At 73.7% G+C, this 56,772-nt stretch carries 45 protein-coding genes (2 of these 45 cut by a window edge); 25 read left to right on the forward strand and 20 right to left on the reverse strand.

The features are described from left to right. Positions 1–1,379: the 3' portion of a putative Ig domain-containing protein gene (locus ACZ7BZ_RS22275; RefSeq protein WP_470359801.1), read on the forward strand. 613 nt of this gene lie to the left of the window's left edge; the window shows 1,379 of its 1,992 coding nt (coding positions 614–1,992); its start codon lies off the left edge, out of view; its stop codon occupies positions 1,377–1,379. Positions 1,380–1,443: 64 nt separating this feature from the next. Here the strand turns inward: ACZ7BZ_RS22275 and ACZ7BZ_RS22280 are convergent, their stop codons facing one another. From ACZ7BZ_RS22280 to kdpB, 3 genes are all read right to left on the reverse strand, one after another. Next, positions 1,444–1,920, reverse strand: a complete 477-nt coding sequence (locus ACZ7BZ_RS22280; RefSeq protein ID WP_470359802.1) for a hypothetical protein — start codon at positions 1,918–1,920, stop codon at positions 1,444–1,446. A gap of 575 nt (positions 1,921–2,495) precedes the next feature. Further along, positions 2,496–3,005 carry a universal stress protein gene (locus tag ACZ7BZ_RS22285; RefSeq protein WP_470359803.1) on the reverse strand — a complete coding sequence of 170 codons (510 nt, stop codon included), beginning with the start codon at positions 3,003–3,005 and terminating at the stop codon, positions 2,496–2,498. Positions 3,006–3,190: 185 nt separating this feature from the next. Next, positions 3,191–5,371: a potassium-transporting ATPase subunit KdpB gene (gene kdpB, locus ACZ7BZ_RS22290; protein WP_470359804.1), complete on the reverse strand. Its 2,181-nt coding sequence runs from the start codon at positions 5,369–5,371 to the stop codon at positions 3,191–3,193. Between the two features lie 366 nt (positions 5,372–5,737). On the opposite strand from kdpB, the gene ACZ7BZ_RS22295 reads away from it, so the two are divergent. From ACZ7BZ_RS22295 to ACZ7BZ_RS22305, 3 genes are all read left to right on the forward strand, one after another. Next, complete coding sequence (locus tag ACZ7BZ_RS22295) at positions 5,738–5,920, forward strand: hypothetical protein (RefSeq protein ID WP_470359805.1); 183 nt, start codon at positions 5,738–5,740, stop codon at positions 5,918–5,920. 40 nt (positions 5,921–5,960) lie between these two features. Next, positions 5,961–7,307 (forward strand): diaminopimelate decarboxylase, encoded by a 1,347-nt coding sequence (gene lysA, locus ACZ7BZ_RS22300; protein ID WP_470359806.1) that lies wholly within the window; start codon positions 5,961–5,963, stop codon positions 7,305–7,307. 344 nt (positions 7,308–7,651) lie between these two features. After that, positions 7,652–8,344 (forward strand): hypothetical protein, encoded by a 693-nt coding sequence (locus tag ACZ7BZ_RS22305; protein WP_470359807.1) that lies wholly within the window; start codon positions 7,652–7,654, stop codon positions 8,342–8,344. An 84-nt stretch (positions 8,345–8,428) separates the two neighbouring features. On the opposite strand, the gene ACZ7BZ_RS22310 is transcribed toward ACZ7BZ_RS22305, so the two are convergent. The 3 genes from ACZ7BZ_RS22310 to ACZ7BZ_RS22320 form a co-directional block, all read right to left on the reverse strand. Further along, positions 8,429–9,016, reverse strand: a complete 588-nt coding sequence (locus ACZ7BZ_RS22310) for a hypothetical protein (RefSeq protein ID WP_470359808.1) — start codon at positions 9,014–9,016, stop codon at positions 8,429–8,431. Position 9,017: 1 nt separating this feature from the next. Beyond that, complete coding sequence (locus ACZ7BZ_RS22315; protein ID WP_470359809.1) at positions 9,018–9,779, reverse strand: phosphotransferase family protein; 762 nt, start codon at positions 9,777–9,779, stop codon at positions 9,018–9,020. Between the two features lie 331 nt (positions 9,780–10,110). After that, a complete protein-coding gene (locus ACZ7BZ_RS22320; protein WP_470359810.1) occupies positions 10,111–11,625 on the reverse strand; it encodes a S53 family peptidase in 1,515 nt (504 codons plus the stop codon). Positions 11,626–12,224: 599 nt separating this feature from the next. Here ACZ7BZ_RS22320 and ACZ7BZ_RS22325 point away from each other — a divergent pair. From ACZ7BZ_RS22325 to ACZ7BZ_RS22355, 7 genes are all read left to right on the forward strand, one after another. After that, entirely contained in the window at positions 12,225–12,818 is a 594-nt protein-coding gene (locus ACZ7BZ_RS22325; RefSeq protein ID WP_470359811.1) for an isochorismatase family protein, read from the forward strand. A gap of 351 nt (positions 12,819–13,169) precedes the next feature. Continuing rightward, positions 13,170–14,510 (forward strand): ABC transporter substrate-binding protein, encoded by a 1,341-nt coding sequence (locus ACZ7BZ_RS22330; protein ID WP_470359812.1) that lies wholly within the window; start codon positions 13,170–13,172, stop codon positions 14,508–14,510. Beyond that, positions 14,507–15,448, forward strand: coding sequence for a carbohydrate ABC transporter permease (locus tag ACZ7BZ_RS22335; protein ID WP_470359813.1), 942 nt, complete (start codon positions 14,507–14,509; stop codon positions 15,446–15,448). Before ACZ7BZ_RS22330 ends, ACZ7BZ_RS22335 begins: the two co-directional genes overlap by 4 nt. Further along, the gene (locus ACZ7BZ_RS22340) at positions 15,445–16,272 is read left to right on the forward strand and encodes a carbohydrate ABC transporter permease (protein WP_470359814.1); all 828 of its coding nucleotides are present in this window, start codon (positions 15,445–15,447) and stop codon (positions 16,270–16,272) included. The genes ACZ7BZ_RS22335 and ACZ7BZ_RS22340 overlap by 4 nt, the downstream gene beginning before the upstream one ends. A 5-nt stretch (positions 16,273–16,277) precedes the next feature. After that, the gene (locus ACZ7BZ_RS22345; RefSeq protein ID WP_470359815.1) at positions 16,278–18,089 is read left to right on the forward strand and encodes a glycoside hydrolase family 36 protein; all 1,812 of its coding nucleotides are present in this window, start codon (positions 16,278–16,280) and stop codon (positions 18,087–18,089) included. A 70-nt stretch (positions 18,090–18,159) separates the two neighbouring features. After that, positions 18,160–19,197, forward strand: a complete 1,038-nt coding sequence (locus tag ACZ7BZ_RS22350; RefSeq protein ID WP_470359816.1) for a LacI family DNA-binding transcriptional regulator — start codon at positions 18,160–18,162, stop codon at positions 19,195–19,197. A gap of 103 nt (positions 19,198–19,300) precedes the next feature. Further along, on the forward strand, positions 19,301–20,341 hold the full coding sequence (locus ACZ7BZ_RS22355) for an SDR family oxidoreductase (RefSeq protein ID WP_470359972.1): 1,041 nt from the start codon (positions 19,301–19,303) through the stop codon (positions 20,339–20,341). Here ACZ7BZ_RS22355 and ACZ7BZ_RS22360 read toward each other — a convergent pair. Further along, positions 20,302–21,339 (reverse strand): helix-turn-helix transcriptional regulator, encoded by a 1,038-nt coding sequence (locus ACZ7BZ_RS22360; RefSeq protein ID WP_470359817.1) that lies wholly within the window; start codon positions 21,337–21,339, stop codon positions 20,302–20,304. The genes ACZ7BZ_RS22355 and ACZ7BZ_RS22360 overlap by 40 nt on opposite strands. A gap of 105 nt (positions 21,340–21,444) precedes the next feature. Continuing rightward, the gene (locus ACZ7BZ_RS22365; RefSeq protein ID WP_470359818.1) at positions 21,445–21,894 is read right to left on the reverse strand and encodes an Lrp/AsnC family transcriptional regulator; all 450 of its coding nucleotides are present in this window, start codon (positions 21,892–21,894) and stop codon (positions 21,445–21,447) included. A gap of 152 nt (positions 21,895–22,046) precedes the next feature. On the opposite strand from ACZ7BZ_RS22365, the gene aspA reads away from it, so the two are divergent. Next, a complete protein-coding gene (gene aspA, locus ACZ7BZ_RS22370; RefSeq protein WP_470359819.1) occupies positions 22,047–23,483 on the forward strand; it encodes an aspartate ammonia-lyase in 1,437 nt (478 codons plus the stop codon). Between the two features lie 97 nt (positions 23,484–23,580). On the opposite strand, the gene ACZ7BZ_RS22375 is transcribed toward aspA, so the two are convergent. Together ACZ7BZ_RS22375 and ACZ7BZ_RS22380 are read right to left on the reverse strand one after the other, a co-directional pair. Continuing rightward, positions 23,581–24,243: an NADPH-dependent F420 reductase gene (locus ACZ7BZ_RS22375; protein ID WP_380463781.1), complete on the reverse strand. Its 663-nt coding sequence runs from the start codon at positions 24,241–24,243 to the stop codon at positions 23,581–23,583. A gap of 266 nt (positions 24,244–24,509) precedes the next feature. Next, on the reverse strand, positions 24,510–24,719 hold the full coding sequence (locus ACZ7BZ_RS22380; RefSeq protein ID WP_470359820.1) for a hypothetical protein: 210 nt from the start codon (positions 24,717–24,719) through the stop codon (positions 24,510–24,512). 29 nt (positions 24,720–24,748) lie between these two features. Here ACZ7BZ_RS22380 and ACZ7BZ_RS22385 point away from each other — a divergent pair, with 29 nt between their 5' ends. Beyond that, positions 24,749–25,006: a hypothetical protein gene (locus ACZ7BZ_RS22385; protein ID WP_470359821.1), complete on the forward strand. Its 258-nt coding sequence runs from the start codon at positions 24,749–24,751 to the stop codon at positions 25,004–25,006. 16 nt (positions 25,007–25,022) lie between these two features. On the opposite strand, the gene ACZ7BZ_RS22390 is transcribed toward ACZ7BZ_RS22385, so the two are convergent. Further along, entirely contained in the window at positions 25,023–25,643 is a 621-nt protein-coding gene (locus ACZ7BZ_RS22390) for an L-threonylcarbamoyladenylate synthase (RefSeq protein ID WP_380463775.1), read from the reverse strand. 95 nt (positions 25,644–25,738) lie between these two features. Between ACZ7BZ_RS22390 and ACZ7BZ_RS22395 the strand changes: the two genes are divergently transcribed. Both ACZ7BZ_RS22395 and ACZ7BZ_RS22400 read left to right on the forward strand, forming a co-directional pair. After that, positions 25,739–27,040, forward strand: a complete 1,302-nt coding sequence (locus ACZ7BZ_RS22395; protein ID WP_470359822.1) for a cytochrome P450 — start codon at positions 25,739–25,741, stop codon at positions 27,038–27,040. Positions 27,041–27,347: 307 nt separating this feature from the next. Then, the gene (locus ACZ7BZ_RS22400) at positions 27,348–29,192 is read left to right on the forward strand and encodes a protein kinase domain-containing protein (RefSeq protein WP_470359823.1); all 1,845 of its coding nucleotides are present in this window, start codon (positions 27,348–27,350) and stop codon (positions 29,190–29,192) included. Between the two features lie 45 nt (positions 29,193–29,237). Here ACZ7BZ_RS22400 and ACZ7BZ_RS22405 read toward each other — a convergent pair whose 3' ends face one another. Together ACZ7BZ_RS22405 and ACZ7BZ_RS22410 are read right to left on the reverse strand one after the other, a co-directional pair. Then, the gene (locus tag ACZ7BZ_RS22405; RefSeq protein ID WP_470359824.1) at positions 29,238–32,177 is read right to left on the reverse strand and encodes an AfsR/SARP family transcriptional regulator; all 2,940 of its coding nucleotides are present in this window, start codon (positions 32,175–32,177) and stop codon (positions 29,238–29,240) included. A 182-nt stretch (positions 32,178–32,359) separates the two neighbouring features. Next, on the reverse strand, positions 32,360–32,773 hold the full coding sequence (locus ACZ7BZ_RS22410; protein WP_380459676.1) for a Fur family transcriptional regulator: 414 nt from the start codon (positions 32,771–32,773) through the stop codon (positions 32,360–32,362). Positions 32,774–33,001: 228 nt separating this feature from the next. On the opposite strand from ACZ7BZ_RS22410, the gene katG reads away from it, so the two are divergent. Then, a complete protein-coding gene (gene katG, locus ACZ7BZ_RS22415; protein ID WP_470359825.1) occupies positions 33,002–35,218 on the forward strand; it encodes a catalase/peroxidase HPI in 2,217 nt (738 codons plus the stop codon). A gap of 123 nt (positions 35,219–35,341) precedes the next feature. On the opposite strand, the gene ACZ7BZ_RS22420 is transcribed toward katG, so the two are convergent. Together ACZ7BZ_RS22420 and ACZ7BZ_RS22425 are read right to left on the reverse strand one after the other, a co-directional pair. Continuing rightward, a complete protein-coding gene (locus tag ACZ7BZ_RS22420) occupies positions 35,342–36,040 on the reverse strand; it encodes a response regulator (protein ID WP_470359826.1) in 699 nt (232 codons plus the stop codon). After that, complete coding sequence (locus tag ACZ7BZ_RS22425) at positions 36,040–37,281, reverse strand: sensor histidine kinase (RefSeq protein WP_470359827.1); 1,242 nt, start codon at positions 37,279–37,281, stop codon at positions 36,040–36,042. Before ACZ7BZ_RS22425 ends, ACZ7BZ_RS22420 begins: the two co-directional genes overlap by 1 nt. A 207-nt stretch (positions 37,282–37,488) precedes the next feature. On the opposite strand from ACZ7BZ_RS22425, the gene ACZ7BZ_RS22430 reads away from it, so the two are divergent. Beyond that, positions 37,489–38,181 carry an ABC transporter ATP-binding protein gene (locus ACZ7BZ_RS22430; protein WP_470359828.1) on the forward strand — a complete coding sequence of 231 codons (693 nt, stop codon included), beginning with the start codon at positions 37,489–37,491 and terminating at the stop codon, positions 38,179–38,181. A 64-nt stretch (positions 38,182–38,245) separates the two neighbouring features. Beyond that, a complete protein-coding gene (locus ACZ7BZ_RS22435) occupies positions 38,246–40,624 on the forward strand; it encodes an FtsX-like permease family protein (protein WP_470359829.1) in 2,379 nt (792 codons plus the stop codon). A gap of 76 nt (positions 40,625–40,700) precedes the next feature. Here the strand turns inward: ACZ7BZ_RS22435 and ACZ7BZ_RS22440 are convergent, their stop codons facing one another. Then, positions 40,701–41,252: a hypothetical protein gene (locus ACZ7BZ_RS22440; RefSeq protein WP_470359830.1), complete on the reverse strand. Its 552-nt coding sequence runs from the start codon at positions 41,250–41,252 to the stop codon at positions 40,701–40,703. 365 nt (positions 41,253–41,617) lie between these two features. On the opposite strand from ACZ7BZ_RS22440, the gene ACZ7BZ_RS22445 reads away from it, so the two are divergent. The 4 genes from ACZ7BZ_RS22445 (at position 41,618) to ACZ7BZ_RS22460 (ending at position 48,139) form a co-directional block, all read left to right on the forward strand. Continuing rightward, positions 41,618–41,797 (forward strand): hypothetical protein, encoded by a 180-nt coding sequence (locus tag ACZ7BZ_RS22445; RefSeq protein WP_380459662.1) that lies wholly within the window; start codon positions 41,618–41,620, stop codon positions 41,795–41,797. A 140-nt stretch (positions 41,798–41,937) separates the two neighbouring features. Next, positions 41,938–45,180 (forward strand): type 2 lanthipeptide synthetase LanM family protein, encoded by a 3,243-nt coding sequence (locus ACZ7BZ_RS22450; protein WP_470359831.1) that lies wholly within the window; start codon positions 41,938–41,940, stop codon positions 45,178–45,180. Between the two features lie 373 nt (positions 45,181–45,553). Beyond that, complete coding sequence (locus ACZ7BZ_RS22455; protein WP_470359832.1) at positions 45,554–47,533, forward strand: ATP-binding cassette domain-containing protein; 1,980 nt, start codon at positions 45,554–45,556, stop codon at positions 47,531–47,533. Between the two features lie 96 nt (positions 47,534–47,629). After that, positions 47,630–48,139, forward strand: a complete 510-nt coding sequence (locus tag ACZ7BZ_RS22460) for a hypothetical protein (protein ID WP_380459657.1) — start codon at positions 47,630–47,632, stop codon at positions 48,137–48,139. On the opposite strand, the gene ACZ7BZ_RS22465 is transcribed toward ACZ7BZ_RS22460, so the two are convergent. After that, on the reverse strand, positions 48,128–49,123 hold the full coding sequence (locus tag ACZ7BZ_RS22465) for a JmjC domain-containing protein (RefSeq protein ID WP_470359833.1): 996 nt from the start codon (positions 49,121–49,123) through the stop codon (positions 48,128–48,130). The genes ACZ7BZ_RS22460 and ACZ7BZ_RS22465 overlap by 12 nt on opposite strands. A 35-nt stretch (positions 49,124–49,158) precedes the next feature. After that, positions 49,159–50,202 carry a cytochrome P450 gene (locus ACZ7BZ_RS22470; RefSeq protein ID WP_470359834.1) on the reverse strand — a complete coding sequence of 348 codons (1,044 nt, stop codon included), beginning with the start codon at positions 50,200–50,202 and terminating at the stop codon, positions 49,159–49,161. Between the two features lie 506 nt (positions 50,203–50,708). Here ACZ7BZ_RS22470 and ACZ7BZ_RS22475 point away from each other — a divergent pair. Then, positions 50,709–51,164 carry a DUF5990 family protein gene (locus tag ACZ7BZ_RS22475; RefSeq protein WP_470359835.1) on the forward strand — a complete coding sequence of 152 codons (456 nt, stop codon included), beginning with the start codon at positions 50,709–50,711 and terminating at the stop codon, positions 51,162–51,164. Here the strand turns inward: ACZ7BZ_RS22475 and ACZ7BZ_RS22480 are convergent. Then, positions 51,142–53,529, reverse strand: a complete 2,388-nt coding sequence (locus ACZ7BZ_RS22480; protein WP_470359836.1) for a M9 family metallopeptidase — start codon at positions 53,527–53,529, stop codon at positions 51,142–51,144. The genes ACZ7BZ_RS22475 and ACZ7BZ_RS22480 overlap by 23 nt on opposite strands. A 185-nt stretch (positions 53,530–53,714) precedes the next feature. Then, positions 53,715–54,782 carry a tRNA (adenosine(37)-N6)-threonylcarbamoyltransferase complex transferase subunit TsaD gene (gene tsaD, locus ACZ7BZ_RS22485; RefSeq protein ID WP_470359837.1) on the reverse strand — a complete coding sequence of 356 codons (1,068 nt, stop codon included), beginning with the start codon at positions 54,780–54,782 and terminating at the stop codon, positions 53,715–53,717. A 163-nt stretch (positions 54,783–54,945) separates the two neighbouring features. Here tsaD and ACZ7BZ_RS22490 point away from each other — a divergent pair, with 163 nt between their 5' ends. Both ACZ7BZ_RS22490 and ACZ7BZ_RS22495 read left to right on the forward strand, forming a co-directional pair. Then, positions 54,946–55,548 carry a superoxide dismutase gene (locus ACZ7BZ_RS22490; protein WP_465740450.1) on the forward strand — a complete coding sequence of 201 codons (603 nt, stop codon included), beginning with the start codon at positions 54,946–54,948 and terminating at the stop codon, positions 55,546–55,548. A 260-nt stretch (positions 55,549–55,808) separates the two neighbouring features. Then, positions 55,809–56,772 carry the 5' portion of a glycosyltransferase family 2 protein gene (locus tag ACZ7BZ_RS22495; RefSeq protein WP_470359838.1) on the forward strand. Its footprint extends 80 nt past the window's final position, so only the first 964 of its 1,044 coding nucleotides appear in the window; it begins with the start codon at positions 55,809–55,811; its stop codon lies off the right edge, out of view.

Raw genomic sequence — 56,772 nt, forward strand, 5'->3', positions numbered from 1 at the left:
ACATCCCGTACCCGCAGCCGGGCAGCGTGCTCGCCGGCGTCTGGGTGGACAACGCCGCCCCCGCGCCGCAGTCCGCGACCGAGCCGCAGCTCGGCGCCGAGGCGCTGGCCGCCGCCAAGCACTTCGGCAACCTGACCGAGGCGCAGAACCGCAACGTCCAGTACGTCATCGACTCACCGCAGGGCACCGACCCGGACAAGTGGAAGGAGCTGGGCTACTGCGCCTGGCACGACTTCCAGCGCTCCCCGTACGGCCAGCTCGCCTACACCAACATGCCGTACCTGACGGACGTGGCCGGCTGCGGCACCAACTGGTTCGGCGAGAACACCCCGCGCGGGCGGCTGGACGGCTACGGGATCATCGGCGGCCACGAGTACGCGGAGACGGTGAGCGACCCGAACACCCCCGGCGGCTGGACCGACGCCACCGGCCAGGAGATCGGTGACAAGTGTGCCTGGATCCCCAAGGGCTCCAACGGCGGGCTGTTCACCGAGGACCTCTCGACCGGCTCCTTCCCGCTGCAGACCCTGTGGTCCAACGCCGACCACCTGTGCATGGCCTCGGACCCGGTCGTGGCCTCCCCGCCGGTCTCGGTGAGCACCATGTGCGACCGCACCGACAAGGCCGGGCAGCCGCTGTCGATCCCGGCGGTGGGCGTCTCCAGCAGCGGCGCGGCCCTGACCTACAGCGCCACCGGACTGCCGCAGGGGCTGGCCGTCGACGCCCACAGCGGGGTGATCTCCGGCACCGCCGCCGCCACGAACGGCTACCAGCGGATCACCGTCACGGCGACCGACCCGGCTGGCAAGGCGGCCTCCACCGGCTTCTGGGAGAACGTCAGCGCCTCCGGCGGAACGGGCTGCGGCGGGATCGAGCAGCTCATCGACCCGGGCTTCGAGAACGGCTCGGCGGACGTGAACCACACCGTGATGACGGACGCCTGGAGCCCGTCGGGCTACAACCTCATCACCCCGTCCAGCCTGCACGCGCCGCACTCCGGCTCCTGGTACGCCTGGCTCGGCCAGAACACCGGGACGGACGACTCGATCACCACCTACCTCAACACCTACCCGGGCTACGGGCAGGCGAGCTTCTCCTTCTGGCTGGACGTGGCGCCGGTCGACCCCGCGGCACCCGCCGCCGACACGCTGTCGCTGGTGGCGATCGACCAGTACACCGGGCAGCCGCTCGGCACGGTGAAGACCTGGAGCGGCCGCAACCCGACCAACGGCTACCAGTACCAGTCGGTGGACCTCTCCCCGCTCATCGGCCAGGTCGGCTGGGGGACCACCATCGGCCTCGAACTGGTCTCCCACGAGACCGGCGCCAACCCGACCACCTCCTTCCTGATCGACGACGCCTCGGGCCGCGAGAGCTGATCCCGCCTTCCGACGCCGGCCCCGCCACCACGGTTCACGGTGGCGGGGCCGGCGTCATGATCCGTCACCCCTCCGGCAGCGGCCGGGGGCCGTCGGCGTGGGCGCGGGCCGCATCCACCAGCAACTGGACGGCTCCCAGCGGAAGTTGCAGCCGCCGGGCGATCCAGGGGGCCGGCCGCCCGGTCCGGGCGAGCATCCAGGCGGAATACAACTGACCCAGCTGTGGGGCCCGTTCGGCGAGCAGCAGCGGGCGGACGGCCTCCATCGGGAAGCCCTCCAGCGCACGGGCGCTGTACTCGCGCCCGTGGGGGCCGGGCGGGGGCAGCGGGAGCGGGCGGCGGGCGTCGAGCCAGCGGCCGAGCAGGACGGCCCCGACCGCCAGCAGGCCGGAACAGGAGACGCCGATCAGGATGCCGCCGATGACCGGGCGGTCGCCCTCCTCGGCCAGCCCGAGGGCGACCTCCTCCAGTACGAGCAGCCCGAGCACGGCGGCCAGCACCGCCGCCTCGCGGGGCCGGGGGAGGAGTCGGGACGTCGTCATGGGAAACCTCTTCCTCGGCAGCGGGGCCGGGAGGCTGGGGCGGGCGCGGCGACTCACCCCCCGTACAACGGCGACGAACGGCCCGGGGCACGCCCGGGCGGCCGGACGGTGAAGGGGCGTGCACCGAGTTGACGGAACGTCAGTGACTCAGTGGTGCACCGGAGTTATGCCAGCGGGTGACCCGGGAACACGGTGCCGGGCAGGGGCGTCGAGCGGGTCGCGATCCGCAGGGGTGTGGTCCATGCGTCTCGCCTCCTTCCGGTCGGGCGCGCCAGGGTGGTGCGGACGTCGACGGGGCAGGGGTTTCACCTTCGGACCCGTCGACAGCATAGCCCGGTCATGCCAACTTCGACAGCTCTGTCGAATTCGGCCCGCGGAACCGGCAACTCCCCTTGGAACACCGGCAGGTGAGGTGCGCCCCTGGAGGATCGACCAGCGCCGGACGGGTGCGAATGGTGCCCGGGCCCCCTCGTGACACCCGCTCCCCGGCCGCTTCGATCGCCCTACCGGACCAACCGGACGCACGGTGCTCGGCACGCACCTGCGTCGAGTCCGGCGCCTTCGCGGCGGCGGCGCTACCGCGCCAGCAGCGGCAGCGGTGCCCCGGTACGGGCGGGCAGCTCCAGCCGGGTCAGCAGCGCCGACGGCGAGACCTCGATCAACCGGCAGCCGGCCCGGCGCCGGCAGTGCCGGGCGACGGAGGTGCCGCGCAGCCGGTCGAAGCGGCGCCGGGTGGCCGCGCCGAGGACGAGCAGGTCGTCCGGTCCGGTGACGGCGGCGACCAGGGCGGGCCCCGGTTCGGCGTTCACCACCATCGGGTGGATGACCAGGCCGGACGGGTAGCCGCCGTACGCCTGCTCGAAGGCGATGTCCAGGCGGCGACGGGCGGCGTGCTCCAGTTCGGAGAGCGGGCGAAGGTCGTCCCTGTCGCCCGTCGTCCAGGCGGCGACGGGCACCAGCACGGCCGCGTTCCGGGCCGCCTCGCCGACGGCGTGGTAGAGGGCGGCCAGACTGCTCAGCGACCCGCTCAGGCCGACGATCACTCGGGTGGTGCCGTTGGTGGTCCCGCTCGTGGTCCCGGTCATGGCCGTTCGCCTCCGTCTCTCCGGTAGCTCTTCGGTCGAGTCCTGCCGGCCGGTCGCTCCTTGCACCGGATGCCTCCAGTGAATCCCGGAACCGATCCGTCCGTACCGGCGCTGACACCTCCATGACGTCGGTCGCCCACTTCTTGACGGCCCCCTGACAGCGGCGCCCCTGACTGCGGCGCCGGTCAGCCCAGTCCGGGCACGAACTCGATCAGCAGGTCGATCGCCTTGATGCCGAGGAAGGGCAGGATCAGCCCGCCCAGTCCGTACACCCGCAGGTTGCGCCGGAGCAGGTCGGTCGCGGAGGCGGGCTGGTAGCGCACGCCGCGCAGGGCGAGCGGGATCAGGGCGACGATGATCAGCGCGTTGAAGATGATCGCGGAGGCGATCGCGGACTGCGGGCTGTGCAGGCCCATGATGTTGAGGTCGTGCAGCCCGGGGTAGGCGTGGGCGAACATCGCGGGGATGATCGCGAAGAACTTGGCGACGTCGTTGGTGATCGAGAAGGTGGTCAACGCGCCCCGGGTGATGAGGAGTTGCTTGCCGACCCGGACGATGTCGATCAGCTTCGCCGGGTTGGAGTCGAGGTCGACCATGTTGCCGGCCTCCTTGGCGGCCGCGGTGCCGGAGTTCATCGCGACGCCGACGTCGGCCTGGGCGAGGGCGGGCGCGTCGTTGGTGCCGTCGCCGGTCATCGCCACCATGTTGCCGGCGGCCTGTTCGCGCTTGAGATGGGCGAGCTTGTCCTCGGGGGTGGCCTCGGCCAGGAAGTCGTCCACCCCGGCCTCCCCGGCGATCGCCCGGGCGGTGAGCGGGTTGTCGCCGGTGACCATGACGGTGCGGATGCCCATCCGGCGCAGCTCGGCGAAGCGTTCGGCGATGCCCTCCTTGATCACGTCCTTGAGCTCGACCACGCCGAGCGCCCGGGCGCCGTGCCGGTCGTGCACGGCGACCAGCAGCGGGGTGCCGCCCGCCTCGGCGATCCGGTCGACCACTGGCTTCGCCTCCATCGGCATCCGGCCGCCGGAGTCCACCACCCAGCGGGCCACGGCCGCGGCCGCGCCCTTGCGGATCAGACAGCCGGTGCCGTCCGGCCAGGTGAGGTCGACGCCGCTCATCCGGCTGTGCGCGGTGAACGGGACCGGCCGCTGCTCGCCGAGCTCGCCGGGGGCCCTTGGCGGCACCCAGTACTGACGGTTCGTCAGTTCGACGAGTGAGCGCCCCTCCGGGGTCTCGTCCGCGACGGAGGCCAACTGGGCGGCCTCGGCGAGCTGTTCGGTGGTCGCGCCGGGCAGCGGGTGCAGGGCGACGGCCCGGCGGTTGCCGTGGGTGATGGTGCCGGTCTTGTCCAGCAGCAGCACGTCCACGTCGCCCGCGGCCTCGACCGCCCGGCCGGACAGGGCGATCACATTGCGCTGGACCAGCCGGTCCATCCCGGCGATGCCGATCGCGGACAGCAGGGCACCGATGGTGGTCGGGATCAGCGCGACCATCAGCGCCACCAGTACGACGGTGGTCTGCGGGGCACGGGCGTAGATCGCCATTGGCTGGAGCGAGACCACGGACAGCAGGAAGACGATGGTGAGCGAGGCCAGCAGGATGTTGAGGGCGATCTCGTTCGGAGTCTTCTGCCGGTTCGCGCCCTCGACCAGGGCGATCATCCGGTCCACGAAGCTCTGCCCGGGGCGGGAGGTGACCCGGACGACCAGGTGGTCGGAGAGCACCTTCGTCCCCCCGGTGACGGCCGTGCGGTCGCCGCCGGACTCGCGGATCACCGGCGCGGACTCGCCGGTGATCGCGGACTCGTCCACGCTCGCGACGCCCTCGACCACCTCGCCGTCCCGTGGGACGGCCTCCCCGGCCGGCACCAGCACGATGTCGTGCAGCGTCAACTCCTCGGCGGGGACGACCTCGTGGCGGTGGTCGCGGGCGCCGACCCGCCAGTGCAGCAGCCGCCGGGCCGTCATTCCGGCCTGGGCGCGGCGCAGCGAGTCGGCCTGCGCCTTGCCCCGGCTCTCGGCCACCGCCTCGGCGAGGTTGGCGAACAGCACCGTCAGCCACAACCAGAAGGAGATCACCCAGGCGAACACGCTCGGCTGGAGGACGGCGTTGATCGTGGTGAGCGCCGAGCCGGTCTCGACCACCAGCATCACCGGGTTGCGCATCATGGTGCGCGGGTGGAGCTTGCGGGCGGCGGCCGGCAGGGCCTCGGCGAGCTGCTGCCGGGTGATCAGGGCGCGGCGGCCCCCGGGGGTCGACGGACGGTGGCTGGGGTGTGGCGGCTCCGGGGTTGCGGGCTCCGGGCGACGGAACCAGTCGGTTCGGGGGGCGGTGGCATCCGGTGTGGTGAGGGCCGAACGGCGCATCGTCTCGGGGGACCTTCCGGGCCGCCCCTTCCTCGGCTTCTCGGCGGCGGGGCGGCGGGTTCGGTGGCGACGGGGGACGGCGGCCAGCCCACCACCGGATTCCGCCGGGTCATGCGGCTCTTGACGCGGGCTTGGCGGGGAAGCGCCGGTTCTTGACAGTTCCCTGACACCATGATCGATCCGCCCCCACCTGCACGAACACCCGTTCGCCGGCCCGGGATGAAGGGCATGTCAGGAAGTCGTCAAGGTACGCCCCCGATGCGTAGGCCGTGCGTCAAGGCCGGGTGCGAACCGTGGCCGGAGGGTCTCCACTGGATCCGGGGCCGCCGGACGACGGCCCGCCGAAGCCTCCCGAGGAGCCCCGCCGTGACCACCGCCACCGCCGTCATCGACGTCGACGCCGCCCAGCCGCCCGCGCGCACCGTCCGCCTGCTGCCCGCCACCGACCGCCAGGACCGGCCCCAGCCGCCCTCACCCCGGCCGGGCGCCGTCGACCACGCCCGCACCCGCCCGGCGCACTGCCGCTTCGCCCTGCACTACGAAGACTGACCCGAGCCACCTTTCCCGACCATCCGCAGGAGTAGTCGCCATGACCCAGCTGATCGCCCCACCGGTTCCGACCCCCGCCCCCGGCGACGCGCTCGGCGGCCCGTGGCCGGCCTCGGCGCGGCCCGGCCCGGGAGCCGAGGTGCTGGTCGGCGGGGTCGGGCTGGCGGAGGCCGCCGAGCGGTTCGGCACCCCGCTGTACGTGCTCGACGAGGGCGAGGTACGGGCCCGGGCCCGGGCGTACCGGCGGGCGCTGCCGCACGCCGACGTGCTCTACGCGGCCAAGGCCTTCCTGTGCAGCGCGATGGCCGACTGGGCGGCGGAGGAGGGCCTCGGCCTGGACGTCTGCTCCTCCGGTGAACTCTGGCTGGCCGTCTCGGCGGGCTTCCCGGCCCGGCGCATCCTGCTGCACGGCAACGCCAAGTCCCCGGAGGAACTGCGGCTGGCGCGGCGGCTGCGGGTCGGCCGGATCGTGATCGACGGCCCGGCCGAGATCGCCCGGCTGGCGGCGCTGGTGGCGGCGGACACCCCGCAGGAGGTGCTGGTCCGGGTCGTCCCCGGGATCGCCGCCGGACACCACGCGAAGGTGCGGACGGCGGTCGGCGGGCAGAAGTTCGGCTTCCCGATCGAGGGCGGCGACGCGGCCGACGCGATCGCCCGGGTGCTCGACCAGCCGGGGCTGGAACTGGTCGGGCTGCACTGCCACCTGGGCTCGCAGATCACCTCGGTCGAGCCGTACCTCCAGGCGATGGACGCGCTGGTGCACCTGCTCGCGGAGGTGCGCGACCGGCACGGCGTCGAGCTGCGCGAGCTCGACCTCGGCGGCGGCCACGGCATCAAGTACCTCCCCGGAGACGCCGAGTTCGACCTCGCCGAGTTCGCCGTCCGGGTGACCGACCGGCTCGCGGTCCGCTGCGCCGAGACCGGACTGGACGTGCCCCGCCTGACCGTCGAACCCGGCCGCGCCATCGTCGGCCCGGCCGCCGTGGCCGTCTACCGGGTGCTCTCGGTCAAGCACACGGCGGACGGCCGCACCTTCGTCGCCGTGGACGGCGGCATGAGCGACAACCCGCGCCCGGCGCTGTACGGATCCCCGTACAGCGTCCGCCTGGTGGGCCGCCGCTCGGAGGCGGGCTCGGCCCGGGTGGACGTGGTCGGGCGGCACTGCGAGGCCGGGGACGTACTCGTGCGCGATGCGGTGCTCCCCGCAGACCTCCGCCCGGGCGACCTGCTGGCCGTCCCGGCGGCCGGGGCGTACCAGCTGTCGATGGCCTCCGGCTACAACCTGGTCGGCCGCCCGGCGGTGGCAGCGGTGAAGGACGGCCGGGCCCGGCTGCTGATCCGGCGGGAGACCGTCGAGGACTTCCGCCTGCGCGAAGTCGGCCGCTGACACCGGACGGATGCTGCACGGGAAGTCGGCCGGTCGACTTCTCGTGCAGGCCAGGCCGACGAGTCGTTCGGCGGTGGACCTCGGGCGGCCGGGGTCCACCGCGAGGGCCAGGAACAGGGGGCGATGACCGCTGTGTGCAGCACCGGGTGCGTGATCACGGGAGCCGGGGACCGGGCGCACGGCTCGCCGGAGGCGCTACTCCCCGGGGAGTAGCGGAACTCCCTCCACTGGTACGACGACGGCGTACGAGGGCTCCGGGTTTGCTGGGCGCAGTCGCGTCGGGAGGTGCACGACCTCCGCCGATGCAGGCGTGGCTGTGTGGTCGGACTCGGAATGAGGGGGACATGGACAGAAGGAGTTCGCGCGCGGCGTGGCGCCGCGGCGGGCCGGTCTTCGTGGTCGGCTTCGTCATCAGCTTGGTCTTCGGGGCGGCGCTGTCCCGGAGCTCCGTCTACTTGCCCACCGCCACGCCGGGCCAGTTGAGGGACTACTACGACCACAGTGGTACGGCGGTCACGGTGTCGTCGCTGCTCCAACTGATCGCCGCCGGTGGCTTGCTGTGGTTCGGACTCGGTGCGACCGCCGCGGTGGGCGCCGGTCGCCGGGCGAGGTACGCGACCTGGCTCGCCGCCGGGGCCTTCACGTTATCGAGTGGGCTGGCGCTGTCCCTGACGGTGGTCGCGGGCAGTGCGGGGGACGGCACGCTGCTGGTGCTGGCCCGGCTCACTCTGGTGATCGGCGGTCCGATCCACCTGGCCGGGCTCGCCGGGCTGCTGTGGTCGGTGTCGCGACGCGCACTCGCCGAGGGGCTCGGGCCGCGCTGGCTGGCCCGGTTCGGTGTCGTCGTGGGCCCGTTGCTGCTGATATCCCTGGTCTCGCTCGTGGTGCCCGCGGTGGCCGTGGTGGAACCTCTGTGGCGGCTGCTGGCCGCGGTGTGGATCAACGGTGTCAGCGCTGCCGGGCTCGGCCGGGCCGACCGCCGCAGCGCCGTTGCCGAGTCGGGTCGGACGAGGACGCATTCGCCGGCTGGTAGCTGATGAACCATCACGCAGCGTTTCGGCGCTGGCTCACGAGGCGAAGGGCGAGAAGGCGGCCGGGCCGACTTCTCGCACGACCGGGCCTCAGTGGGGCCAGGCGGCCGCCAGGGCGCGGTGGCTCGCGAAGCGCGGGCCGGGAACCGTCTCACGGACCTCCCGGCCGTCCAGCCAGCAGATCTCGAAGACGTCGGTCTCGGTGTCGAGCAGGCAGCACACCCCGCCGGCGGCGGCGGTGAGGCCGGTGAACACCCCCCTGACGCTCGCGGACCGCTCGAACATCCGGCTCATCCCCGAGGTGGCCGCGGTGAACTGCAGCGATGCGTGGCGGGGGTGCAGCGTGGGCGCGAACCGGATGGTGAGGTAGATGTATCCGACCGCGATCCTCCCGAGCCCGTCGAACTCCGCCGTACGACTCTCGAAGTACTCGCGTACGACGTCATCGGCACCGAACAGGAGGACGGTGTCCAGATCGAGCGTGCCGCCCGCCGAGCAATCCACCGGCGTGCTGCGGAAGTTGGAGGTGAACGGGACGGCGACCCGGTCGCCGCCGGGCAGGGTGACCGTCAGCGGCGGGTTGCGGCGGTTCGGCGGCGCAAGCTCAGCGACCCGGGCGAGTGCGCGGGCGACGTTCCGGGTCGGTACGAAGATCTCGTAGCTGTAGTCGAGTCCCATGTCAGATCCGGGATTTCAGTACGTCGATCTCGCAGCCCGGCGCGGACGGATCAAAGCCGTGCTCGACCAGCCAGCGGACCGCCAGCAGGCTCCGCAGCGACCACCACGCGCGGATCACCTCGACGTCGACGTCGGTCCCGTAACCGGCCAGGACATCGGCCAGGTGCTCCTCGTGGCCGAGCGTCAGGATGGCGAGGTCGAACAGGGCGTCGCCCGGGCCCGCCTCGGACCAGTCGATCACACCGGTGACCTCCTCGCCGTCGACGAACACGTGGGAGGCCTGGAGGTCGCCGTGGGTGAACACAGGCGTCCACGACCGGAGCGCGGCCCCGGCGATCCGGCGGTTGACCGCTACCAGCTCGGCGGGCAGGACGCCGTTGTCGACGAGCCACTCGCACTTGCTGTCGAGCTCTGCCGTGAGCGAGTCGAGGCTCTGGCCGGGCCAGGGTGGTAGGGGTGCCTCGTGCAGCCTCCGTACGGCGGCGCCCGCCGCCGCCCAGGCCCCGGGCGACGCCGACGACGGTTCGCCGAGGTGGCCGAGCGCCACCCCCGGGAGGGCGGCCAGGGCGAGCACCGGGGGCTGGTGCCAGAGGATCTCGGGCGTCGGGAGGGGCGCCAGCGCCATGGCCGCGGCTTCGGTCTCGGCGCGCGCCCGATCGGCGTCGACCTTCAGGAACACCTCGCCGACCCGCAGGGTCGCCCGCTCGCTGTGGGCGACCACGACCTCGACCTCTTCCCCGACCTCTTCCACGGCTTCTTCCACGGCGGTCATTGTTCCCCGCGTCGACCGCGGCCGTCGCGGGGTTTTCCGCGTGCTCCGCTCAGCCCGGCAGGTCGTGACCCGGCAGGTCGTGGCCGAGCGGCGTGAGGCGGTGGCGGAACCTGCCGGCCCGGCGTTCGGTGGTGATGGCGCCGGCCTCGCGCAGGGTGGTGGCGTGGGCGGAGGCGGTCGGCGCGCAGGGTGCGCCGGGTGTCCGGTCAGTCCGGGGCGAGGCAGGGCCGGACCAGCGCCCGGGCCCTGCTGACGGAACGGACGCGATGACCTCGCCCCGTCGAGCCGCACGCTCGACGGGGCGAGGCATGGCCGGCCGGTGTCACCCAGTGCGGACGGCGCTGACCAGGTCGGGCAGCAGGGTGGCCGCGTTCGGCGTGCCGAGGCCGGTGACCGGGTCCCAGCCGGTGGTGGCGGGGTAGCCCGGGACGGTCGGGTCGGTGGTGTTGTTGCCGAGGGTCACGTCGTTGAAGTCGGCCGCGTACGTGGCCGGGTTCGCGGCCAGCTTGTACAGGGCCGGGTTGATCTGGCCGAGGCCGCCGCCGTTGATCTGGTCCGCGATCGAGACCAGGCCGGCCCACTGCGGGCAGGAGAGCGACGTCCCGCCGATGTCGTACCAGCCGGTGCTGCACGGCGTGCCACCGCACTTGAGGCCCGAGTTGCCGTCCGGCGGCAGCGACAGGTAGACCAGCGCGCCGGTGCTGGAGGCGGCCTGCAGGGAGATGTCCGGTACGCCGCGCTTGGCGCCGATCGCGGTGGAGCCGCCGGGCAGCGTCGACTGGTAGCCGGGCTTGTCGAAGACCTGGCTGAACCCGCCGCCCGAGTTGGTCCAACCGACCTCGGCGGAGCCGGAGTGGCTCTGGCAGGCGGCCGGGTTGTCGGTGCTGTCCACGCTCCGGCCGTCGGTCGCGTTGGGGTCGGTGCACAAGTAGGTGCCGCCGACGCCGGTCACCAGCGGGTCGGAGGCCGGCCACTCCACCGAGGGGTACGGCAGGGTGGAGCCGCCCTGCTTCACCGGGGTCTTCTCGGAGCCGACCGTGCCGCTGTCGCCGGAGGAGCCGAGCACCGTGACGCCGTTCAGGGCCGCCGACTTGAAGGCGTGCCGCAGCGGCTCGATCGACTGGGAGCCGGCGAACGCGCCCTCGGCGGAGGCGAAGGACTGGGAGATGACGTTCGCCAGGTGGTGGTCGACCACGTACTGTTCGGCGTTCATCAGGGCGGGCAGGCCCTGGACGCCGAGGGTCTCGGCGGTGGGCGTGGAGACCAGCAGGATGTTGGCCCCGGGGGCCATCGCGTGCGCCGTCTCGACATCCAGGGCGACTTCGAGCGCCCAGCTGGCCTTGCTCTCCTGGCCGGTGCCCTGGCTGGTGGACGGCGGCGGGGTGGTGGCCGGATCGCCCTGGACGTGCAGCTCGCTGAAGGTCGGCATGCTCGGCTGGCAGGTCACGCCTTCCTCACCGCACATCGCGGCGACGCCGAGGGCCTGGTCGAAGACGTGCAGGTCGTGCGCCATCGTGTCGCTGCCGTAGGAGTCGAAGATGGCGATGGTCTGGCCCCGGCCGTCGAACCCGCTCGCGTACAGCGGACCGAGGTTGTAGGCGGCGCTGATCGCCTGTGGGGAGAAGCAGCGGCGGCCCGCCGAGGCGCACTGCGCCTGGGTGGGGGGAGTGGTGCTCGCCGACACCTGGAGGTAGTCGGCCACGGCGGGGTGCACCGTCGGGTAGGCGGCGGCGCCGACCGCGCTGACGGCCGTCGGGACGGCGAACGCGCCGGAGGCCGCGAGGGCCAGGCTGCTCACGCCGGCCAGCAGCATCCGGCGGATGGTTGGAGCCTTCAAGTAGTCCTCCACGAGGGATGGTTGGGGGACATCGGCCCGGGACCCGGGTCGGATCCGACGACACCGGGTACGTGGGGGCGTCCGGGACGCGAGGTCACGGACGGCGGCGAGTGTAGGCGCGGCGGCGGTGCGGTCTCAATGGCCCGTCGCGCACCGGTTTTCCCACCCGACCGGTCCCGGTCCGCGCGGGCGGCTTCCGTCGGCAGGCCTGGCAGGGCTCCTTCGGCCGAACACAGTCGGGTGAGAGGTGGACCGGGGAGATTTCTCACCCGATTCTTGTCAACCGGTGCCGGTGGTGCCGCACTGGTCGGGGCCGGAGCCGGGGGATCGTGCCGTGAAACACGGAGGCCGGGGACGGCGGGGGACGGCGGGGGACGGCGGGGGACGGCCGGGGCATGGAACGGGAGCCCACCCCGCGGCGCCCCGCCGTGTGCCCCGGCGCCATCGTCAAGCCGCTCCGGGCGCCCCCCCCGGTTCGGGGTTCCGTCGGGCGCCCGGACCCGTTCGAGTGAACGGCCGCCCGGTTGCTTCGTCTACGGCCGTCAACACGCCAAGCTGGGCCGCGAATCGGTGGGACCCCCCGGAGGAAAGGCCGTTCGATGACGCGCGCGCTGATCGTGGTGGATGTGCAGAAGGACTTCTGTGAGGGCGGCAGCGTGCCGGTCGGCGGCGGGGCCGACCGGGCACGGGCGATCGCCGCGCTGATCCAGGGGCCGGAGCGGGAGGGCTGGTCCCGGGTGGTGGCCACCCGGGACCATCACGTCGACCCCGGTGGCCACTTCTCCGAGCAGCCCGACTTCCACGACTCCTTTCCGGTGCACTGCGTGGTCGGCACCGAGGGCGGCGAGTTCCACCCGGCCTTCACCCCGGCCGTCGAGGCCGGCGCGGTGGACGAGGTGTTCTACAAGGGCACCCACTCCGCCTCGAAGAGCGGTTTCGAGGGCTTCACCGCCGACGGCACCCCGCTCGCGGACTGGCTGCACGACCGGGGCGTGGACGCCGTCGACGTGGTCGGCATCGCCACCGACCACTGCGTCAAGGCCACAGCTCTGGACGCCCGGCGGGCCGGCTTCGACGCCCGGGTGCTGCTGGACTACACGGCGGGCGTGGCGGCCGACACCACCGATGCCGCACTCTCCGAACTACGCAGCGCGGGCGTGGACTTGACGGGAGCCCCGGTCGTCCGCAGCTGAGCCGGGCGCCGTCGGCGGAGGTCCCTCGCCGGGCTCGGGCGGAGGTTCCTCGCCTACGTCCGGGCGGAGGTGAGGGGCGGTAACGGAACGGTTGCGGTGCCCGTCCCACCGGGGCCGGGGTCTTGACGGCGTGGCGAGCGGAGGCGTTTGCTGTCTCCCGCCCGTGCGAATCTGTTCAGTTCTGGTTTGTTTTGTGGTTTTGAACGTTCAAATCCACGGACAGATGTGCCCGAGCGCGCGAACACATGGACATGCGAACACGCGACTGCATCCGCGCGCATCCCAGCTGACCCCATGCCCACGCCCGCCCGCCCCGTTCCCGCACAGCGCCACCTCACCGGGAGGAATGCAATGTCACACCTTTCCCGTCGCGACCTGCTCCGGTCCTCCGGAGCCGGCCTGCTGGCCCTCGCCGCCGGCGGCACCCTCGCGGGCTGCGGCTCCGGCTCCGGGAGCGCCGCCGGTGGGGACGCCGACACCGGCACGGTCACCGTCTGGTCCTGGGCCACGGCGGCCGCCGCCCTGCGTGCCGTCGTCCCGGCCTTCGAGCAGGACAACCCCGGCATCAAGGTCGACGTCCAGGACATCGGCAACCCCGCCATCTGGGACAAGATCACCGTCGGTCTGGCGGCCGGTGGCCAGGGCCTCGGCGACGTCCTGCACATCGGCTGCGACTACCTCCCCGGCTACCTGGAGAAGTTCCCCGGCGGTCTCGCGGACCTCTCCGGCTTCGGCGCCGACGCCCACAAGGACAAGTTCGCCAAGGGCCTGTGGCCGGTCGTCACCGGCAAGGACGGCCACGCCTACGCGCTGCCCTGGGAGGTCAACCCGCTCGGCTTCTTCTACCGCAAGGACTACTTCGACAAGGCCGGCCTCGACCCCACCACCTTCGCCACCTGGGACGACCTGACGGCGGTCGCCGACCGCTTCAAGGCCGCCAACCCCGGCATCTCGCTGATCGGCATCAACAAGGCCGCCAACCCCAGTCCCGACCTGGACTTCGTGCAGTCCCTGATGCAGCTCCAGGGCGCCTTCTACTTCGACCTCCAGGGCCGGATCACCCTCGGCTCCCAGCCGGAGGTCCGGGCCCTGGCCACCCTCAAGAGCCTGGACGACGCCGGGCTGGTCGCCGACGCCCCCGGCGACCAGGGCTGGGCCACCCTGATGAAGGCCGGCAAGCTCGCCGTCGCCCCGATGCCCGCCTGGGCGGTGCACTACCTGGAGGCCAAGTTCGCCGACCAGAGCGGCGACTGGCGCCTCGCCAAGCCCCCGGCCGTCACCCCCGGTGGCAAGCGCACCGCCCTGGTCAACTCCACCCACCTCGCGGTCTCCGCCGGCAGCCCGCGCCGCCGCGCCGCCTGGAAGTTCGTCGAGTACGCGCTCACCCGCCCCGCCTCGGTGAACGCCATGTTCAACGGCGGCGGCGTCTTTCCCGCCCTCGTGGACGCCTACGCCGACCCGATGTACGCGAAGCCCAGCGACTACTACGGCGGCCAGTCCCCGCTGAAGACCTTCACCGAACTGGCCACCGACGGCGGCGACCCGACCAACTACTCCGGCGACTACGCCCGCGCCCTCAAGCTCGCCGGCGACGCCCAGACCAAGGTCTTCCTCAAGGCCGGAGACCCGGCCACCGTCCTCCAGGACGCCGCCAAGCAGCTCGCCCAGCAGACCGGGCGCACCATCGCATGACCGCCACCGCCCCGCCCCCCGTCCTCACCGGGCCGGCCCGCCCCGCCCGCCGCACCGAGCGCGCCCGCCGCCGGGCCCGCCTGCGCCGCGCCGCCCTGCCGTACCTGCTGCTCGCCCCCGCCCTGCTCACCTTCGGGGTGTTCAAGGCCTACCCGGTCGTCGACTCGCTGCTGCTCTCCTTCACCACCGGCTCCGGTGCCGCCACCCGCCCCGCCGGCCTGGCCAACTACCGCCGTCTGCTGGACGATCCGCTGTTCTGGACGGCCCTGCGCAACACCGCCGAGATCCTCGTCGTGCAGGTCCCGCTGATGCTCGGGCTGGCCCTGCTGCTGGCCGTCGGCATCAACTCCGCCCTGGTGCGCTGGCGGGCCGTCTGGCGGCTCGGCGTCTTCATGCCCGCCGTCACCGGCCTGGTCGCCACCGGCGTGATGTTCGCCTTCCTGCTCAGGCGCGACGACGGCGCCGTCAACTGGCTGCTGGACGCCGTCGGCCTGCCCGCCGTCGACTGGCTCGGACAGCCGTTCTGGGCCCGGATGTCCGTCGTCCTGGTGCTGACCTGGCACTACACCGGCTACAACGCCGTCATCTACCTGGCCGGCCTGCAGTCCGTCCCCAGGGAGCTGTACGAGGCCGCGATGGTCGACGGCGCCGGGCCGGTCCGCCGCTTCACCGCGATCACCGTCCCGGCGCTGCGCCCGTTGCTGCTGTTCACCGTGGTGCTCTCCACCATCGGCACGCTCCAACTCTTCGACGAGCCGTACGTGTTGACCGGCGGCGGCCCGGACAACGCCACCCTGACCGTCTCCATGTACCTGTACCAGAACGGCTTCCGCTACTTCGACTTCGGCTACGCCTCGGCCATCGCCTACGCGCTCACCCTGCTGGTGGCCGTGCTCGGCGCGGTCCAGATGCGCCTGATGGGGGACAAGGACCGATGAACCCCGAGAAGCTCCGCGGCTGGCCGCTGACCTTCCTGCTGGCCGGCCTCACCGGGCTCTCCGTCGCCCCCTTCTACTGGCTGCTGATCTCCACCACCCGCAAGGACACCGAGATCTTCGACTGGCCGCCGCACCTGCTGCCCGGCGGCGGCCTCGGCGAGAACCTGCACCGGCTCGACCACCGGATCGGCTTGCTCCGGGTGCTCGGCAACTCCCTGCTGGTGGCCGGGATCCAGACCCTCGGCGCACTGGTGGTCGCCCTGCTGGCCGGCTATGCCTTCGCCAAGTTCCGCTTCCGCGGCCGCACCCTGCTGTTCGCGCTGCTGCTCTCCACCCTCGTGGTGCCCGAACAGGTCATGCTGGTACCGCTGTTCAAGATGATGACGAACTTCGGCATCCTGGACTCCTACCAGGCGATCATCCTGCCCGGCCTGTGCGTGCCGTTCGCGGTCTTCCTGATGCGCCAGTCGCTGGCCGGCCTGCCGGACGAACTCCTGGACGCCGCGCGGGTGGACGGCGCGGGCGAGTTCCGGGTGCTGTGGAACGTCGTCGTCCCGGTCATGCGGCCGGTGCTCGCGGCGCTCTCGATCTTCCTCTTCCTGGGCTCCTGGAACCAGTTCGTCTGGCCGCTGATCGCCCTGCGCAGCCCGGACATGCACACCCTGCCGGTCGCCCTCGCGACCCTCTACGGCAACCAGGCCACCACCGACTACGGGGCCATCCTCTCCGGCACCGCGCTGTCCACCCTGCCGATGATGGTCCTCTTCCTGGTCCTCCAGCGGCAGTTCATCTCCGGCCTGCTGGCCGGCGCCACGAAAGGCTGAGCGGCATGACCGAGCCCTCGACCGAGCCCTCGACCGAGCCCTCGACCGACCCCTCGACCGCGACCGACCCCTCGACCGCGACCGAGCCCGAGCCCGTGACCGCCGTCTGGGAACCGCACGCCCCCGCCGCCGGCCCGCTGAGCCCGCTCGCCGCCCCCGGCCTGGACCTGCGGGTGAGCGGTGCGGGCCGCGTCCGGGAGATCGCCGACGGGGTGGTGGAGGTGACCGCCGAGATGACCGCCGAAGGCCCGTCCGAGGTCCGGATCGAATGGCGGGTGCCCTGCGTGGACGCCACCTCCTTCTGGACCCCGGAACCGCGCGGCACCGGCTGGCTGCCCGCCGCCTGGAGCGCCCCGCGCCGCACCGGCCTCGCCGCCGGCGCCCCGATCGCCGCGCTGGTCGCCACCGGGGACGCCGCCCGCTGCGCCTTCGCGGCCGACCGGCCCGACGTGCTGGCCGGGGCCGGAGTGGTCGAGGAGAGCGGCGAGTTCCGCTTCTGGGCCGGGGCCGAGGGCCGGCTCACCGTCCGCATCGACACCTCCGGCCGGCACTTCGCCCGGTGCCTGGCCGACCTCACCGCCTGGTCGGGCCGTGGCCGCCCCGCCGTCGTCCCGGACGCCGCCCGCAGCCCCGCCTACTCCACCTGGTACTCGATGCACCAGGACGTCTCGCCCGAGCGGATCGAGACCCAGGCCGCGCTCGGCAAGGAACTCGGCCTGGACGTGATCATCGTCGACGACGGCTGGATGACCGCCGACCGCACCCGCGGCTACGCCCACTGCGGCGACTGGGAGCCGCTCTCGCTGCCCGACACCGCCGCGCACGTCCGGCGCGTCCACGACCTCGGCGTCCGCTACCTGCTCTGGTACGCGCTGCCGTTCATCGGCAAGGACAGCGCCGCTTACCGGACGATCGGCCGGCACGCCCTCGCCGACGTCGCCCACCTGGGCGCGGTCGTCGCCGACCCGCGCCACCCCGAGGTCCGCGCGTTCCTCACCGACCGGTTGGCCCGGGCCGTCGAGGAGTGGGGCATGGACGGGCTCAAGGTCGACTTCGTCGACTGGTTCGCCCGCGCCGACCCCCCGCCGGCCGGCCCGGAGGCGGACTGCGCCGACGTGGACGAGGGCGTGCGGAAGCTGCTCGCCGCCATCCGCGCCCGGATCACCGCCGCCGACCCGGAGGCGATGATCGAGCACCGCCAGCCGTACGTCAGCCCCGGCCTGTGGCCGTTCGTCACCATGATCCGGGCCACCGACTGCCCGCTCAGCCCGCAGGAGAACCGGCAGCGAACCGTCGACCTGCGGCTGGCCGCCGGGCCGGTACCGGTGCATTCGGACATGCTGATGTGGCACCCGGCCGAACTACCGGAGCAGATCGCCTGCCACCTGATCAACGTGCTGTTCTCGGTGCCGCAGATCTCCGTCGACCTCGCCGCGCAGACCGCCGGGCAGCGCGCGGCGATCGCCTTCTGGCTGGGCGTCTGGCGCGAGCACCGCGACACCCTGCAACTCGGCGAACTGCGCCCGAGCCGTCCGGACCTCGGCTACCCGCTGGTCACCGCCCTCGGCGAGGGGACGGTCGCGACCGCCCGGTACGCCGCGCTGCCGGTGGACGCCTCGGACCCGCACTGGCACACCCTGCTGGTGGCCAACGCCGACCCGGACCCGGACGTCCGGCTGACCGGCGGCAGCGGGACGACCGCCCTCACCGTCCAGGACGCCCGGGGGCGTATCGTCCGGCAGGGCGAGGTCGACCTCGACCGGACGGACACCGTCGCGGTGCCGCGCGGCGGGCTGCTCACCCTGCGCCGCACCTGACCGTCCCACCCGCCCCACCGGCCCTGCGGGAACCACCCGTCCCGCAGGCCCCGCACACCTGGAGGACCGCATGCCGGAGGGAGCGCACCGACCGCGTCGCGGTGCCAGCACCATCGAGGAGGTCGCCCGGGTGGCCGGGGTGTCCCGGCAGACCGTCTCCAACGCGCTCAACGCCCCGCAACTGCTCCGCCGGGAGACCCTGGAGCGGGTGAGTGCGGCGATCCGCGAACTCGGCTACCAGCCAGACCAGTCGGCCCGCTCGCTGCGCAGCGGCGCCCGCCGCACCCTCGGCTACCTCGCCCCGGCGGACGACCCCCACGACCCCAACCCGTTGATGGCCGGCTTCCTGGAGGCGCTGGTCGACGCGGCCGGGGCCGAGGGGCAGCGGGTGCTGCTGTTCCGCCCGGCCCGGGGCACGGCCGACCCGGGGGCCGCCATCGAGGAACTGGTGGCGGCCCGTCAGGTCGACGGGCTGGTCCTGGCGGACGTCCTGCCCGAGGACGCCCGGGTCGATCACGTCGCCCGGCTCGGCGTCCCGTTCGTCGCCTTCGGCCGGACCGGGCCGGCCCAGCCGCAGCACTGGGTGGACATCGCCAACGACACGGCGACGGCCGCCGTGGTCCGCCACCTCGCGGCCCTCGGCCACCGCCGGATCGGCTACCTCGGAGCGGCCGAGCACCTGCCCTGGATGGCCGCGCGCCGGGCGGGCTTCCGCGCCGAGGCGCACCGGCTGGGGCTGTCCGCCGCCACGGTGGACGGTTCGGAGCCGACGGCCGTACGGGCCCTGCTGCGCGGGCCGGACCGGCCGACCGCCGTGGTGGCGGGCAGCGACCTGCTGGCCCTGGACGCGTACGAGGCGGTGCGGGCGGAGGGGCTCGCGGTCGGCCCGGGCGGCGTCGCGGTCACCGGCTTCCACGACACCCCGCTCTGCCCCCACCTGCACCCGCCGCTGACCTCCGTCCGGCTGCCGCTGCGGGCGATCGCCACCGCGCTGGTGGCCCGGCTGCTCGACCAGGTGCGCGGGGCCGCCGGGCCGACGGAAGGGCTGGAGCTGGCCACTGAGCTGATGGTGCGGGGGAGTTCGGGCCGGACGGGCGACCGCCCGTAAAGGGTGACGTGTTCTGTCGGGTTTGCCGTGAACGATGGATGACATGCGCCACAAGGACATGCGCCACAAGGACATGAGCAACGAGGACATGAGCAACGAGGACATGAGCAACGAGGGCACGAGCACCGAGGCCAGGAGCAACGAGGCCGGGAACGCCCAGGGCACGCGTCGAGAAGACCGGGACGGCTCCGCACCCCCGCTCGCCGGCCGGATCGCGCTGGTGGGCGGCGCCACCCGCGGGGCCGGGCGCGCGCTGGCCGTCGAGCTGGGCCGGGCCGGTGCGACGGTGTACGTCACCGGCCGCACCACCCGGGCCCGGGTCAGCGAGGTCGGCCGGCCCGGCGAGACCATCGAGGAGACGGCCGAACTGGTCACCGCGGTCGGCGGACCGGGGATCGCGGTCCCCACCGACCACCTGGACGAGGCCCAGGTGCGGGCCCTGGTCGAACGGATCGACCGGGAGCAGGGCCGGCTCGACATCCTCGTCAACGACCTGTGGGGCGGCGAGCACCTCCTCGCCGGATCCGTGTTCGGGAAGCGGAGTTGGGAGACCCCGCTGGCCGACGGCCTGCGGATGCTGGAGCTCGGCGTGCGCTCGCACGTGATCACGGCGGCGCTGCTGCTGCCGCTGCTGATCCGCTCCGACGCGCCGCTGCACCTGGAGGTGACCGACGGCACCGCGCACGCCAACCGCCGCTACCGCGAGAACATGTACTACGACCTGGCGAAGAACGCCCCGATCCGGCTCGCGTTCGGCCTGGGCCAGGAGTTGGCGGAGTACGGGGGCGCGGCGGTCGCGGTCTCTCCGGGCTTCCTGCGCTCGGAGCAGATGCTCGCCCACTTCGGCGTCCGCGAGGAGAACTGGCGCGACGCGATCGCCGAGGAGCCGACCTACGCGATCGCCGAGTCCCCGCAGTACCTGGCCCGGGGGGTCGCGGCGCTGGCCGCCGACCCGGACCGCGCCGAGCGGTGGAACGGCCGGTCCACCTCGAGCGGAGAACTCGCCCGGGTGTACGGGGTGACGGACGTGGACGGCAGCAGGCCGGACGCCTGGGCGTACTTCGAGGACGTCGTACACGGCGGGAAGGACGCCTCCGCCGAGGACTACCGCTGGCCCTCGCCGTCCCCGGACCCGTCCCGGTAGAGGGCGGCCAGCGCCACCGCACGCTCGCGGAAACGTGCGCGCAGCGCGGCCGGGGCCAGCACCTCGGCGTCCGCGCCGAGCCGGGACAGCTGGTCGAAGGCGACGTCCTCGGACTCGGCGGGCAGGTCGAGGGTGACCCGCCCGGCCGGGTCCGGGGCGCTCGCGGAGGCCAGCGCCTCCTCGACGGCGGCCCCGTCCACCACGTCCGGCAGACGGCGCAGCCCCCGTTCGGTCAGCCGGAGCGTGACCGTGGCGCGCAGCAGTGCCCGGGCGAAGGCGGCCGAGCGGTCCCGCCAGTGCGCGGCCAGGTCGAAGGCGGTGTCGCGGACGAACGGTTCCTCGCCGCCGGGGGCGGGGGCGAGCGCCGTGACACGGTCGACGCGGTAGGTGCGCCAGGCCCCAGTGGGGTCCGGGGTTCGGGCCCGGGCCACGACGTACCAGGTGCCGGCCTTCAGCACGAGCCCGTACGGTTCGACCACCCGGGTCACCGTGGCGGGGGGTGAGCCGTCCCGGCCGGGCCGCGCGTACGCCAGCTCGACGGCCCGGTCGGTCCACACGGCGCGGGCGAGGTCGGGCAGCAGCTCGGGCGTGGACGGCTCCCGGAACCAGGCCGGGGCGTCGAGGTGGAAGCGCCGCGACGACGACTCGGCGGCCTCGCGCACCGACGGGAGCAGGGTCGCGGCGAGCTTCAGCCGGGCGGTGTCCGCCGCGTCCGCGAGGCCGAGGTCCCGCAGGGCCGTCGGCAGCCCCGAAAGGAACAGGGTCTCCGCCTCGCTCGGGTGGAGGGTGGTCAGCCGGGTCCGGTAGCCCGGGGCCAGGAAGTACCCGCCGACCCGGCCGCGCTCCGACCGGACGGGGAGGCCGGCCTCCTGGAGCGCCTGGGCGTCGCGGATCACGGTCCGCTCGGAGACCTCCAGTTCGCGGGCGAGTGCGACGGAGGTCAGGCCGGGGTTCGACTGGATCAGGAGGGCCATGCGGATCAGGCGGGCGGCGCGCATGCTCCAAGGATCGCCCTTCCGAGGTTCGCTCCGCCGAGGACCGTCCTGCGAGGACCGCCCTCCGAGGCTCGCCGTCCGAGGGCCGCCCCGCCTTCGGGCGGTGGATCAGCTGTCCACCGGGAGGCCGTCCCGCTGCTTGATCGGCTTCATGATGATCTGTGAGTTGACGGCCGTGGCGCCGGGCAGCCGGGTCAGCCGTTCGGTCCACAGCTTCTCGTAGGCCGCCAGGTCGGCGACCGCGACGCGCAGCAGGCAGCCGGGGCTGCCCATCAGGCGGTACGCCTCCACCACGTCGGGGATGGTCAGGAGTTCCTCCTCGAAGGCGGCGACCATCGTGGTGTCGCGCTCGATCGACACGAGCACCTCGAAACTGCGGCCGATCGCCTGCGGGTTGACCACCGCCCGGTAGCCCTCGATCACGCCGTCCTGTTCCAGCTGCCGCACCCGCCGCAGGCAGGGGGAGGCGGTGAGACCCACGCGCTGGGCGAGCTCCTGGTTGGTCAGCCGACCGTCCTTCTGGAGCTCCCGCAAGATACTGCCGTCGATCGAATCCATACGGCCATTATCTGCCACCTTACGGGCCGTCCCCGCAGACACTCGCACACCCATTGCGGCCGTTTCGCCGTAATGTTGCGCCCGGCGCCGGGGGCCCCGCGCCGAACGAACGGCGACCCTCGCAAACCCTCGAAACGGACACGGACACCGTCATGCAGCCTGCCCTCCACCTCTCCCACCCGTCGGACGCCCCCGGGACGCGCACCGAGCACGACCTGCTCGGCGAGCGGGATGTGCCCGTGGACGCGTACTACGGCATCCACACCCTCCGGGCGGTGGAGAACTTCCCGATCACCGGGACCAGGGTGTCGGCGTACCCGGAGCTGGTGACCGCGCTGGCCTGCGTCAAGCAGGCGGCGGCGATGGCCAACCGCGATCTGGACCTGCTGGCGGACGGCAAGGCGCGGGCCGTCGTGGCGGCCTGCGAGGAGATCCGCGCCGGACGGTTCCACGACCAGTTCGTGGTGGACGTGATCCAGGGCGGCGCGGGCACCTCCACCAACATGAACGCCAACGAGGTGGTCGCCAACCGCGCCCTGGAGCTGCTCGGCCACACCAAGGGCGAGTACCGGCTGCTCCACCCCCTGGAGGACGTCAACGCCGGGCAGAGCACCAACGACGTCTACCCGACCGCCGTCAAGATCGCCCTGTACTTCGCCGCCCAGGGGCTGCTGGCGGCCATGGCCGAGCTGCGCGACGCCTTCGCCGCGAAGGCGGCGCAGTTCGGGGACGTCCTGAAGATGGGCCGCACCCAGCTCCAGGACGCCGTGCCGATGACGCTCGGCCAGGAGTTCGCCGCGTTCGCCGTGATGCTGGAGGAGGACCGGGGGCGACTGGCCGAGGCCTGCGCGCTGATCCGCGAGATCAACCTCGGCGGCACCGCGATCGGCACCGGCCTCAACGCCCACCCCGCCTACGCGGCCACGGCCTGCGCCCACCTCGGGGCGATCACCGGGATCCCCCTGGAGGTCGCCGGCGACCTGGTCGAGGCGACCCAGGACGCCGGCGCGTTCGTCCAGCTGTCCGGGGTGCTCAAGCGGGTCGCCGTCAAGCTGTCCAAGACCTGCAACGACCTGCGGCTGCTCTCCTCCGGCCCGCGCACCGGCCTCGGAGAGATCAACCTGCCCGCGGTGCAGGCGGGTTCGAGCATCATGCCGGGCAAGGTCAACCCGGTGATCCCCGAGGTGGTCAACCAGATCGCCTTCGAGGTGATCGGCAACGACCTGACCGTCACCTTCGCGGCGGAGGCCGGGCAGCTCCAGCTCAACGCCTTCGAGCCGATCATCGCCCACAGCCTGCTGAAGAGCCTCACCCACCTGCGGGCCGGTTGCCTGACCCTCGCCGAGCGCTGCGTCACCGGCATCACCGCCAACCGCGACCACCTGGCCGAGCAGGTCGCCCGCTCGATCGGCCTGGTCACCGCGCTCAACCCGCACATCGGCTACGAGAACGCCACCAGCATCGCCCAGGAGGCGCTGACCAGCGGGACCCCGGTCCGCGACCTGGTGCTGCGCCGCGGCCTGCTCACCCAGGCGCAGCTCGGCGAGATCCTCAGCCCCGCCAGCCTCGCCCACCCCCACAGCAACTGACGCCAGGCCCTGGGGCGAAGCACCTTCAGGAGCCGTCCCTGACCCTGCTCCCGCCCGGCACCGGGCGGGAGCAGGGTCAGGGACGGCTCTCGCCGCGTCAGGCCCGGTGGGCCTCCGGCCGCTCCGGGGAGGCCTCCGCGAGCGCCCGCCGTACGGCCTCGACGCCGGCCCGCAGCCCGTAGACCGGCGTGGCCGGCTGCTGCCGCCAGGACTCGTCGATGCCGCCCGCGTCCACGGTGTCGAAGCCCAACTCGTCGACCAGCGCCCGCACGACCGCCTTCGCCGCCTCGTCGTCCGAGGCGACCGGTACGGCCAGCCGCTCCGGGTCGCCCGCCGGGAGCGGGCGCTCCAGGAGGTCCTGCGCGTAGGTGCCGTTGAACACCTTCACCACCGGGTGGCCCAGGTGCTGTTCCGTCCAGCGGCTCTCCGTCAGCCCGCCGTCCTCGATCGCGTCGATCCGGCCGTCGCGCTCCTTCGGGTAGTAGTTGCCGGTGTCGATCACCGCCACCCCTTCGGCGGCGCCGTCGAACAGCCCGGCGGGCAGGTCCGGCACGTGCTTCAGCGGCACCGTCACCACCACGACCTGCGCGCCCTTCGCCGCCTCGGAAGCCGTCACGGCCGTGGCGCCCGTCTCCTCGACCAGGGCCTTCAGCGACTCCGGCCCGCGTGAGTTGGCCACCGAAACGTCATGGCCCAGCGCGGTCAGACGCCGCGTCAGGTTGCCGCCGATGTTGCCCGCGCCGATGATGCCGATCTTCATGGGAGAACCCTTCGCAGTCCCTACTGGCCCGTCCCTCGCCCCAACCACGTGGTGACCGCGTCTGTTCCCGCACCGCAGCACCCGCAGGCTGGTTCTCCGGAGCCCACGGCAGACGCGATCCCGGTGCCGGCCCTGCCAGGATCAGGCGCCAGCACCGCCGCCCCGGGCGACAGTCACCCGACGACCCCGACCAGGCCCCGATCACCTGCACCCCCGGCGCCGGCACCCCCTCCGACGACGCCTGCCCCTGCTGCACCGGCGGCCGGCTAGCAGAACGGGAACTCCTCACCACCCCGGTCGCCGTGGAGCGCCCGTACGAGTTCGCGGTCGGCGGAGGGTGCGAACCCCGGAACGCCTTCTGGGACGAGCAGAGTGCCCCGCACCAGGCCCCCGTGGACCGGCGGTGCGGCGCCCGCCTTCAACTCGCCGTCGAGGAAGCCGCTTTCCGGATCGACGACCCCACCCAGCTCGATCAACTCTTCACCATCCATGACATCCTGGCGACATGACCCACGACATGGTGCCGCCACTGCTCGCGGTCGCAGTGCTCCTGCTCGTCATCAAACTGGCCCGACTGCGGCGAAACGGCAAGCCCCTGCCGCTGCTTCCGCGTTCGCGGCCGGCCTGGGCGACGGCGGGCGTCGCCGCCGCCCTGGTGGTGGCCTCGGGGGTGTCGGGCGGTCAGCGCTGGGACGCCTCGATCCTTCCCGCCGTGGCGCTGGGCGGCCTGGCGGGGTCGTTCGCGGACCTCCGGCACCGCTGATCCGGTACGGGTCCGGTCACTCGAACCGCGAGGGGTCGCCGGCCCCGCGCCGGACGATCTCGGCCTCGCCGTCGGAGAAGTCGATCACCGTGGTCGGCTCGGTGCCGCAGTCGCCGGAGTCCACCACGGCGTCCAGCACGTGGTCGAGCCGCTCCTTGATCTCCCAGCCCTGGGTCATCGGTTCGTCCTCGCCGGGGAGGATCAGGGTGCTGGAGAGCAGCGGTTCGCCGAGTTCGGCGAGCAGCGCCCGGGTGACGGCGTGGTCGGGGATCCGGACGCCCACCGTCTTCTTCTTCGGGTGCATCAGCCGGCGCGGAACCTCCTTGGTGGCGGGGAGGATGAAGGTGTAGCTGCCCGGTGTCGCGGCCTTGACGGCCCGGAAGACCCGGTTGTCGAGCTGCACGAACTGCCCCAGCTGGGCGAAGTCCTCGCACATCAGGGTGAAGTGGTGGCGCTCGTCGAGCCGCCGGATCGAGCGGATCCGTTCGAGCCCGTCGTGGTTGTCCAGCCGGCAGCCGAGCGCGAAACAGGAATCGGTCGGGTACGCGATGAGGGCCCCGGAGCGGAGGCTGTCGGCCACCGTGCCGATGGTGCGCGGCTGGGGGGACTCTGGGTGAACGTCGAAGTACTTCGCCATTGGCCGACCCTACGGGATCCCGGCGGCCCGGGGGCGCAACCGCGACGGACCGCACCCTGGCGGACCGGCCGGGACGCGGCGTACGGTCGGGGGCCATGGGTGTGGACCAGGCGCGGGTGAACCGGATCTTCCTGCCCGGGACGTACGCCGACGGCGTGCCGTACGAGCTGTTCCGGGAGCTGCGGGCGCAGGCGCCGGTCCGCTGGGTGGAGGAGCCGGCGGTGGCGGACTGGCCGTCGGGCACCGGCTACTGGGCGGTGCTGCGGCACGCGGACGTCAAGCACGTGCTGCGCAGCCCGGAGCTGTTCTCCTCGCACCTCGGCGCGACCCAGATCAGGGACCCGGACACGCCGGCCGACCTGGCCTTCGCCCGCACCATGATGCTCAACCAGGACCCGCCCGACCACTCCCGGCTGCGCCGGGCCGTCGCGGCCGCCTTCACGCCGCGCGCGCTGCACGAGCTGACCGCTGCCATCGAGCGGCGGGCGGCCGAACTCGTCGCCGGAATCCGCCCGTCGGGCGAGGCCGACTTCGTACCGGTCGCCGCCGACCTGCCGGTGTGGACGCTGGCCCGCATCCTCGGGGTGCCCGAACAGGACCGGCAGCTGCTGGTCGACTGGTCGAACCGGGTGATCGGCTATCAGGACCCGGACCACGCCCGGTCCAGCACGGCCGACCCGTCCCGGCTCACCGACCTGGGGCGTTCCGCACTCGCCCACCGCCCCGGCCCCGCCGCCACGCCCGACGGCCGCCCGCTCAACCCGCGGTCCCGGTCGGCCCTCGCCGACATGTTCGAGTACGCCCACGCGCTCGCCGAACAGCCGCCGCCGGGCAGCATGGTCGCCCGGATGCGGGACGCCGGGCTGAGCACCGATGAGTTCGAGACGATGTTCTTCCTGTTCGGGGTCGCCGGCAACGAGACGCTCCGCAACGGCCTGCCCGGCGGGCTGTACACGCTGCTCGGCCACCCGGACCAGTACCGCGAGCTGTGCCGGCGGCCCGAACTGACGGCTTCGGCCGTGGAGGAACTGCTGCGGTTCTGGCCGCCGGTCCTGGAGTTCCGGCGCACCGCCACCCGGGACGTGGTGCTGGCCGGGCAGGCGATCCGGCGCGGGGACAAGGTGGTGGTCTACCACGCCTCCGCCAACCGCGACGAGACCGTCTTCCCCGAACCGGACCGCTTCGACATCGCCCGCACCCCGAACGACCACGTGAGCTTCGGCTACGGCCCGCACTTCTGCGTCGGTGCCCAGCTCGCCCGGATCCAGCTGTCGGTGATGCTCCGCCGGATCACCGCCGAGCTGCCCGGCCTGGAGCTCGCCCCGGGCCCGCCGCCGAAGCGGCTGGTCTCCAACTTCCAGAACGGGTTGAAGGAGCTGCGGATCCGCTGGCGGTAGCGCCGGGCCCTCGTCCTCGCGCGGCGGGGGCGTGGAGCGCGTCAACGAGCGCCTCGATGAGCGCGTCGACACGGGCGTCGACACGGCCGTTGACCTGGGCGTTGACGTGGACGGTCGGGGGTGGATCGGCGGGTGGGGGAGAGCGTGGGGGCGGAATGGTCCAGGCCAAGCGTCGTTCATAGGATGGCAAGTCAGTAGTTATTTGTCGGAGTCACGATCTTCGGGGGCGCCACGGAGCCGGGCACGCCCGTGGAGCCGGGCGGTCCCCGGATCCGCTCCGGTCATCGGGCTCGATTCGAGGAGAACCATGCGTGACACCGTCCTCGCCGACCGCTACCGGTTGGTCGACTGGTTGGGCGGCGGCTCGATGGGCGACGTGTGGCTCGCCGAGGACGAGGTCCTGGGCCGCCGGGTGGCGGTCAAGCTGGTGAAGGCGGCCCTGCTGGAGGAGCCGGGCTTCGCCGAGCGCTTCCACGCCGAGGCCCGCGTCATGGCGCAGCTGCGGCACCCGGGCATCGTCGGGGTGTACGACTACGGGCACAACACCGTCGACGGGCAGCGCTCGGTCGGGTACCTGGTCATGGAGCTGATCGACGGTGAGCCGCTGAGCGCCGTGCTGGAGCGCCGCGGTGCGCTGCCGGTCGCGGAGGCGCTCCAGCTGGCGCTCCAGGTGCTGGAGGCCCTGGAGGTCGCGCACGAGTCCGGGGTGGTCCACCGGGACATCAAGCCGGCCAACCTGATGGTCCGTGGCGACCGGACGGTGATCGCCGACTTCGGCATCGCCCGGCCGGGCTGCGACGCCCGGCTGACGGTACCCGGGGTCGTACTCGGCACCGCCGCGTACCAGGCGCCGGAGCAGGCGTCCACCGGGACGGTCACCGCCTCCGCCGACCTCTACGCGCTCGGCGTCGTCCTCCACGAGTGCCTGGCCGGGCAGCTTCCCTTCGACGGGGAGACCGCCCTGGAGGTGATCCTCAAGCACCTGACGGAGCCCGTGCCGCCGCTGCCCGAGGAGGTGCCCGCGCCGGTGCGGGCGCTGGTCGGACGGGCGATGGCGAAGGAGTCCGGCGAGCGCTGGTCCGACGCGGCGGCCATGGCCACGGCGGTGCGGGAGGCCCTCGCGGCGGTCGGGGAGGAGGTGCCGGCGGCCCCGGACCGGCCCCGGTCGAGACCGGTCGCCGCCGCTCGTACGGCGCGGACCCGGCCCGGCCCGCGCGCGCTGGTCGGGGTGACGGCGCTGGTGCTGCTCTGCATGGGCGGGGCCGCCGGGGCGACGGTGATCCGGCCCGACCGGGAGGCCGCTCCGGCCGGAGCCTCCGCCGCCGGGGCCGCCGACCCGGGCGTGCCGGGCATGCCGATCTCGGCGCTGACGGAGGAGCGTCCGCTCGCCGCGCCGCAGACCGGTGCCGCACCGCAGACCGGTGCCGCGACGGCTCCGGCGCCGTCCGACGGCCCGTCGGCGGGTGCCGGGAGCCCCGCTCCGGACGCCGGACCCGGGCCGGTCACCGGGCCGTCCCCGGCCGTGCCCGGTCCGTCGCCAGCGGTGCCCGCCGCCGGCCCGAACCCCGCCCCGCCCGCGCCGGTCGCCACCGCCCCGGCCCCGCCCGCCGTCCGCGACCCGGCTACCCAGCCCCCGCCCGCCACCCGGGAACCCACCCCGCCCAACCCGCCCGCCACCGTTGAACCGGCCACACCCACCGCGACTCCGCAGCCCACCCAGTCGCCCCGGCCCACCCAGCCGCCGGCGCCGCAACTGCCCACCACGGCCTCGCAGATCACCGCCAACGGCGCCGCGCTGGACAACTACCAGTCCAAGAACGAGGACGGCAACGGGATCAACACCTACTACGCCAACGGCACGCTGGCCCAGACCTGGCGGCTGGAGAAGATCGCCGAAGGGAAGTACTACCTGCGCAACGGCGCCAGCGGGTACACCAAGGTGCTGGACCTGGACAAGGGCACCCGGAAGGTGCAGATCTGGACGAATCCACCGGCCACCGAGAACCAGATCTGGGACCTGGTGCCGGTCGAGGGCGGGTACCTGATCGTCAACGACTGGAGCAAGGAGTGCCTGACGTCCTACGGCGTCGGCTACTGGGCCGGGGTGTCGGCGTGCTCGAACGCCAAGGGCCAGGTGTGGGCGATCTCCTGAGCCGCCCCGGTGGCTGAGGCCACCTGGCGGCCGTGGTGGCCGGGGCTACCCCGGAAGCCAGGACGGCCACTGCCGCCGGGGCCGGTCGGCCGGGCGGCCGAGGCCGATCAGGGCGGACAGCCGGTCGGCCTCGGGGGAGGCGATGGCGGACAGGATGTCGTACGCCTCCGACCGGCACGCCCGGGCCGCGCCCTCGTCGTCGGCGGCGGCGCGGTCGGCGAGCGCGTCGCCGAGCGCCGCCAGGGCCAGGCCGCGGCCCCGGCGGTCGCCGTCGAGGGTCAGCACCTCGACCGCCCGGTCGGCGGTCTCCACCGCCTCGGCGCCGCGTCCGAGGGCGCGCAGCGACTCGGTGAGGCGCAGCAGGGTGCGGCCCGTCCGGCGCAGGTCGGCCGGTTGCAGCAGGTCGAGGGCGCCGCGGTGGTGGCGCAGGGCCTGCTCGAACTCGCCGCGGTCGTGGGCGATGGTGCCCAGCGATTCGAGGGCGAGCGACTGGAGCTCGCGGTCGGCGAGCTGGTGGCAGATCAGCAGGGACTGGTCGACCACCCGGACCGCCGCCTCGAACCGGCCGAGCTCGGTGAACGCGCCCGCCAGGTTGAGCAGTTCGCCCGCCACCGCCCGCCGGTCGCCGAGCCGCTCCCGGACCGAGATCGCCGCCGTGAAGCCGTCGACCGCGTCGGCCGGTCGGCCGACCTGGACGAACAGGGCGGCGAGGGAGGCGTGGGCCAGGGCGAGCAGTGGGCCCGGCAGGTCGTGGGCGGTGCACAGATCGCGGGAGCGGAGCAGCTCGCCGAGGGCGGCGGGTTCGGAGCCGACCTCCGTCAGCAGGCGTCCCAGGACGAGCCGTGCGCGGACCTCGGCGCTCCGGTCGCCCTGCCGCAGGGCGGCCTGGAGCAGCACCTTGGCCGAGTGTCCGAGCGGCCGGGCGGCCTGCCCGGTGTCGCACAACAGACTGCAGCCGAGCAGGAGTTCGGCCGCCAGGTCGAGCCGGGCCGGGTCCGGGAGGCCCGCGTACTGGCCGACCAGGGCGCCGATGCCCTGGTACTCGCGGCGCGCGCGGACCACCGCGCGGGCGTCGGGGGCGGCCGGTGCACCGGCACCGGGCAGGGCGGCGCGGGCTGCGGACGGGCCGAGGGCCGCCACGGTCTCGGCGTGGTGGTGGACCATCAGACGGGTGAGGACGGCGGCGGGGTGGTCCGCCGCCGGGCTCGGGCCGGTGAGCCGCTGGGCGAAGGCGCGCAGCAGGTCGTGGTACCGGTAGCGGTCCGGCGGCGCGGTCTCCAGCATCGAGCAGTCGACCAGCGACTCGGCCAGCTCCTCGGCCTCGTCCTCGGGCAGGCCGAGCACCGCCGCGACCGCGCCCGGCGACAGGTCGGGCACCTCCGGCACGGCCAACAGGCGGAAGGCGCGGGCCTGTTCGGGATCCAGCTGGTCGTACCCGAAGCGGAACGCCGACTCGACGGCAAGGTCCCCGGTGCGCAGCACGTCCAGCCGGCGGCGGTTCTCGGAGAGCTTGTCGAGCAGCCGCGCCATGGTCCACCCCGGCCGGCAGGCGAGGCGGGCGGCGAGGATGCGCACGGCCAGCGGGAGGTGGCCGCAGAGCCGGACCAACTCCAGGGCGGTGTCGGCCTCGGCCCGCAGCCGTTGCTCGCCGATCACCCGGCCGAGCAGGTCGAGGGCCTCCTGCGGGTCGAAGGCCGGCAGCTCGACGACGTGCGCGTTGGGCAGCGCACCGAGTCTGACCCGGCCGGTGACGAGCACCGCGCAGCCGGGCCGGCCGGGCAGCAGCGGCCTGATCTGCTCGGCGTCCCGGGCGTTGTCGAGGACCACCAGCACGCGCCGGCCGGAGAGCATTGAGCGGAACTGGGCGGAGCGTTCGGCGAGCCCGGCGGGCAGCGCGTCGGCGGGCATCCCGAGCGAGCGGAGGAGGGCGCCGAGGGCCTCCTCGGCCGGGGTCGGGCGGCCGTCCGCGCCATGCAGGTCGACGTAGAGCTGGCCGTCCGGGAAGTCGTCGGCCAGGCCGTGCGCGACGTGCACGGCCAGGGCCGTCTTGCCGACGCCGCCCAGGCCGGACACCGTCGCCACGGGCATGGCGTCCGGGGCGAGCAGGGCGGTCCGCAGCGCCGCCGTCTGCGCCTCGCGGCCGGTGAAGTCGGCGAGGTCGGCCGGCACCTGGGTGGGCCGTACCGGGGCCGGGTGCGACGGGCGGGCCGGGGCGGTGCCGGTCCGGGACGGCGCGGGCGTCATCAGGGCGGCGTCGGCCGCCAGGATCCGGCGCTGCACCTCGCGCAGGCCGGGCCCGGCGGCGACGCCGAGCTGCGCCCGCAGCCGCCGGTCGGTGGCGCGGTACACGGTCAGCGACTCGGCCTGCCGGCCGGTCCGGTAGAGGGCGAGCATCAGCAGCTCGGCGAAGCGCTCCCGGAGCGGGTGCTCGGCCACGGCGGCGGTGAGTTCGGCGACGGTCCGGTCCGACGGGCCGAGCTCGACCTCGGCCTCCAGACAGGACTCCAGGACGGCCACCCGGCGTTCGGCCCACTCGGCGCGCTGCCGCTCGACGTACGGCCCGGGGAGTCCGGACATCGGCTCGCCCCGCCACAGGTCCAGGGCGGAGCGGAGCGTGGTGGCGGCGACGGCGTGCTCCCCGGCGAGGCGCAGTTCCCTCGCCTCGTCGATCAGCTCCTCGCAGCGGTGGGTGTCCAGTCCGCCGGCGTCCAGGGCGAGCAGGTAGCCCCCGCCGAGCGAGGTCAGCGGGGCGGGCCCGAGGACGCGGCGCAGCCGGTGGACGTACGTCCGGATCACGGCCGAGGCCCTGGCGGGCGGCTCCTCGCCCCACAGGTCGTCGATCAGCTGGCCGACCGGTACGGGGTGGTTGGCCCGCAGCAGCAGCGACAGCAGCAGGCTCCGCTGCTGCGGCGCCCCGAGCGTCAGCTCGCCGCCGTCGCGCCACCCGTGCACCGGCCCCAGCACCGCGAACCGCAAACCAGCCACCGGCCGTCTCCCCCTCTGCCCGCCGCAATGAACCCCCGGCGCATCTTACCGACCGCATCGCCGCTGGTCAGAGCCTCCTTCGTCGGGAGCCGAGGGCGGAGCCACGGCCTGGCGCGAACGCGCGGGGCACGGGCGCACGGGCTCACGGGCAGTGGAGGGGAGCGGCGGAGCGGAGGGCGCCGTCAGCCCGCGCAGGTGGGGCAGAGCCCCCGGTAGGTGATCTCGGCGCCGGAGACGGTGAAGCCGAAGCGCTGGTCGGTCGGGAGGTCGGCGAGCGGGCTGCCGACCGGGTGGACGTCACGGATGGCACCGCAGCCGGTGCACACCAGGTGCTGGTGGGGGTGGTGGGCGTTGGGGTCGTAGCGCTTGGCCCGCCCGTCGGTGGACACCTCGATGACCTCGCCGAGGGTGACCAGCTCACCGAGGGTGTTGTACACCGTCGCGCGGGAGATCTCCGGGAGGCGTTCGGCTGCCCGGGCGTGCACCTCGTCGGCGGTCAGGTGCACGTGCTCGCCGTCCAGGACCTCGGCCACGACACGCCGCTGGGAGGTGAGTCGCCAGCCGCGCTCGCGCAGCCGCTCCAGAAGGTCACTCATACGGTTCACCTATTCAGGTCACGGGGAAGACCGGAGTTTACCAATGCGGATCCCGGGGATTCCGGCTCCCGACCGGATATGGGTTTGGTGTCTTTCTTGACGTGGATCACGTCCATCGTAGGATCGGCTCCGGCGCTAGCCTGGGTATCGGCAGTATCCAGATAGCAGCAGTAGGTGCCGTAGGTAGCAGATAGACACCGTGATCCGCCTTTCTAGGGAAGGATTCCCATGTCTGAGAACCACGATGCAACCGTTGTAGAGGCGGGCGCGGGCGTCTGCCCGGTCAACCACGGGCGCGCGCTCCACCCCACCCAGGGCGGCGGGAACCGCCAGTGGTGGCCGGAGCGGTTGAACCTCAAGATCCTCGCCAAGAATCCCGCCGTCGCCAACCCGCTCGGCGCGGACTTCGACTACGCCGCGGCGTTCGCCGCCCTCGACCTCCCGGCCGTCAAGCGGGACATCCAGGAGGTGCTCACCACCTCGCAGGACTGGTGGCCGGCCGACTTCGGCTACTACGGCCCCTTCATGATCCGGATGGCCTGGCACAGCGCCGGCACCTACCGGATCAGCGACGGCCGCGGCGGCGCCGGCGGCGGGCAGCAGCGCTTCGCCCCGCTGAACAGCTGGCCCGACAACGCCAGCCTGGACAAGGCCCGCCGCCTGCTCTGGCCGGTGAAGAAGAAGTACGGGCGCAGCCTGTCCTGGGCCGACCTGATCGTCCTGACCGGCAACGTCGCCCTGGAGGGCATGGGCTTCGAGACCTTCGGCTTCGGCGGTGGCCGGGTCGATGAGTGGGAGCCCGACGAGGACGTCTACTGGGGCCCGGAGACCACCTGGCTGGGCGACGAGCGCTACACCGGCGACCGCGAGCTGGAGAGCCCGCTGGCCGCCGTGCAGATGGGCCTGATCTACGTCAACCCCGAGGGCCCCAACGGCAATCCGGACCCGGTCGCCGCCGCCCGCGACATCCGCGAGACCTTCTACCGGATGGCGATGAACGACGAGGAGACCGTCGCGCTGATCGCCGGCGGCCACACGTTCGGCAAGACCCACGGCGCCGGCCCGGCGGACAACGTCGGTCCGGACCCGGAGGACGCGCCGATGGAGCAGCAGGGCCTCGGCTGGAAGAGCCGCTACGGCACCGGCGTCGGCGGCGACGCCATCACCAGCGGCCTCGAGGGCATCTGGACGGCCACCCCGATCACCTGGGACAACAGCTTCTTCGAGACGCTGTTCGGCTACGAGTGGGAGCTCACCAAGAGCCCGGCCGGCGCCCACCAGTGGAAGCCCAAGGACGGCGCCGGCGAGGGCACCGTGCCGGACGCCCACGACCCGGCCAAGCGGCACGTCCCGATCATGCTCACCACCGACCTCTCGCTGCGCTTCGACCCGGTGTACGGGCCGATCTCCCGGCGCTTCCTGGAGAACCCGGCGGAGTTCGCCGACGCCTTCGCCCGGGCCTGGTACAAGCTCACCCACCGCGACATGGGCCCGGTGGTGCGCTACCTCGGCCCGGAGGTCCCGAGCGAGCAGCTGCTCTGGCAGGACCCGCTGCCGGCCGTCTCCTACCAGCAGGTCGGCGCCGCGGACGTGGCGGACCTCAAGCGGCGGATCGCGGCCACCGGGCTGTCGGTCTCCGAACTGGTCTCCACCGCCTGGGCGGCGGCCTCCTCCTACCGCAACAGCGACAAGCGCGGCGGTGCCAACGGCGGCCGGATCCGGCTGCAGCCGCAGGCCGGCTGGGAGGTCAACGAGCCGGACCGGCTGGCCGCCGTGCTGCGGGCGCTGGAGGGTGTGCAGCGGGACTTCAACGCGCAGGCCGGCGACACGCAGGTCTCGATGGCCGACCTGGTGGTGCTGGCCGGCGGCGTCGGTGTCGAGCAGGCGGCCAAGGCGGCCGGGCTGGCCGTCGAGGTGCCGTTCGCGGCGGGCCGGGTGGACGCCCCGCAGGAGCTGACCGACACCGAGTCCTTCGCCGCGATGGAGCCCAAGGCGGACGGCTTCCGCAACTGGGTCGGCAAGGGCAACCGGCTGCCGGCCGAGTTCCTGCTGCTGGACAAGGCGAACCTGCTGGGCCTCAGCGCGCCCGAACTGACCGTTCTGGTCGGCGGGTTGCGTGTGCTGGGGGCCAACCACCAGCAGTCCGCGCACGGTGTGCTGACCGAGACCCCGGGCGTGCTGACGAACGACTTCTTCGTCAACCTGCTGGACCTGGGCATCAGTTGGTCGTCCACCTCGGAGGACTCCCACACCTTCGAGGCCCGGGACGCCTCCGGCGCGGTCAAGTGGACCGGCACCCGCGCAGACCTGGTCTTCGGCTCGAACTCCGAGCTGCGGGCCGTCGCGGAGGTGTACGCGAGCGACGACGCCAAGGAGAAGTTCGTGGAGGACTTCGTCGCGGCCTGGGTCAAGGTCATGAACGCGGACCGCTTCGACCTGGTGTGACACCGCTGAGGTAGCCGGGAGCCCCGGGGGCGCGAGCCCCCGGGGCTCCCGCGCTTCGTCACGGTGCCGCGCGCTTCGTCACGGTGCGCCGGCGCGTGGCGTCACGGTGCCCCGCGCGTGTCGTCACGGCGTTCCGGGCGTTCCCACACTGACCAGCCCGGTCTCGTACGCCGCGACCACCACCTGGGCGCGGTCCCGCAGGCCCAACTTGCCCAGGATCCGGGCCACATGGGTCTTCACCGTCGCCTCGGAGAGCTGCAGCCGGGCGGCGAGTTCGGCGTTGCTGAGGCCGCGGGCGAGCAGCCCCATCACCTCCAACTCGCGCGGGGTGAGGGTGGCCAGTTCGCGGTGCGGGGCGGCCGCGTCCGGGGCGGCCGGGCGGGCGAAGCGCTCCACCAGGCGGCGGGTGATCGCGGGGGCGAGCAGCGCGTCGCCGGTGCGGACCAGCCGGACGGCGGCGGCCAGGTGTTCCGGGGTGACGTCCTTGAGCAGGAACCCGCTGGCCCCGGCGGCCATCGCGGCGTACACGTAGTGGTCCAGGTCGAAGGTGGTCAGCATGATGATCCGGGGCGCGTCGGCGGTGCGGTCGGCGAGGATCCGCCGGGCGGCCTCAAGGCCGTCCAGTCCGGGCATCCGGATGTCCATCAGCACCACGTCCGGTCTGCTCCGGCGGACGGCGGCGACGGCCTGCTCGCCGTCCTCGGCCTCGGCGACCACCTCGATCCCCTCGGACTCCAGGATCAGCCGGAAGCCGATCCGGACCAGCGCCTGGTCGTCGGCGACCACCACGCGCAGCGGCTGCTCGTTCTCTCCGGTGGCCATCAACTCTCCAGGGGTATCGAGGCCGTGACGCGGTAGCCACCGCGCGGCCGGGGGCCGGTGTGCAGGGTGCCGCCGTAGACGGCGAGGCGTTCGCGCAGCCCGAGCAGGCCGCGGCCGTTGCCGGTGGCGGCGGCGCCGGTGGGGCGGCCGCCGGTGTCGGTGACCTCCACCCGCAGGTGGTCGGCGGCGTAGTCGACGGTCACCGCGGCGTCGGCGCCGCCCGCGTGCTTGACGGTGTTGGTGAGCGCCTCCTGGACGACCCGGTAGGCGGCGAGTTCGACCCCGGGCGGGACGGTCCGCCGCTGCCCGGACACGGTCAACTCCACCGGCAGTCCGGCCCGGCGGACGCCCTCGACCAGGGCGTCCAGCCGGCCCAGGCCGGGCTGCGGGCTGAGGTCGGCATCGGCCGCCGGATCCTCCCCGGCGCCCGAGTCGATGGTCAACAGGCCCATCACGTGCCGCAGTTCGGTCATCGCCGCGCGCCCGCCGGACTCCACCGCGGCCATCGCCTCGCGGGCCTTGTCCGGGGCGGTGTCGAGGATCTTGCGGGCGGCCCCGGCCTGGATCGTCATCATGCTCACGTTGTGGGTCACCACGTCGTGCAACTCCCGTGCGATGCGCGCCCGTTCGAGTTCCACCGCGCGGTCCAGCGCGGCCAGCTGCTCGCGCTCCAGGGCGGACAGCCGCTCCCGTCCCTGCTCCACCCGGCGGCGCCACATCCGCAGTTCGTAGGCGACCGCGAACACCGGTACCAGGACGAGCACGGCCACCACCGAGTTCGGGAAGTGCGGCAGCTTGGCGGAGTCGAACAGCACCACGAGCGCGGCCGTGGCAGCCGCCAGGCTCACCGGCAGTGCGGCGGTGCGGCGCCCGTACCCGGCCGCGCTGTAGGCGGCGACGATCACCGCCACGCCCGCCGAGTACGCGACGTCCTCGGACTGCCCCCGCACCAGCAGCGCGGCCGGCAGCACCGTCCACAGCACCGCCAGCGGGTGGCGCCGGCGCAGCACCAGCGGCAGTGGGAGGAGCGGCACCAGCAGTAGCAGCCCGGTCCACGCGGGGTCGTGCGGGCCGCCGGCGATGGCGGCGTAGCGGCCGGAGGTGAACGAGAGGAACAGGGCCAGGGCCAGGTCGAAGGCCTGGCCGCGCCGGGTCGGCCGGGGCGGGGGAGGTGCGCCGCCCGCGCCGCCGCCCGGGCGGCGGCCGGCGAGCAGCCGTTGTACCGCGGGGTGGTTGATCACCGGGACATTGTGGCGGTCGGCCGTTGCCCGGGACAGCCCCGCGAGCGGCGGCGGCCGGTACACCGGTCGACTACCTCGCAAGGATGACGCCGGCGGCCGTACGCCCGACGAGGTACGGAACCTGCGGCCGGCGGCGGACGCGGTGCGGTGCTGCCCGTCCGTACCTTCGTCCTCGACACCAGGCAGGACAGCACGAGGAGCGGGGACATGAACAACGATCCGGTGATCGAACTGAGCGGTGTGAGCCGCCACTACGAGGGCGCGCGGGCTGCGCTCGACGGGGTGGCGCTGAGCGTCCGGGCGGGGGAGTCGGTGGCGCTGCTCGGCCCGTCCGGCAGCGGGAAGTCCACCCTGCTGAACCTGGTCGCCGGGCTGGACCGGCCGAGCGCCGGGACGGTCAGCGTGGCCGGGGTCCGGGTGGACCGGCTGAACGAGAAGGGCTCGGCCAAGTACCGGCGCGGCACGATCGGCATGGTGTTCCAGTTCTTCAACCTGCTCGACGACCTGACGGTGGCCGACAACGTGGTGCTGGCCGGCGAACTGGCCGGGGTCCCCCGGGCCGAGGCCCGGCGGCGGGCCGCCGAGTTGCTGGAGTCGCTCGGCATCGACCGGCACGCCCGCGCCCACCCCGGCCGGCTCTCCGGCGGCGAACGCCAACGGGTGGCGGTGGCAAGGGCGTTGATGAACAATCCGCCCCTGCTGCTGGCCGACGAGCCGACCGGCGCACTGGACTCGGCCTCCGGCGAGGACGTCAAGGAGCTGTTCCGGGAGCTGCACCAGGACGGCCAGACCATCCTGATCGTCACCCACGACCTGACCCTCGCCGAGGACTGCGCCACCCGGACCGTCCGGATGCGGGACGGCCGGGTCGAGTCGGACACCGCGGCGGTGGCGGCATGAGCGGGCGAATCATCGAGGGGTGCGTGTTGCGCGAAGCGCCTGCCGAGCGCGGCGAGGCGGGAGCATGAGTGCGCTGAGCCGGGTCGTTCGCGCCGGAGTACGGCGCCGTCGGACCCAGTCGATCGCCATCGGGCTGTCCGCCCTGGTGGCCACCACCTGCTCCGTCCTCGGCGGCTCGCTGCTGGTCGCCTCCGAGGCCCCCTTCGACCAGGCCTTCGACGGTCAGCACGGCGCCCACCTCACCGCGCGCTTCGACGGCACCCGGGTGACCGTCGGCCAACTCGCCGCCACCGCGCACGCCGCCGGGGTGACGGAGACCGCCGGCCCCTTCCGGACCGTCACCGTCGACCCCGAGCCGGGCCCCGGCTCCAGCGTCCCGGTCGGGGCGACGATGGACCCGATGACCGTCGCCGGCCGCGCCCCGGCCGCCGAGGGCATCGACAAGGTCCAGTTGACGGAGGGGAGTTGGCCGACCAAGCCGGGCGAGGTGGCGATCGGCGACTCGTACCTGAACCAGAACGTGCCGCTCGGCGGCACCCTGCGCCTGCCCGGCCTGCCGGGCGCCCCCACCTTGGAGGTGGTCGGCTTCGCCCGCTCGGTCAGCCGCACCGCCGACGCCTGGGTGACGCCCGAGGCGATCCCCGCCCTCACCGCCCCCGGCAGCACCCCCGGCTACGAACTGCTCTACCGCTTCGCCGACGCCGCCACCACCGGCGCGATGGACGCCGACCGGACCGCCGTCGCCGCCGCTGCACCTGCCGGGGCACTGACCGGCGCCCAGTCCTGGCTCGCCGCCAAGCAGGGCTCGGACCGCAACACCGCGCTGGTCCTGCCGTTCATGGTCGCCTTCGGCCTGCTCGGCATGGCGATGTCGGTGCTGGTCGCGGGCAATGTGGTGGCCGGCGCCGTCGGCACCGCCACCCGGCGGATCGGCGTGCTCAAGGCGATCGGCTGCACCCCGGCCCAGGTGGTGCGCGCCTACGTCGCCCAGGCGCTGGTCCCGGCCACCGTCGGCGTCCTGCTCGGGGTGGTGGCGGGCAACCTGCTGGCCGTGCCGGTGCTCGCCACCGCCGGAAACCTCTACGGCACCAAGGCCTCCGGCATCGCCCCCTGGGTGGACGTCGCGGTGGCCGGCGGCACCCTCGCCGCCGTCGCCCTGGTCGCCTGGGCGGGCGCCGCCCGGGCCGGTCGGCTGCGCACCGTGGACGCGCTGGCCGTCGGCCGTACGGCAAGCGGCACCAGGCGGGACGCCCTGGCCCGGCGGGTCGCCGCGCTGGCCGCCCGGCTGCCGCTGCCCCGGCCGGTCAGCCTCGGCCTCGCCCAGCCCTTCGCCCGCCCGGCCCGGGCCGCCGGGATGCTCGCCGCCGTGCTGTTCGGGACGGCCGCGGCCACCTTCGCGGTCGGCATGGGCGGCACGATGAGCTGGGTGCAGGAGGCCAAGAACCACGCGAGCGCGGACGTCTTGGTGACGCCCGTCCGACCGGCCGTCCAACCCGGGGCCGCCCCGGTGAAGCCGGCCCCGGCCGATCCGGCCGCCGTCACCGCCGCGCTCACCGCCCGGCCGGGCACCGCCGCCTACTACGGCGTCGGCGTCGAGGACGTCACCGTCCCCGGTGTGGCCGGGAGCACCACGCTGACCGCCTTCCGGGGCGACTCCTCCTGGGCGGGGTACCGGATGGTCGCCGGCCGCTGGTACCAGGGGCCCGGCGAGGCCGTCGCCCCGAACACCTTCCTCGCCGCGGCCTCGATCGGGCTCGGCGACCAGGTGACCTTCACCGACCACGGCCGGCCGGTCACCGTCCGGATCGTCGGCGAGGTCTTCGACCCGCACGTGCAGACCAACGAGCTGTTCACCGACGCCGGAAGCCTCCCGAGCGGCACCGCGCCCGTCCCCGACCAGTGGTTCGTCAAGCTCCGCCCCGGCACCGACCACACCGTCTACGCCAGCGCCCTCGGCGGCGCGCTCGCCCCGCTCGGCCAGACCGCCGAGGACGGCGTCCCGCGGCACTCCGCCGACTCGATCCTCGCCCTCGACTCGCTCACGGCCACCCTGACCGTGCTGCTGGTCGTGGTCGCCGGGCTCGGCGTCCTCAACACCGTCGTGCTGGAGATCCGCGAGCGCACTCGCGACACCGGCGTCGCCAAGGCGCTCGGCATGACGCCGGCCCAGACCGTCGGCATGGTGCTCGCCTCGGTGTTCCTGGTCGGGCTGGTCGGCGGCGCGATCGGCCTGCCGGTCGGCCTGCTGCTGCACGGCCTCACCGTGCCCGCCATGGGCCACAGTGCCGGCCTGGACATCCCGGCGACGGCGCTGGACGTCTTCGGCACCCCGCTCCTGGCCCTGCTCGGCCTCGGCGGCGTGCTGCTCGCCCTGCTCGGCGCCCTGCTCCCGGCCGTCCGGTCGGCCCGGGCCCGGACGGTGGACGCCCTGCGCGCGGAGTGACACGTGTGCCGGCCGCCGCGCTCAGGACCGGACGGACGGGCTCGAGGCCGGTGCCGTACCGGATGGCCCGAGCGGCTCAGGACTCCCCGGCCTTCCGCTCCCCGGCCTTGGGCCGGCTGTCCCGCTGCTCCTCGTCCCGCTGCTCCTCGGCCTTCCGCTCCGCCTCGCGGACCTGCTCGGTGAAGGTGTGCTCGTCGATCCGCTCGACCGACGCCCCGTACTCGGCGGCCAGTTCGTCGGCCGGTCCCGGCGAGGACTCCCGCACCTCCAGGGCGACCATCGCCCCGCCGTCCGGCACGCGCGGCGACAGCACGATCAGCGCCGCGCCGGCCTCCGTCGCGATGTGCTCCTCCGCCGCGTTGCCCAGCGCCGCACCCGCCGCGAAGCCCAGCAGCACCCCGATCGGCCCGCCGAGCAGCCCAACCAGGCCGCCCACCACCCCCGAGCCGACGGTCGCCACCCCCGCGCCCCGGGTGAAGGTGTCCCGGATCTCCAGCACCCCGTCCGCACTCCGCTCCAGCGCCGCCGCCATCCGCAGCCCCGGCAGGTGCTGGGCACCGTCGAAGGCGAAGCGCCACGAGGTGGTGTCCGGAAAGGTCAGCAGAACCAGGTTGTGCTGCTCGCTCATCGCACTCCGATCGGGGTGGGGTCGCTCGGGTCTCCATCGTGGCCCTCGGCGCGGGGCGCTGCCACAGGAGCCGGGGGTTCAAACCAGGGCCCCGGTTCACCTGGGCGCAACCGGCCGTTTTTCGGCCACCTGCGGGGCCGTGTCGGGCCGCCCGGGGCCGTACCGGGCCGCCCGAACGACCGGACGGCGGGGCCGGCCCTGGCCCGGCCTGGTGGAACGGGGGCGCGGCGGCCGCCGGGGCGTTGGTTCGATCCTGACCGAAACGCGTACCGCCGGGACGCGTGCCCCTGGTGTGACGGGTGGGGCGCTGTAAGGATCCCGGACCGGCACACCCGTGCCAGACCCGAACGCTTGCAGGAGGCATCATGCAGCCCACAGCTGAGCAGGTTCGCGCACTGAAGGACGAGGACTTCCGGCTCACCCTCGGTCAGGGCGGGTCGGTCCACCCGGCCGGCGAGCCGGCCGACGAGCTCTACGTGACCGCCGCGGTGCTGAACAGCACCTGTGACGGCTGGTCCAGCTGCGGGCGCGTCTGCAGCTTCTGAGACCGGGGTCCGGCGCCGACCCCGGCCACGGTCGTACGGCCGGCCGGGTCCGCGCCGGACCTGCCCCGGGCGTCAGCGCAGACGAGTAGCAGCAGACGAGTGCCAGCGAACGAGTGCCAGCAGAGAGGCAGCACCACCCCGTGGTCGACGCGTCCGAACTCCTGCGGGCGGCTGCCCGAGCCGTTCCGCTGAACGCCCGCGGCCGGGCGCCGGAAGGGTTCGACCCGTCGCCGGCCGGCGGTGCCGGGCAATCCGACCGTGCCGGGCAATCCGACTGTGCCGGGCAATCCGACTGTGCCGGGCAAACCGAGCGCGCCGCCCGCGCCGCCCGGAAGCTGGAGCGCTGGCAGGCCCAGGCGCCGTTCGACCGGGCCGGCTGGTTCGCGCACCGACTCGCCGCCGACGGCCTCGACCCCGAAGCCCTGCGCGCCCTGCTCGCCGAGCCCCCCGAGGCGCTCGCCGCCCGCCTCGGGACGCCCTCGTGGGCCGAGCGGCTGGCCGCCGCCTTCGACCGGGCGGCCACCCTGGACGTCCCCGCGGAACACGAGTTCGCCGGGCTGGTCGCCCCGCTGCTCGCCGACGCCCGTGACCGCCTGTGCGCCGGCCTCGCCGCCCTGGACGCCCCCGCCCTCGGCACCCCCGAGGAACTGGCAGCGCTCGCCCTCCCCGCGCTCACCGCCACCGCCCACGGGATGGCGACCAGGACCGTCATCACCGAACTCCATGTCGCCCGCCTCACCGGCGAATCGACCGGCGACACCCCCGAGCAGCGCTACCGGGACTTCCTCGGCCGGCTCACCCGGCCCGAGCGGGCGCTGCGACTCCTCGCCGAGTACCCGGTCCTGGCATTCCGCCTCGCCACCGCCGCCGAGCAGTGGACGGGCACCACCCTCACCCTGTTCCGCCGCCTCGCCGCCGACCTCCCCGCCCTCGCCCGCACCTTCGCGGACGGCCGCCCGCTCGGCCGGCTCACCGAACTCGCCACCGGCCTCGGCGACCCGCACCGCGGCGGCGCCACGGTCAGCTCCCTGCGCTTCGAGCACGGCGTCCGGATCGTCTACAAGCCGCGGCCGCTCGGCGCCGAGACCCACTTCCAGCAGCTCCTCCACTGGCTCAACCCGCAACTGCGGCTGCCGCTGCGCGACCTGACCCACCTGGCCGCCGACGGCTACGGCTGGGTCGCCCACCTCTCCGCCGAACCGGCCAGGGACGACGCCGAGTTGCGCGACTTCTACCACCGCGCCGGCTCCCTCGCCGCGCTGATGTACGTGCTCGACGCGGTCGACTGCCACGCCCAGAACCTGCTCGCCGTCCGGGACCAGCCGGTGCTCATCGACCTGGAGGCGATCCTCCACCCCGACCTGCGCGAGCCCGCCAAAGACCTCTCCGAGTCCGAGCGGCTCGCCCGCCACCAGGCCCGGCACTCGGTACTGCGCTCGGGCCTGCTCCCCGAGCGGATGTGGGACGAGGGCAACGGCGGCGCCGACATCTCCGCCCTCGGCTGGGACCCGGGCAGCCTCCCGCCCCGTCCGCTGCCCGTCCTGGTCGGCCAGGGCACGGACGAACTCCGGCTGGAGTACCGGCGGTTGCCCGTCGAAGCGCCCGGCAGCCGGCCCGTACCGGCCGACCAGCCGCTGCGACTCGCCGACCACCTGGCGGAGTTGACGGCGGGCTTCACCGAGGCCTACCGACTGCTCGCCGCCGACAAGCCGCAACTCCGTTCGCTGATCGGCGCGTTCGCGGCCGACGAGACCCGCCTGCTGCGCCGCGACACCTTCGAGTACCGCAGTCTGCTCAACACCGCCTGCCACCCCGACGCCCTGCGCGACGCCCTCGACCAGGACCGCCACCTCGACCGGCTCTGGGCACTCGTCGGCTGGGAGGAGCAGGCCCTCGACTTCGTCGAGCACGAGCGCGCCGACCTGTGGCGCGGCGACGTACCCGTCTTCACCATCCGCCCGGACGGCGTCGACGCCCGCTCGGCCACCGGCGCGCTCGTCCCCGGCGTCACCGAGCAGCCGGCCCTCGACCTGGCGCTCGCCAAGGCGGACGGCCTCGGTGAGGAGGACCTCGCCCGCCAACTCCAGCTGCTCAGGCTCTCGGTGACCACGGCCGACGGGGTGCGCGAGCCCGGCCGAGCCGTCGCCGCCCGACCCCAGGCGCCCGCCGGGCGGGCCGGGAGCCTGGCCGCCCGCGCTCTCGCCCAGGCCGTGGACGCCGGTGAGCAACTGCTCCGCGAGGCCTACCGGGGCACCGCCGACCTCGCCTGGGCCGGCCCCAACTGGGCCCCGCCCGGCCGCTGGGCCCCCGCCGAACTCGGCCCGGACCTGTACAGCGGCACCGCGGGCATCGTCCTCTTCCTCCACCAGCTCGCCCGGGTCACCGGCGACCGCTCGCACCACGAAGCCGCCCGAGCCGCCGAACTGACGCTCCGTCAGCAGATCCGCCGCCGGGCCGACCGGCTCGGCGGCGGCCTGGCCGGCACCGGCGGGGTGCTGTACGCGCTCGCCCACCTCGCCGCCGACCACCCGGACCCGGAACTCGACGCGCTCGGCGGCCTGGTCCTCGACCGCATCGCCGCCACCGCGGCCGAGGACACCCAGTACGACGTCCTCGCCGGGAACGCCGGCACCATCGGCGGCCTGCTCGCCTGGGAGGCCGTCCGTCCGGGGCCCGCCGTCACCGACACGCTGGCGGTCTGCGTCGAACGCCTCGTCCGGGCCGCCGACCCGCACCCCGAGGGCGGTACCGGCTGGCTCCCCGCCGCCCTGGCGGAGACCGTCAGCCGCCCCCTCGCGGGCTTCGCCCACGGCGGCTCCGGCATCGCCTGGGCCCTGGCCCGCGCCGGGCACCGCCTGGGCGATCCGCGGCTGCCCCGTCTCGCCCTCGCCGCCGTGGAGTACGAGCGCACCCTGTTCGACCCCACCGCTGCCAACTGGCGTGACGTCCGCGAGGACGACGGTCCCGACGGCCCGAGCCACCCCGCCCTCTGGTGCCACGGCGCCGCGGGCATCGCCCTGGCCCGCACCGCGCTCGCCCCGCTGCTGCCCGAACGGCGCGACGCACTCCTGGCCGAACGCGACACCGCGCTCGACACCGTCCTCCGGGACGGCTTCGGCCACAACTCCTCGCTCTGCCACGGCGATCTCGGCAACCTGGAGGCCCTCCACCAGGCCGGCGACCGCTGGCGGGCCACCGCCGAGCGGCAGGCCCACGCCACCCTGGACGCCCTGGAGACCCAGGGCCGGCGCTGCGGACTGCCGAACGGGCTCCACAGCCCCTCCCTGATGGTCGGCCTCGCCGGCATCGGCCACGGCCTGCTCCGCCTCGCCGCCCCCGACACCACCCCCGCCGTCCTCACCCTCGAAGCCCCGACCACCTGACCCCGGCACCCTCGGCCCTCCCCGCCCCGCCCCGCCCCGCCCTGCCCCGGCGGTCCGCTCCTCCGATCGTCGGATCGCCTGCCGGGCAGCCGTCCGAAGGCCTGCCCGAATCGAACATCGCGGACCGATCCGGTGATCGACATCCACCAACTCGCCGTCGCCGACACAGAATCGCCCGGATCGGGTGAGACCGGCCGGGACACGCCGGGCGGCCCCGCCGACCGCTGCCAGGATCGGGGTCCGCACCGGCAGCCCGTCCTTCGCAGAGTGCCCACCGGCACCGCTGCCGACCCACCACGCCCACCCGGCGATGAGGGCTGCCCGCGTGCGGACCCACCCGTGGCCGCAGGCCGCCGTACCAGGGAGGAACCCGGTGTCGGAGCAGCTCGTGAAACCCGAGAAACCCCAACCCGACCAGCCGCACGACCAGCCGCACGACCAGCCGCACGACCAGCAACCCGAGGAGCACGACGAGGAACTGCGCCTGCGGTTCCCCGGCGACCGCCGCGCCGAGGCCGGCGCCTCGATGTCGGCGGGCGCGATGCTGCGCCGCCTGCCGCACCTGGTGCGCCGGGCGCTGGCGCTGGCCTGGGCGGCGGACCGCGCGTCCACCGTGCTGCTCTTGGTCTGCCAGGCGCTGGCCGGGGTGTTCGGCGCGCTGGCGCTGTACGCCACCACCGGCACCCTGGGCGCCCTGCTGGTCGTCGGCCCGGTGACCGAGCACCTGCGCACCGCCGCGCCGTCGCTGCTCCTGCTGACCGCCTCGGCCGGGCTGCGCGCCGTCCTGGGCATCGTGGTGGTGGCCCTGTCCGGCCGGGTGTCGCCGCGGATCACCAGGGAGGCGGAGCTGGCGCTGATCGCCGCCGGGTGCGCCGCCGAGCTGGAGGCGTACGACGAACCCGCGTACAACGAGCAGTGGGAGGCCGCCGACCGGGGCGCTTCGACCACGCCCGACCTGCTCTCCAACGCCCAGGACGTGATCGCCTCCACCGTCTCGCTGGCCGCCGCCGCGGGCGTGCTGGCGACGCTCCACCCCTGGCTGGTGCCGCTACTGCTGCTCGGCTCGGTACCGACCGCCGTCGGCGCCGTCCGCACCGCCCGGATCCACTACCTGGCCGCGGTGAGCACCAACGAGGACCGCGGCGCACTGCGCGTCTACCGGTGGTTCCTGATCGACAAGACCCGTGCCGACCAGGTCCGTTCGGACCAGGTCACACCATTCCTGATGGCCAAGTACCGCCGCGCCGAGGCCAAGATCGTCGCCGCCACCGACCTGGCCACCCGGGAGGCCGCCAAGGTGTCGCTGCTGGCCGCGCTCGGCACCGGCGCCGGCACCGCGCTGATCTGGGGCACCCTGCTGTTCCTGGTCGGCAGCGGCCGGATCGACCTCGCCGCCGCCGGCACCGCCACCTTCGCGCTGCGCACCGCCGCCTCCGGGCTGCACGGCCTGGTCGGCAACGGCGCCCGGCTGTACCGGATGGGCCTCTACCTGGACGACTACTTCACCTTCCTGGACGAGGCCGGCGGCCACCGCATCGCCCGCGGCCGGCTCGTCCCGGAGGCGCCGCGGTCGGTCGAGGTGACCGAGCTGAGCCACGCCTATCCGGGCGAGCAGCAGGAGCCCGCGCTGCGCGGCGTCAGCCTGACCCTGCGGGCGGGTGAGGTGGTGGCAGTGATCGGGCAGAACGGCAGCGGGAAGTCCACCCTGCTGAAGCTGCTGTCCGGTCTGTACCTGCCGCAGTCCGGCCGGATCACCTGGGACGGCGTGCCGGTCGAGGAACTGGACGCGGACGGCATGTGGTCCCGGGTCGCCCGGGTGCCGCAGGAGTTCGCCCGCTGGCCGCTCGGCGCCGCCGAGAACGTCCACCTGGGCCACCTCACCGACCGGCTGATGGCGGACGTGGAGCAGGCCGCGGCCCGGACCGGCTTCGACGAGACCGTGGCCCGGCTGCGCTCGGGCTGGCGCACCCTGCTCGCCCAGGGCTGGTGGGGCGGCGCCGAGCTGTCCGGCGGCGGCTGGCAGCGCGCGGCCGTCGCCCGGGCGCTCTACCGCACCGTGCGCAGCCCCGGGTTGCTGATCCTGGACGAGCCCACCTCGGACCTCGACCCGCGCGCCGAGCACCGCATCCTGCACGCCCTGCGCGGCCTCGCGCCGGGCCGGATCACCCTGCTGGTGACCCACAACATCGCCAACGCGGCGGTCGCGGACCGGGTGATCGTGATGGACCGGGGCAGCATCGTGCAGACCGGCACCTGGGCCGAACTCGCGGCCCGCCCCGACGGGTTGTTCCGCGAACTGCTCGACCTCCAGCGCGACCGCACCGTCCCGGCCCAGCGGCCGGCCGGGGACTGACCGGATGATCCCGCCGGGCGGACGGCGCCCGCCGCCCGCCCGGCCGGGGTCGGGAAACCGGGTGAGACTCCGGCCCGGATGGACGACCATGGCCGGGTGGGTATCGACGGGGGGCCCGATGAGGGCGGGGACGCGGACGACCGGCTGCTGCGCGGTCTGGTCGGCGAAGTGTGGGTCGACGTCTACCGGTTCGGGGACACGGGGGTGGTCGACTTCGGCGGGACGGTCTCCTGGCCGCTGGGCGACTCCGGGGAGGTGTCGACGGGCAGCCGGTTCGCGGTGCACGCCCAGTGCCCGTTCCGGATCGTCCAGTGCGGGGAGGTCTACCTCGGCTCCGGGGACCTGGTGCCGGCCGGACAGGACCCGGTGCCGGCCGGGAGCGGCGACCGCCTCGCCTACGACATCGGCGCCGACGCACTGCGGGAGTTCCTGGCGCGGGAGTCGCCCCGGGTGCTGGCGGTCGAGCGGGCGCCGGAGGGCGACCTGCGGATCACCCTGGAGCACGAGCTGAGGATCGACGTGCTGCCGACGAGTTCGAAGGTCGAGGAGTCCTGGCGGTGCTTCGAACGGCTCGGCGAGCAGGTGGTCTTCCCGTCAGCCGACTGACCGGTTCCGGCCGACGGCCCGCAGCCGCCGCCAGGTGCGGCCCACGCTCCCCCGGGCGGGGGCGTCCGCCTCCCAGCTCCGGGCCGTCCCGGCGAAGGTCTCCGGGCGCGCCGTCACGGCGGGCTCCGCCTGGCCGGCTCGGGCGGCGCGCAGCAGGTCCGCGGGGGTGACGGCGGCGAGCCGGGTCCGGGCGTGGTCGAGCAGGGCGGCGCAGGCGTCGGCGATCGCATGCTCGCCGAGCGGGCGGGTCGGTGCCTCCAGTCCTTCGGCGAGCAGCCGCTCCAGGGCGGTGCGCAGCTCCGGCAGCGAGAGGTCGCGGACGGTCAGCGAGAGGTGGCCGGAGAGTCCGCCGGCGCCGACCGCGCGGTGGGCGAAGGCGCGGGGGACGTAGAGCACGTCGCCGGGTTCGAGGACGGTGTGCAGGCGCTGCGCCGAGTGTTCGTGGTCGGGGAGTTCGCCGAGCGACCACTCCGCCGCTGCGGGCGCGTCGTGGACGTACCAGGTCTTGCGCCCGGTGACCTGGAGGACGAACACGTCGGCGTCGTCGCGGTGCACGGCGAGGCCCTGGGCGCCGGCCGGGGTGAGGAAGAAGAAGGCCTCCACCCGGCGGTCGAGTTCCTCGGACAGCCGGGCCACCAGCTCGCCGGTGGGGCCGTGCCACTGGTCGACGCGGCGCAGCAGCAGGGTGGCGCCGGTGCGCAGCAGGGCGAGCACCTTGGCGCGGTCGGCGTAGCCGTGGTGGGTGGTGCCGTTGATCGTCCGAGGGGTGGTGAAGGCCTCGGGCGGGATGACCACCTTGTCGGAGCGCACCAGCTCCAGGTAGGGGGTGCGCAGCAGTCCGCCGTCGAAGGCGGCGTCCAGCGCGTCGAGGTCGAACGGCGAGACGGGCCGCCCCGGGGTGTAGACGGCGGGCTCGCGCTGCCACCGCCGGTCGGCGAAGCCGTCGAGGTCGCCGACCCAGCCGGCGAGGGTGGGGGATTCCATGGGGCGTCCAGGGATTGTCGGGAGGGCGGGGCCGGTCAGCGGCCGACGGCGGCCTCGAACCGCACCGAGAGCAGGGAGCGCAGCGGCACGGGCGCGTCCTGCCGGGGGGTGCGGATGGTGAGCCCGTGGTCGAGGGCGACGGTCAGCAGGCGTTCGGCCAGCGGCACGACCAGGTGTTTGGCCCAGCAGCGGGCACCGTCGAAGCCGAACGGCATGAACCCGGGGGTCTTCTCCGGGTCGGCGACCGACGTCCACCGCTGGGGCCGGAAGTCCAGTGGGTCCGTCCAGTAGTCCGGATGGCGGTGCATCAGCAGCGGGAGCAGGGCGATGTTGTCCTCGGGCCGGATCTCCGGGTGCAGTCCGGTGTACGCCGGCCCGCCGTTGCGGTAGAGCATCCAGGCGGGCGGGAGCAGCCGGAGGGTCTCCCAGAGGGTGGCGGTGAGGTCGGTCCGGGGTGTGCCGGTCGCTCGCATGAGCCACAGGGCGTTGCCGGCCAGGGCGGCCACGCCGTCGCACAGGGTGGCGGAGGCCCGCCGGTACATGGCGACGGCCTGCTTGCGGTCCAGCGGGTCGGCGGCCCCGCGGATCAGCCCGGCCATCGCCGTGGTGGGTCGGCCGGCCGGGCTCCCGGTGCCCGGCCGGGCGGTGACGGCGTGGTCGACCAGGCGGGAGAGCGTGTCGGAGCGGGTGATGCCGCGCTTCGCCAGCAGGGAGATGGGCAGCGGGTCGGAGCCGAAGAGCCACCGGCGCAGGTACGAGGTGGGCGCGTAGGGCCAGGCGCCGGTGAGGGCGTGCGCCGGGGGCGGCGGTGTCCTGATGCCCGCCATGACGTCCTGGCCGAGTGCGCGGATGGTGCGGGTCGCGCTGTCGTGGGGGATGTCGGCGCCGGCGGCGGGCTTGTAGACCGAGCGCTCCGTCTGGAGCACCGGGCGGGCCGCGACGATTTCCGCCATCAGGGCGGCGTCCGAAACGCCGACCGTGGCGGCTTCGGCGCGGAACACCTTGGTGTCCCGGGCCAGCAGGTCCTGAATTCGCGGGGCGAAGACGACGGAATGTCCGCGGACGGTGTCCGGTGCCATTTCTTGCACGAGAATCACGTCTCCGTGGGAATAGCGATGAAATGCGGCGCCGGTGGGGCGGTGGCCAGGCCCCCGCCCCACCGGGCGTGGTGCATCAGATGACGTGCAGGACCCACGCGTTGTTGGCGAGGTCCTCGTTGCGCTGGAACTTCTTCACGATCGCCTTGATCATCTTCATGGCTGTCCCCTTTCTGGGATTCCGGGTGCGGCGAATGGGTGTCGGCCGCACCGTTGGCGGGGTCCGGCTTTCCGGTCTGGAGGGCCGAACGCTTCAACTGACTCAGGACCTTAACCGAAAGAAGGCGCTCCTGATACCCCTTCGATCACTGGAGTTCGATTTACATGCCCGGTTGACCGCCAATTCGAATGGCGAATCGTTATAACCTTTTCCGGTGGGGGTATTTCCACCGGCCTTTACCAGCGCATTTTCCGAGGTCTTTACCTGAGTCCTCGGAGTGCCCGGCCGGGGCGCCGGACCGGCCGGCCGGTGGGGGACGATGGCAGGCATGGAGCTGAGGATCGAGGCCACCGCCCTGCCCGGCCGCGCGTGCGGGGTCGCGCCGGGCTTCCCGGGGTACCGGGACATCCACGTCGCCGTCCAGCGCCGGGGCCGCCCGGCCGAACTGCTGGATCCGCAGCCCGGGGACGCGCCCCGGGCGCGGTGGTCGCTGGAGTGCGCGGCGAAGCCGCTGCCGGACGGCGGGGCGGATGTCACCGGGCGCTACGTCCAGGGCGGCCCGGGCGGGCGGTTCGTCTACCTGAACTGGGTGACGCCGGACGACGATGCCTGGTCGCTGTTCCGCCGGGCGAAGCTGCTGCTGGCCGCGGTGGACGACGAGGTCCTGGAGCGGGCGGTCGCCACCGGCCTGCTGGTCGCCCGCCTCGGCCTCACCGACGCCGAGGGCCACCCGCTGTGCGCCGCCGTCCGCCCGCCCCGGGTCACCTGGTCGGCGACGGCCTGACCCCCGTGGGGCCTGAACGGACGGGGACGGCCGGAACGCACGGCGGAGGGCCGGAACGCACGGCGGAGGGCCCCGCGCGGACGCGGGACCCTCCGGTGGCTGCGGGAGCGGTCAGTTGTACGGTGGTGGTGACGGTCACGCCGGCGAAGCCCTGCTGGGCGTGGAGGCTGAAGTAGACCCAGCCGGAGGGCGGGTTGCCGATGGTCAGGGTCTCGCCGTTGCCGGGGTTGGCGGACTTCGCCTGGTAGGACGAAGTGGTGGCCCAGGACGGCCCGTTGAAGTAGAGGTCGGCGTTGCCGGTGCCGCCGCTGGTGGTGATGGTCAGCTGCTTCACTCCGGACGGCAGGTAGAGGAAGCTGTAGCCGTAGTCGCCGGTGGTGGCGGCGACGCCGTCGCGGCGGCAGTCCTTGTCGTACTGCCGGGTGTCGGCGGCGGCGCACAGCGGGGCCTGGCCGGTGGGCAGGGTGCCGCAGGCGTCGGTGGCGCAGGCCTTGAGCCAGCCGGCGAAGTCGGCGTCGTAGCGGGTGCCGATGGTGGTCTTGAGCAGAGTGCGGGCGCCGTTCCAGTCGCCGGCGCGGTACTCGGCGAGCAGCGCGTCGACGTCCTGGGGGTGCGACTGGAGCATGTAACGCACCGCCAGGTAGCCCCAGTTGTAGACCCGGACGGAGTCGGCGTTTTCGTAGGTGGAGTCGAACAGGGTGCTCAGCGGGTACGTTCCCTTGCCCGCCTGGGTGACGGCGTCGTCGTAGTGGACGCCCCGGTAGCCGTAGGAGACGTACTCGGCCAGGCCCTCGACCCACCAGACGGTCGGGGTGGTCATGCCGGCCTCGAAGTCGCCGTACATGTCGTAGCGGCCGTCGAGGTAGTGGGTGTACTCGTGGTTGAGGTTCCAGATCTGGAAGTCGGGGCGCAGCCAGTCGGCCTGGTGGGCGATGAAGCGGGCCTGGTTACCGGGCGTGGCCGGGTTGCCCTCCTCGTACATGCCGCCGTTGTCGACGGCGATGCCGTACATCTCCCAGGCGTAGAGGCTGTAGTTGTAGTAGTCGTCGAAGACGACGACCTCCAGGCCGGTGTTGCGGTCGTCCGCGACCGGGCCGTTGTCCTTGACCACGCGGTGGAAGTACGCGTCCTGGTTGACCAGGCTGGTGCAGGTGTCGGCGTTCTGCTGGGCGGTCATGCTCTGCGAGCGGATGCGCAGGTTCGGGCTGCAGGTGTGGTCGCTCTTGAGCACCAGCGGGACGAGCTTGGCGGGTACGTCGCAGGTGCCGTAGTAGGAGCAGTTGCCGGTGTCCTTCTTCTCCGCGAACCAGAGCAGGTTCATGGTGAGCGGACCGGTGGTGCCGACCAGCGGGTAGCGGTTGACCAGGTCCTTGACGATCGGCCGGCCCTGCGCCCGGAGCCCGTCGGCGGTGAGCAGGTTGCCGATCTGGATGCCGATGGTGGTGACGGGGTCGGAGCCGGTGAGCTGGGCGCTGTTGCGGGTGACGAAGGAGGCCATGGTGGTGGCGAAGGACGGGTCGGCCTGCAGGGCCGCGGTGAACTCGGGGAGCTCGAAGCCGCGTTCGATGACGGTCGCGGTGTTGGCGACGGCGGCGGCCATCGATCCGGTCCACCCGCCGGTGTAGTCGTTCAGCAGGCGCTTGACCACGCCGGTGTAGCGGGCGTTCTCCCGGGCGCTGTCGATCAGCGTGACGGCCTCGGCCAGGGTGGCGCCGTTGGCCTCGGTGACGTCCTTGCTGTGCGGGGCGGCGAAGAAGGCGTCCAGCGCGCCGCGGATCGCGCCGCGCAGGTCGGCGCCGTACGGGCCGACGGCGTCGGGGTGGTACCACTGCACGTAGTAGCCGGCCCGCAGGAACAGCACCAACTGCCCGGCGGAGGTGGAGTCGTCGCCGGGATAGCCGGTGGCGGTGTCGCGCAGGGCGTTGGCGACGGTCACCATCTGGGCCTCGTCGAAGGCGCCCTTGGCGCTGTCGCCGGTGAGCGTGAAGAGCGTGTTGACGCAGTCCAGGCCGGCCGACTTGACCTGCCGGACCAGCGCCGCACCGGACGTGCTCGTGAACGCCGAGGTGTCGCAGGCGGAAAGCTGCCGCGCCGTCCGGGCGGTGCCCGCGCTGCCGCCGGCGGTCGGGGCGGTGGGCTTGCCCTGGCTCTCGGAGGCGAGCGGGCGGGGGTCCTGCGGGGTGTCGGGTGACTTCGGCACCGGGATCGCGTGCGGGGCAACCGTCCTGTCCGGACGGGGAGTCGGCGTCGATGGGCGGTCGGCCGCGTGCGCCTGCGGGGAGAACAGTCCGAGCGCGAGGAAGAAGGCGGCGCCGAGCGCGGGGAGTCTGCGCGCGGTCGCCTTCGCTATCCGGAAGGGACGCATGGGGTGGGGGCCTCCGGGACCGTGAGGGGGCCGTGCGGTTGGGGCGCACGGACGGAACCTGATGTGTGACATGTAAAATGGCACACTCATTCAGGTAAAGGGAAGACCTCGGAGCCGGACTTCCGGCCGACGAGACCGAACCGTGCCCCTCCCGCCGTCCGTGCCCCGTCGTCCGTGGTGATCCGTCAGGCTGTCGACCGCGCCCGGGGCGTGAGCGCCGCGAACTCCAGCGGCGCCGACGGGTCCACCGAGACGTCAGTCGGAGCCGGTTCGGCCCCCGAGCGGAGCAGCAGGTCGCCGATCGCCGCGACCATCGCGCCGTTGTCCGTGCACAGCCGCAGCGGCGGCACCCGCAGGGTGATGCCGGCCGCGGCGCAGCGCTGCTCGGCGAGCGCCCGGACCCGGGAGTTGGCGGCGACCCCGCCGACCACCACCAGGGTGTCGATGCCGTGGTCGCCGCAGGCCCGCACCGCCTTGCGGGTGAGCACGTCCGCGATCGCCTCCTGGAGCGCGGCGGCCGCGTCCGGGACGTTCGGCTCGGCGCCGACCGCGCGCTGCGCCTCGACCCAGCGGGCGGCGGCTGTCTTGAGGCCGGAGAAGGAGAAGGCGTACGGGTCGTCCCGCGGCCCGGTCAGCGGGCGCGGCAGCCGGACGGCCGTCGGGTCGCCGTCGCGGGCCGCGCGGTCGACGGCCGGACCGCCGGGGTAGGGCAGTCCGAGGATCCGGGCGGCCTTGTCGAAGCACTCGCCGGCCGCGTCGTCCAGGGTGTCGCCGAGGTGGGCGATCGGGTCCCGGGCGAGGTCGCGGACCAGCAGCAGCGAGGTGTGCCCGCCGGAGACGATCAGCACGACGCACGGGTTCGGCAGCGGCCCGCCGTCGAGGGCCGCGGCGGCGACGTGCCCGGCCAGGTGGTGCACCCCGTACAGCGGGACGCCCAGCGAGAAGGAGTACGCCTTGGCGGCGGCCACCCCGACCTGGAGGGCGCCGGCCAGCCCGGGGCCGGTGGTGACGGCGACCGCGCCGATGTCGCCGAGGGTCAGTCCGGCCCGGTCCAGGGCCTCCCGTACCACCGGGGCCAGCGCGTGGACGTGCGCCCGGGCGGCGATCTCCGGCACCACCCCGCCGTAGCGGGCGTGCTCGTCCATCGAGGAGGCCACCGCCTGTCCGAGCAGCACGCCGTCTCGGACCAGGCCCGCGCCGGTCTCGTCGCAGGAGGACTCGATGCCCAGCACCACCCGAGGCGCCCATGTCATGGTCGCTCACCCTCATCAGTCATTACACGTTCGGGTGACCATTGTGCCCGACGGGATGTGAGGAATAAGCAGGAGCCCATGCTGTGCTCCTGCAAGTCATACGCAATAGTGTTGTCCCGGCACGATCGTCATCGCTCAACCCGCCGAAAGGGGCCGTGTCCTGATGGGCACCTACAACCTTCCCGACCTGCCGTACGACTACTCCGCGCTCGAGCGGGCCATGTCCGCCGAGATCCTGGAGCTGCACCACTCCAAGCACCACGCCGCGTACGTCAAGGGCGCGAACGACACCCTGGAGCAGCTCGCCGAGGCGCGCGACAAGGAGCAGTTCGGCGGCCTGGTCGGCCTGCAGAAGACCTTCGCCTTCCATCTCTCCGGCCACGTGCTGCACTCGCTCTTCTGGCAGAACCTCTCCCCGGAGGGCGGCGACCGCCCCGAGGGCGAGCTGGCCGACGCCATCACCGAGCACTTCGGCAGCTTCGAGGCCTTCAAGAAGCAGCTCACCAGCGCCACCACCGGCGTCCAGGGCTCCGGTTGGGGCATCCTCTCCTGGGAGCCGCTCGGGCAGCGCCTGATCGTCGAGCAGGTCTACGACCACCACGGCAACGTCGGCCAGAACACCACCCCGCTGCTGGCCTTCGACGCCTGGGAGCACGCGTACTACCTGCAGTACCGCAACGTCCGCCCGGACTACGTCACCCGTCTGTGGGACGTCGTCAACTGGCAGGACGTCTCCTCCCGCTTCGCCGCCGTCAAGGGCGCCTGAGCGCGGACCGAGCAGGAGGGCCCCGGGCCGGTCGGGCGGTCCGGGGCCCTCCCCGTCGTTCGGTCCGGGGTGTCCGGTTCCCACCGCGCCTGCCCGTCACGGCCGTTGACACCGGTCACGGCTGCCACACCGAACCGAAGGCTCGACGCCACCCGTTGTTCGCCCGCGGCGGGCGCTCGCTCGCTATGCTCGGTCGACCGCCGGCTTCCGGCGGTCGACCGGCCGACCGGCCCGTCCGCTCCTGAGCGAAAGGTCGCCCGATGGCTCCGCGCCTGTCCGTGGTGGTCCCGATCTACAACGTCGAGCGCTACCTCGGGGAGTGCCTGGACTCGATCGCGGCCCAGACCTTCGAGGACTTCGAGTGCGTCATGGTCGACGACGGCTCGACCGACGACGGTCCCGTCCTCGCCAAGGCGTACGCCGCGCGCGACCCGCGCTTCCGGCTGGTCCAGCAGGAGAACAAGGGCCTCGGCGCCGCCCGCAACACCGGCTGGCGCCACATCGCCCCCGGCACCGAGTACCTGACCTTCGTCGACAGCGACGACACCCTGCCGCCGCACGCCTACCAGCTGATGATCAGCACGCTCGACCAGACCGGCTCCGACTTCGCCACCGGCAACGCGATGCGCCTGCGCACCACCGGCCTCACCCCCTCCCACGCCCACCGCCGCCCGTTCCGCGAGACCCGGCTGCGCACCCACGTCAGCGAACTGCCCGCCCTGGTCACCGACCGCACCGCCTGGAACAAGGTCTACCGGCGCTCCTTCTTCGACGACGCCGGCATCCGCTACCCCGAGGGCCTGCTCTACGAGGACGCTCCGGTCAGCGTCCCCCACCACTTCCTCGCCACCCGGGTCGACGTCCTCTCCGAGCCCATCTACCACTGGCGGGTCCGCGAGGACGGCAACCTGTCCATCACCCAGAAGAAGACCGACCCGCGCGGCCTGATCGACCGGGTCCGCTCGATGGAACTCGTCCGCGAGTGGCTGCTCGCCCGCCCCGAACCGCTCTTCACCGAGCAGTACCTGCGCGCCTACGACCGGAACTGCCTGACCGAAGAGATCCCGATGTTCTTCTGGTCCATCCCGGACGGCGACCGCAACTACTGGGAGGTCTACCAGCGGCACGTCAGCCGCCTCCTGCACGCCATCGGCCCCGAGCGGATCGCCGGCCTCAACCCCCAGCTCCGGCTCAAGTACCGGCTCACCCTGACCGACGCGATGA

It is taken from the genome of Kitasatospora sp. NPDC036934, from assembly GCF_055608425.1.

Coding starts and splice junctions, on each gene's coding strand:
- ACZ7BZ_RS22435 (WP_470359829.1), top strand. CDS start 38,246: ATGAGTGCGCTGAGCCGGGTCGTTCGCGCCGGAGTACGGCGCCGTCGG.
- ACZ7BZ_RS22305 (WP_470359807.1), top strand. CDS start 7,652: ATGGACAGAAGGAGTTCGCGCGCGGCGTGGCGCCGCGGCGGGCCGGTC.
- ACZ7BZ_RS22420 (WP_470359826.1), bottom strand. CDS start 36,040: ATGGCCACCGGAGAGAACGAGCAGCCGCTGCGCGTGGTGGTCGCCGAC.
- ACZ7BZ_RS22440 (WP_470359830.1), bottom strand. CDS start 41,252: ATGAGCGAGCAGCACAACCTGGTTCTGCTGACCTTTCCGGACACCACC.
- ACZ7BZ_RS22490 (WP_465740450.1), top strand. CDS start 54,946: ATGGGCACCTACAACCTTCCCGACCTGCCGTACGACTACTCCGCGCTC.
- ACZ7BZ_RS22480 (WP_470359836.1), bottom strand. CDS start 53,529: ATGCGTCCCTTCCGGATAGCGAAGGCGACCGCGCGCAGACTCCCCGCG.
- ACZ7BZ_RS22345 (WP_470359815.1), top strand. CDS start 16,278: ATGACCGAGCCCTCGACCGAGCCCTCGACCGAGCCCTCGACCGACCCC.
- ACZ7BZ_RS22355 (WP_470359972.1), top strand. CDS start 19,301: ATGAGCAACGAGGGCACGAGCACCGAGGCCAGGAGCAACGAGGCCGGG.
- ACZ7BZ_RS22310 (WP_470359808.1), bottom strand. CDS start 9,016: ATGGGACTCGACTACAGCTACGAGATCTTCGTACCGACCCGGAACGTC.
- ACZ7BZ_RS22365 (WP_470359818.1), bottom strand. CDS start 21,894: ATGGATTCGATCGACGGCAGTATCTTGCGGGAGCTCCAGAAGGACGGT.
- ACZ7BZ_RS22350 (WP_470359816.1), top strand. CDS start 18,160: ATGCCGGAGGGAGCGCACCGACCGCGTCGCGGTGCCAGCACCATCGAG.
- aspA (WP_470359819.1), top strand. CDS start 22,047: ATGCAGCCTGCCCTCCACCTCTCCCACCCGTCGGACGCCCCCGGGACG.
- ACZ7BZ_RS22375 (WP_380463781.1), bottom strand. CDS start 24,243: ATGAAGATCGGCATCATCGGCGCGGGCAACATCGGCGGCAACCTGACG.
- katG (WP_470359825.1), top strand. CDS start 33,002: ATGTCTGAGAACCACGATGCAACCGTTGTAGAGGCGGGCGCGGGCGTC.
- ACZ7BZ_RS22445 (WP_380459662.1), top strand. CDS start 41,618: ATGCAGCCCACAGCTGAGCAGGTTCGCGCACTGAAGGACGAGGACTTC.
- ACZ7BZ_RS22475 (WP_470359835.1), top strand. CDS start 50,709: ATGGAGCTGAGGATCGAGGCCACCGCCCTGCCCGGCCGCGCGTGCGGG.
- ACZ7BZ_RS22325 (WP_470359811.1), top strand. CDS start 12,225: ATGACGCGCGCGCTGATCGTGGTGGATGTGCAGAAGGACTTCTGTGAG.
- ACZ7BZ_RS22410 (WP_380459676.1), bottom strand. CDS start 32,773: ATGAGTGACCTTCTGGAGCGGCTGCGCGAGCGCGGCTGGCGACTCACC.
- ACZ7BZ_RS22470 (WP_470359834.1), bottom strand. CDS start 50,202: ATGGCACCGGACACCGTCCGCGGACATTCCGTCGTCTTCGCCCCGCGA.
- ACZ7BZ_RS22430 (WP_470359828.1), top strand. CDS start 37,489: ATGAACAACGATCCGGTGATCGAACTGAGCGGTGTGAGCCGCCACTAC.
- ACZ7BZ_RS22385 (WP_470359821.1), top strand. CDS start 24,749: ATGACCCACGACATGGTGCCGCCACTGCTCGCGGTCGCAGTGCTCCTG.
- ACZ7BZ_RS22285 (WP_470359803.1), bottom strand. CDS start 3,005: ATGACCGGGACCACGAGCGGGACCACCAACGGCACCACCCGAGTGATC.
- lysA (WP_470359806.1), top strand. CDS start 5,961: ATGACCCAGCTGATCGCCCCACCGGTTCCGACCCCCGCCCCCGGCGAC.
- tsaD (WP_470359837.1), bottom strand. CDS start 54,782: ATGACATGGGCGCCTCGGGTGGTGCTGGGCATCGAGTCCTCCTGCGAC.
- ACZ7BZ_RS22400 (WP_470359823.1), top strand. CDS start 27,348: ATGCGTGACACCGTCCTCGCCGACCGCTACCGGTTGGTCGACTGGTTG.
- ACZ7BZ_RS22390 (WP_380463775.1), bottom strand. CDS start 25,643: ATGGCGAAGTACTTCGACGTTCACCCAGAGTCCCCCCAGCCGCGCACC.
- ACZ7BZ_RS22360 (WP_470359817.1), bottom strand. CDS start 21,339: ATGCGCGCCGCCCGCCTGATCCGCATGGCCCTCCTGATCCAGTCGAAC.
- ACZ7BZ_RS22330 (WP_470359812.1), top strand. CDS start 13,170: ATGTCACACCTTTCCCGTCGCGACCTGCTCCGGTCCTCCGGAGCCGGC.
- ACZ7BZ_RS22340 (WP_470359814.1), top strand. CDS start 15,445: ATGAACCCCGAGAAGCTCCGCGGCTGGCCGCTGACCTTCCTGCTGGCC.
- ACZ7BZ_RS22465 (WP_470359833.1), bottom strand. CDS start 49,123: ATGGAATCCCCCACCCTCGCCGGCTGGGTCGGCGACCTCGACGGCTTC.
- kdpB (WP_470359804.1), bottom strand. CDS start 5,371: ATGCGCCGTTCGGCCCTCACCACACCGGATGCCACCGCCCCCCGAACC.
- ACZ7BZ_RS22395 (WP_470359822.1), top strand. CDS start 25,739: ATGGGTGTGGACCAGGCGCGGGTGAACCGGATCTTCCTGCCCGGGACG.
- ACZ7BZ_RS22280 (WP_470359802.1), bottom strand. CDS start 1,920: ATGACGACGTCCCGACTCCTCCCCCGGCCCCGCGAGGCGGCGGTGCTG.
- ACZ7BZ_RS22335 (WP_470359813.1), top strand. CDS start 14,507: ATGACCGCCACCGCCCCGCCCCCCGTCCTCACCGGGCCGGCCCGCCCC.